General features: G+C 68.2%; 53 protein-coding genes and 1 tRNA gene (2 of these 54 cut by a window edge). 30 read left to right on the plus strand and 24 right to left on the minus strand.

All coding sequences use genetic code 11. The features are described from left to right. From PFX98_RS18000 to parC, 4 genes are all read left to right on the plus strand, one after another. Positions 1-1,687: the 3' portion of a DNA topoisomerase IV subunit B gene (locus PFX98_RS18000; RefSeq protein ID WP_285231873.1), read on the plus strand. The gene continues 302 nt to the left of window position 1, outside the view; the window shows 1,687 of its 1,989 coding nt (coding positions 303-1,989); the start codon falls outside the window, past its left edge; it ends in the stop codon at positions 1,685-1,687. Next, on the plus strand, positions 1,687-2,721 hold the full coding sequence (locus PFX98_RS18005) for a histone deacetylase family protein (protein WP_285231874.1): 1,035 nt from the start codon (positions 1,687-1,689) through the stop codon (positions 2,719-2,721). The genes PFX98_RS18000 and PFX98_RS18005 overlap by 1 nt, the downstream gene beginning before the upstream one ends. Continuing rightward, a complete protein-coding gene (locus PFX98_RS18010; RefSeq protein ID WP_285231875.1) occupies positions 2,718-3,260 on the plus strand; it encodes a GNAT family N-acetyltransferase in 543 nt (180 codons plus the stop codon). Before PFX98_RS18005 ends, PFX98_RS18010 begins: the two co-directional genes overlap by 4 nt. A 68-nt stretch (positions 3,261-3,328) precedes the next feature. After that, entirely contained in the window at positions 3,329-5,695 is a 2,367-nt protein-coding gene (gene parC, locus PFX98_RS18015) for a DNA topoisomerase IV subunit A (protein WP_285231876.1), read from the plus strand. Here the strand turns inward: parC and PFX98_RS18020 are convergent, their stop codons facing one another. Then, a complete protein-coding gene (locus tag PFX98_RS18020) occupies positions 5,696-7,771 on the minus strand; it encodes an alpha/beta hydrolase family protein (protein ID WP_285231877.1) in 2,076 nt (691 codons plus the stop codon). It abuts the gene before it with no gap. A gap of 253 nt (positions 7,772-8,024) precedes the next feature. Here PFX98_RS18020 and PFX98_RS18025 point away from each other — a divergent pair, with 253 nt between their 5' ends. Further along, positions 8,025-8,528, plus strand: coding sequence for an FxDxF family PEP-CTERM protein (locus PFX98_RS18025; RefSeq protein WP_285231878.1), 504 nt, complete (start codon positions 8,025-8,027; stop codon positions 8,526-8,528). 64 nt (positions 8,529-8,592) lie between these two features. Here the strand turns inward: PFX98_RS18025 and PFX98_RS18030 are convergent, their stop codons facing one another. Together PFX98_RS18030 and PFX98_RS18035 are read right to left on the minus strand one after the other, a co-directional pair. After that, the gene (locus PFX98_RS18030; protein WP_285235627.1) at positions 8,593-9,051 is read right to left on the minus strand and encodes a CYTH domain-containing protein; all 459 of its coding nucleotides are present in this window, start codon (positions 9,049-9,051) and stop codon (positions 8,593-8,595) included. A gap of 5 nt (positions 9,052-9,056) precedes the next feature. After that, on the minus strand, positions 9,057-10,097 hold the full coding sequence (locus PFX98_RS18035) for a quinone-dependent dihydroorotate dehydrogenase (protein WP_285231879.1): 1,041 nt from the start codon (positions 10,095-10,097) through the stop codon (positions 9,057-9,059). 63 nt (positions 10,098-10,160) lie between these two features. Here PFX98_RS18035 and PFX98_RS18040 point away from each other — a divergent pair, with 63 nt between their 5' ends. Further along, complete coding sequence (locus tag PFX98_RS18040; RefSeq protein ID WP_285231880.1) at positions 10,161-11,285, plus strand: 3-deoxy-7-phosphoheptulonate synthase; 1,125 nt, start codon at positions 10,161-10,163, stop codon at positions 11,283-11,285. Between the two features lie 21 nt (positions 11,286-11,306). Continuing rightward, entirely contained in the window at positions 11,307-11,972 is a 666-nt protein-coding gene (rpiA, locus tag PFX98_RS18045; protein ID WP_285231881.1) for a ribose-5-phosphate isomerase RpiA, read from the plus strand. Between the two features lie 61 nt (positions 11,973-12,033). On the opposite strand, the gene PFX98_RS18050 is transcribed toward rpiA, so the two are convergent. The 6 genes from PFX98_RS18050 to PFX98_RS18075 all read right to left on the minus strand — a co-directional run bounded on the left by PFX98_RS18050 (position 12,034) and on the right by PFX98_RS18075 (position 20,606). After that, positions 12,034-13,602 carry a M4 family metallopeptidase gene (locus PFX98_RS18050; protein WP_285231882.1) on the minus strand — a complete coding sequence of 523 codons (1,569 nt, stop codon included), beginning with the start codon at positions 13,600-13,602 and terminating at the stop codon, positions 12,034-12,036. A gap of 179 nt (positions 13,603-13,781) precedes the next feature. Beyond that, positions 13,782-15,704 (minus strand): bifunctional tRNA (5-methylaminomethyl-2-thiouridine)(34)-methyltransferase MnmC2/FAD-dependent 5-carboxymethylaminomethyl-2-thiouridine(34) oxidoreductase MnmC1, encoded by a 1,923-nt coding sequence (gene mnmC / locus PFX98_RS18055; protein WP_285231883.1) that lies wholly within the window; start codon positions 15,702-15,704, stop codon positions 13,782-13,784. A gap of 4 nt (positions 15,705-15,708) precedes the next feature. Next, positions 15,709-17,019, minus strand: coding sequence for an MgtC/SapB family protein (locus tag PFX98_RS18060; protein WP_285231884.1), 1,311 nt, complete (start codon positions 17,017-17,019; stop codon positions 15,709-15,711). Further along, a complete protein-coding gene (locus PFX98_RS18065; protein ID WP_285231885.1) occupies positions 17,016-18,371 on the minus strand; it encodes an MBL fold metallo-hydrolase RNA specificity domain-containing protein in 1,356 nt (451 codons plus the stop codon). Before PFX98_RS18065 ends, PFX98_RS18060 begins: the two co-directional genes overlap by 4 nt. Further along, positions 18,368-19,042, minus strand: a complete 675-nt coding sequence (locus PFX98_RS18070) for an NAD(P)H-binding protein (RefSeq protein ID WP_285231886.1) — start codon at positions 19,040-19,042, stop codon at positions 18,368-18,370. The genes PFX98_RS18065 and PFX98_RS18070 overlap by 4 nt, the downstream gene beginning before the upstream one ends. Before the next feature lie 73 nt (positions 19,043-19,115). Next, the gene (locus PFX98_RS18075) at positions 19,116-20,606 is read right to left on the minus strand and encodes a DEAD/DEAH box helicase (RefSeq protein WP_285231887.1); all 1,491 of its coding nucleotides are present in this window, start codon (positions 20,604-20,606) and stop codon (positions 19,116-19,118) included. A gap of 357 nt (positions 20,607-20,963) precedes the next feature. Here PFX98_RS18075 and yfiR point away from each other — a divergent pair, with 357 nt between their 5' ends. Genes yfiR through yfiB form a run of 3 tightly spaced genes read left to right on the plus strand, consistent with a single transcriptional unit; the run spans position 20,964 to position 23,333 of the window. Continuing rightward, the gene (gene yfiR, locus PFX98_RS18080; protein WP_285231888.1) at positions 20,964-21,566 is read left to right on the plus strand and encodes a regulatory sequestration protein YfiR; all 603 of its coding nucleotides are present in this window, start codon (positions 20,964-20,966) and stop codon (positions 21,564-21,566) included. After that, a complete protein-coding gene (gene dgcN, locus PFX98_RS18085) occupies positions 21,563-22,795 on the plus strand; it encodes a diguanylate cyclase DgcN/YfiN (protein WP_285231889.1) in 1,233 nt (410 codons plus the stop codon). The genes yfiR and dgcN overlap by 4 nt, the downstream gene beginning before the upstream one ends. Before the next feature lie 28 nt (positions 22,796-22,823). Beyond that, a complete protein-coding gene (gene yfiB / locus PFX98_RS18090; RefSeq protein WP_285231890.1) occupies positions 22,824-23,333 on the plus strand; it encodes an outer membrane lipoprotein YfiB in 510 nt (169 codons plus the stop codon). Between the two features lie 9 nt (positions 23,334-23,342). On the opposite strand, the gene PFX98_RS18095 is transcribed toward yfiB, so the two are convergent. Continuing rightward, the gene (locus tag PFX98_RS18095; RefSeq protein ID WP_285231891.1) at positions 23,343-24,935 is read right to left on the minus strand and encodes an ABC transporter substrate-binding protein; all 1,593 of its coding nucleotides are present in this window, start codon (positions 24,933-24,935) and stop codon (positions 23,343-23,345) included. A gap of 136 nt (positions 24,936-25,071) precedes the next feature. Here PFX98_RS18095 and ettA point away from each other — a divergent pair, with 136 nt between their 5' ends. The 4 genes from ettA to PFX98_RS18115 all read left to right on the plus strand — a co-directional run bounded on the left by ettA (position 25,072) and on the right by PFX98_RS18115 (position 29,522). Further along, a complete protein-coding gene (ettA, locus tag PFX98_RS18100) occupies positions 25,072-26,736 on the plus strand; it encodes an energy-dependent translational throttle protein EttA (protein ID WP_285231892.1) in 1,665 nt (554 codons plus the stop codon). Between the two features lie 134 nt (positions 26,737-26,870). Next, positions 26,871-27,341 (plus strand): Spy/CpxP family protein refolding chaperone, encoded by a 471-nt coding sequence (locus tag PFX98_RS18105; protein ID WP_285231893.1) that lies wholly within the window; start codon positions 26,871-26,873, stop codon positions 27,339-27,341. Between the two features lie 94 nt (positions 27,342-27,435). Next, positions 27,436-28,152 carry a response regulator gene (locus PFX98_RS18110; protein WP_285231894.1) on the plus strand — a complete coding sequence of 239 codons (717 nt, stop codon included), beginning with the start codon at positions 27,436-27,438 and terminating at the stop codon, positions 28,150-28,152. Beyond that, positions 28,149-29,522 carry a sensor histidine kinase gene (locus PFX98_RS18115; protein ID WP_285231895.1) on the plus strand — a complete coding sequence of 458 codons (1,374 nt, stop codon included), beginning with the start codon at positions 28,149-28,151 and terminating at the stop codon, positions 29,520-29,522. Before PFX98_RS18110 ends, PFX98_RS18115 begins: the two co-directional genes overlap by 4 nt. Here PFX98_RS18115 and PFX98_RS18120 read toward each other — a convergent pair. Genes PFX98_RS18120 through trpS form a run of 3 tightly spaced genes read right to left on the minus strand, consistent with a single transcriptional unit; the run spans position 29,503 to position 32,381 of the window. Continuing rightward, positions 29,503-30,900, minus strand: a complete 1,398-nt coding sequence (locus tag PFX98_RS18120) for an MATE family efflux transporter (protein WP_285231896.1) — start codon at positions 30,898-30,900, stop codon at positions 29,503-29,505. The genes PFX98_RS18115 and PFX98_RS18120 overlap by 20 nt on opposite strands. Then, the gene (locus tag PFX98_RS18125; RefSeq protein ID WP_285235628.1) at positions 30,897-31,343 is read right to left on the minus strand and encodes a DUF3717 domain-containing protein; all 447 of its coding nucleotides are present in this window, start codon (positions 31,341-31,343) and stop codon (positions 30,897-30,899) included. The genes PFX98_RS18120 and PFX98_RS18125 overlap by 4 nt, the downstream gene beginning before the upstream one ends. Before the next feature lie 15 nt (positions 31,344-31,358). Continuing rightward, positions 31,359-32,381, minus strand: coding sequence for a tryptophan--tRNA ligase (gene trpS, locus PFX98_RS18130; RefSeq protein ID WP_285231897.1), 1,023 nt, complete (start codon positions 32,379-32,381; stop codon positions 31,359-31,361). Between the two features lie 36 nt (positions 32,382-32,417). Here trpS and purN point away from each other — a divergent pair, with 36 nt between their 5' ends. Beyond that, entirely contained in the window at positions 32,418-33,044 is a 627-nt protein-coding gene (purN, locus tag PFX98_RS18135; protein ID WP_285231898.1) for a phosphoribosylglycinamide formyltransferase, read from the plus strand. On the opposite strand, the gene PFX98_RS18140 is transcribed toward purN, so the two are convergent. Both PFX98_RS18140 and PFX98_RS18145 read right to left on the minus strand, forming a co-directional pair. Then, entirely contained in the window at positions 33,037-33,681 is a 645-nt protein-coding gene (locus PFX98_RS18140; protein ID WP_285231899.1) for a DUF1345 domain-containing protein, read from the minus strand. The two genes, purN and PFX98_RS18140, sit on opposite strands and share 8 nt — an antisense overlap. Continuing rightward, positions 33,678-33,920, minus strand: a complete 243-nt coding sequence (locus PFX98_RS18145) for a DUF1653 domain-containing protein (protein ID WP_285231900.1) — start codon at positions 33,918-33,920, stop codon at positions 33,678-33,680. The genes PFX98_RS18140 and PFX98_RS18145 overlap by 4 nt, the downstream gene beginning before the upstream one ends. A gap of 48 nt (positions 33,921-33,968) precedes the next feature. On the opposite strand from PFX98_RS18145, the gene PFX98_RS18150 reads away from it, so the two are divergent. The 3 genes from PFX98_RS18150 to PFX98_RS18160 all read left to right on the plus strand — a co-directional run bounded on the left by PFX98_RS18150 (position 33,969) and on the right by PFX98_RS18160 (position 37,173). Further along, on the plus strand, positions 33,969-35,240 hold the full coding sequence (locus PFX98_RS18150) for an RsmB/NOP family class I SAM-dependent RNA methyltransferase (protein ID WP_285231901.1): 1,272 nt from the start codon (positions 33,969-33,971) through the stop codon (positions 35,238-35,240). Positions 35,241-35,363: 123 nt separating this feature from the next. Further along, positions 35,364-36,587, plus strand: a complete 1,224-nt coding sequence (locus PFX98_RS18155) for a DesA family fatty acid desaturase (RefSeq protein ID WP_285231902.1) — start codon at positions 35,364-35,366, stop codon at positions 36,585-36,587. Between the two features lie 94 nt (positions 36,588-36,681). Continuing rightward, on the plus strand, positions 36,682-37,173 hold the full coding sequence (locus PFX98_RS18160) for a DUF3016 domain-containing protein (protein WP_285231903.1): 492 nt from the start codon (positions 36,682-36,684) through the stop codon (positions 37,171-37,173). An 84-nt stretch (positions 37,174-37,257) separates the two neighbouring features. On the opposite strand, the gene rpmG is transcribed toward PFX98_RS18160, so the two are convergent. The 3 genes from rpmG to trxB form a co-directional block, all read right to left on the minus strand. Beyond that, a complete protein-coding gene (gene rpmG / locus PFX98_RS18165; RefSeq protein WP_025564431.1) occupies positions 37,258-37,428 on the minus strand; it encodes a 50S ribosomal protein L33 in 171 nt (56 codons plus the stop codon). Positions 37,429-37,457: 29 nt separating this feature from the next. After that, positions 37,458-37,691: a 50S ribosomal protein L28 gene (gene rpmB / locus PFX98_RS18170; protein ID WP_127999047.1), complete on the minus strand. Its 234-nt coding sequence runs from the start codon at positions 37,689-37,691 to the stop codon at positions 37,458-37,460. A 197-nt stretch (positions 37,692-37,888) separates the two neighbouring features. Then, complete coding sequence (gene trxB / locus PFX98_RS18175; RefSeq protein WP_285231904.1) at positions 37,889-38,845, minus strand: thioredoxin-disulfide reductase; 957 nt, start codon at positions 38,843-38,845, stop codon at positions 37,889-37,891. Between the two features lie 172 nt (positions 38,846-39,017). Between trxB and PFX98_RS18180 the strand changes: the two genes are divergently transcribed. The 8 genes from PFX98_RS18180 to PFX98_RS18215 all read left to right on the plus strand — a co-directional run bounded on the left by PFX98_RS18180 (position 39,018) and on the right by PFX98_RS18215 (position 47,823). Then, complete coding sequence (locus PFX98_RS18180; RefSeq protein WP_285231905.1) at positions 39,018-39,683, plus strand: Crp/Fnr family transcriptional regulator; 666 nt, start codon at positions 39,018-39,020, stop codon at positions 39,681-39,683. A gap of 51 nt (positions 39,684-39,734) precedes the next feature. After that, positions 39,735-42,101 (plus strand): DNA translocase FtsK, encoded by a 2,367-nt coding sequence (locus PFX98_RS18185; protein WP_285231906.1) that lies wholly within the window; start codon positions 39,735-39,737, stop codon positions 42,099-42,101. Next, positions 42,098-42,712, plus strand: a complete 615-nt coding sequence (lolA, locus tag PFX98_RS18190) for an outer membrane lipoprotein periplasmic chaperone LolA (protein ID WP_285231907.1) — start codon at positions 42,098-42,100, stop codon at positions 42,710-42,712. The genes PFX98_RS18185 and lolA overlap by 4 nt, the downstream gene beginning before the upstream one ends. Further along, on the plus strand, positions 42,709-44,055 hold the full coding sequence (locus PFX98_RS18195) for a replication-associated recombination protein A (protein ID WP_285231908.1): 1,347 nt from the start codon (positions 42,709-42,711) through the stop codon (positions 44,053-44,055). Before lolA ends, PFX98_RS18195 begins: the two co-directional genes overlap by 4 nt. 197 nt (positions 44,056-44,252) lie before the next feature. Further along, positions 44,253-45,176 carry a branched-chain amino acid ABC transporter permease gene (locus PFX98_RS18200; protein ID WP_285231909.1) on the plus strand — a complete coding sequence of 308 codons (924 nt, stop codon included), beginning with the start codon at positions 44,253-44,255 and terminating at the stop codon, positions 45,174-45,176. A 22-nt stretch (positions 45,177-45,198) separates the two neighbouring features. Further along, positions 45,199-46,284: an ABC transporter permease subunit gene (locus PFX98_RS18205; protein ID WP_285231910.1), complete on the plus strand. Its 1,086-nt coding sequence runs from the start codon at positions 45,199-45,201 to the stop codon at positions 46,282-46,284. A 17-nt stretch (positions 46,285-46,301) separates the two neighbouring features. After that, complete coding sequence (locus PFX98_RS18210) at positions 46,302-47,081, plus strand: ABC transporter ATP-binding protein (RefSeq protein ID WP_285231911.1); 780 nt, start codon at positions 46,302-46,304, stop codon at positions 47,079-47,081. Between the two features lie 19 nt (positions 47,082-47,100). Further along, on the plus strand, positions 47,101-47,823 hold the full coding sequence (locus tag PFX98_RS18215) for an ABC transporter ATP-binding protein (RefSeq protein WP_285231912.1): 723 nt from the start codon (positions 47,101-47,103) through the stop codon (positions 47,821-47,823). A gap of 50 nt (positions 47,824-47,873) precedes the next feature. On the opposite strand, the gene PFX98_RS18220 is transcribed toward PFX98_RS18215, so the two are convergent. The 3 genes from PFX98_RS18220 to PFX98_RS18230 form a co-directional block, all read right to left on the minus strand. Continuing rightward, positions 47,874-48,992: a Glu/Leu/Phe/Val family dehydrogenase gene (locus PFX98_RS18220; protein WP_285231913.1), complete on the minus strand. Its 1,119-nt coding sequence runs from the start codon at positions 48,990-48,992 to the stop codon at positions 47,874-47,876. Positions 48,993-49,156: 164 nt separating this feature from the next. Then, positions 49,157-49,897: a 2OG-Fe dioxygenase family protein gene (locus PFX98_RS18225; RefSeq protein ID WP_285231914.1), complete on the minus strand. Its 741-nt coding sequence runs from the start codon at positions 49,895-49,897 to the stop codon at positions 49,157-49,159. A 34-nt stretch (positions 49,898-49,931) separates the two neighbouring features. Beyond that, positions 49,932-50,984 carry a CDP-6-deoxy-delta-3,4-glucoseen reductase gene (locus tag PFX98_RS18230; RefSeq protein WP_285231915.1) on the minus strand — a complete coding sequence of 351 codons (1,053 nt, stop codon included), beginning with the start codon at positions 50,982-50,984 and terminating at the stop codon, positions 49,932-49,934. A 99-nt stretch (positions 50,985-51,083) separates the two neighbouring features. Between PFX98_RS18230 and PFX98_RS18235 the strand changes: the two genes are divergently transcribed. Then, a complete protein-coding gene (locus PFX98_RS18235) occupies positions 51,084-51,977 on the plus strand; it encodes an NAD-dependent epimerase/dehydratase family protein (RefSeq protein WP_285231916.1) in 894 nt (297 codons plus the stop codon). Here PFX98_RS18235 and PFX98_RS18240 read toward each other — a convergent pair whose 3' ends face one another. Both PFX98_RS18240 and PFX98_RS18245 read right to left on the minus strand, forming a co-directional pair. Then, positions 51,978-52,559, minus strand: a complete 582-nt coding sequence (locus PFX98_RS18240) for a rhomboid family intramembrane serine protease (RefSeq protein ID WP_285231917.1) — start codon at positions 52,557-52,559, stop codon at positions 51,978-51,980. 108 nt (positions 52,560-52,667) lie between these two features. Beyond that, a tRNA-Leu gene (locus PFX98_RS18245) sits at positions 52,668-52,752 on the minus strand. A gap of 74 nt (positions 52,753-52,826) precedes the next feature. On the opposite strand from PFX98_RS18245, the gene cysM reads away from it, so the two are divergent. Genes cysM through PFX98_RS18260 form a run of 3 tightly spaced genes read left to right on the plus strand, consistent with a single transcriptional unit; the run spans position 52,827 to position 54,543 of the window. Beyond that, positions 52,827-53,738, plus strand: coding sequence for a cysteine synthase CysM (gene cysM, locus PFX98_RS18250; protein WP_285231918.1), 912 nt, complete (start codon positions 52,827-52,829; stop codon positions 53,736-53,738). An 8-nt stretch (positions 53,739-53,746) separates the two neighbouring features. Next, a complete protein-coding gene (locus tag PFX98_RS18255; protein ID WP_425334622.1) occupies positions 53,747-54,289 on the plus strand; it encodes an NUDIX domain-containing protein in 543 nt (180 codons plus the stop codon). A 26-nt stretch (positions 54,290-54,315) separates the two neighbouring features. Continuing rightward, positions 54,316-54,543, plus strand: coding sequence for a sulfurtransferase TusA family protein (locus PFX98_RS18260; protein WP_285231919.1), 228 nt, complete (start codon positions 54,316-54,318; stop codon positions 54,541-54,543). 24 nt (positions 54,544-54,567) lie between these two features. Here the strand turns inward: PFX98_RS18260 and galU are convergent, their stop codons facing one another. Further along, a protein-coding gene (gene galU, locus PFX98_RS18265; protein WP_285231920.1) for a UTP--glucose-1-phosphate uridylyltransferase GalU crosses the window boundary here: on the minus strand, positions 54,568-55,251 show its 3' portion. The gene runs 183 nt beyond the window's last position; 684 of the gene's 867 nt are visible here — the last part of the coding sequence; its start codon lies beyond the right edge, outside the window; its stop codon occupies positions 54,568-54,570.

The following is a 55,251-nucleotide window of genomic DNA, read 5'->3' on the forward strand; positions in this document are numbered from 1 at the left end:
CCGCCTGCATGCCGGCGGCAAGTTCGACAAGGGTTCGGGTGGTGCCTACAGCTTCTCGGGCGGCCTGCATGGCGTCGGCGTGAGCGTCACCAACGCGCTGGCCAAGCGCCTGGAGGTGCAGGTCTGGCGCGACAAGCAGGTGGCCAGCCTGGCCTTCGAGGCCGGCGATGTGGTGGAGCCGGTGAGTGCGCGGGCCGCCGCCAGCGGTGACCGCAAGCAGGGCACGACGGTGCGCGTCTGGCCCGATGCCAAGTATTTCGAGAGCGCCGAACTGCCCCGTGGCGAGCTGGTGCATCTGCTGCGCTCCAAGGCGGTGCTGATGCCCGGCGTGATCGTGACGCTGAAAAACGAGAAGAGCGGCGAGCTGCAGACCTGGTCCTACAAGGGCGGGCTGCGCGACTACCTGATGCAGACGCTCAATGCCGACCCGCTGATCCCGCTGTTCGAGGGCGAGCAGTACGCCACCTCGGCCGAAAGCGAGAACTTCGCCGAGGGCGAGGGCGCCGGCTGGTGCGTGGCCTTCACCGAAGACGGCGCGCCGATGCGCGAGAGCTATGTGAACCTGATCCCCACGGTGGCGGGCGGCACGCATGAGTCGGGCCTGAAGGACGGTCTGTTCGGCGCCATCAAGGGCTTCATCGAGATGCACAGCCTGCTGCCCAAGGGCGTCAAGCTGATGCCCGACGATGTGTTCTCGCGCGCCTCTTTCGTGCTCTCGGCCAAGGTGCTGGACCCGCAGTTCCAGGGCCAGACCAAGGAGCGCCTGAACTCGCGCGACGCGCTGCGCCTCGTCTCCACCTATGTGAAGCCGGGCCTGGAGCTGTGGCTCAACCAGCATGTGGAACATGGCAAGAAGCTGGCCGAGCTGGTGATCAAGCAGGCGCAGACGCGCCAACGCGCCAGCCAGAAGGTGGAAAAGCGCAAGGGCTCGGGCGTGGCCGTGCTGCCCGGCAAGCTCACCGACTGCGAGAGCCGCGATGTGCTGCACAACGAGGTCTTCCTGGTGGAGGGCGACTCGGCCGGCGGCTCGGCCAAGATGGGGCGCAACAAGGAGACCCAGGCGATCCTGCCGCTGCGCGGCAAGGTGCTGAATTCCTGGGAGGTGGAGCGCGACCGCCTGTTCGCCAACAACGAGATCCACGACATCTCGGTGGCGATCGGCGTGGACCCGCATGGCAAGAACGACAGCCCCGACCTCAGCGGCCTGCGCTACGGCAAGATCTGCATCCTGTCGGACGCGGACGTCGACGGCTCGCACATCCAGGTGCTGCTGCTGACCCTGTTCCTGCGCCACTTCCCCAAGCTGATCGAGTCGGGCAACGTCTATGTGGCGCGGCCGCCGCTGTTCCGCGTCGATGCGCCGGCGCGCGGCAAGAAGCCGGCCGCCAAGATCTACGCCCTGGACGAGGGCGAACTCAGCGCTACGCTGGACAAGCTGCGCAAGGAAGGCGCGCGCGAGAACAGCTGGACCATCAGCCGTTTCAAGGGCTTGGGCGAGATGAGCGCCGAGCAGCTCTGGGACACCACGCTGAACCCCGAGACGCGCCGCCTGATGCCCATCGCCTATGGCGATTTCGATCTGCTGCAGACCGAGGAATCCTTCAACAAGCTGATGGGCAAGGGCGAGGCCGCCTCGCGCCGCGAGCTGATGGAGTTGCACGGCGACAGCGTTGAAGTGGACGTCTGATGGACACCGTCTACAACCAGCACCACGGCCTGCACGCCGCCACGCACGAGTTCTTCCGCGGCCGCCTGGTGCCCGCCTTCGAGGTGCCGGCGCGTGCCGACTATGTGCTGGCCGCCGTGCAGGCCAGCGGCTTAGGCGCGGTGCGAGAGCCGGTGGACCATGGCCTGGGCCCGCTGGAGGCGGTGCACAGCCCGGCCTACCTGCGCTTTGTGCGCGGCGCCTGGGCCGAGTGGCAGCAACTGGGCGGGGAGGGCGATGCCTTCCCGGCCGTCTGGCCCGTCCGCAGCCTGCGCAGCGATGTGGTGCCCGCCAGCTTTGCCGCCCGCATGGGCCTGTATTCGATGGACAGTGGCACGCCGCTGACCGCGGGGGCCTGGGAGGCCGCCTACTGGGGCGCGCAGACCACGCTCACCGCGCTGGACCTGGTGCTGGCCGGCGCGCGCAGCGCCTACGCGCTGACGCGCCCGCCCGGCCACCATGCCGGCGCCGATTTCTTTGGCGGCTACTGCTTCGTCAACAACGCGGCGGTGGCGGCGCAGGCGGCGCGCGCTGCCGGCAAGCAGCGCGTCGCCATCCTGGACGTGGACTACCACCATGGCAATGGCACGCAGGCGATCTTCTATGCGCGCGGCGATGTCTACTACGCCAGCATCCATGGCGATCCGCAGACCGAATACCCCTTCTTCCTCGGCCATGCTGATGAGACCGGCGCCGGCGCGGGCCTGGGCTGCAATGCCAACTACCCGTTGCCGGCGGGTGCCGGCAACGAGCAATGGTTCGAGGCCTTCGAGCGCGCCCTGGTGGCGCTGAACGCCTATGCGCCCGAGCTGCTGATCGTCTCGCTGGGCGTGGATACCTATGCGGGCGACCCGATCTCGCACTTCAAGCTCGACCAGCCCGAGTTCCGCCGCATCGGCCAGGCCCTGCGCACGCTGCAACTGCCCACGCTGTTCCTGCAGGAGGGCGGTTATGCCACCGAGGCCATCGGACACAACGTGGTGGCGGTGCTGCGTGGCTTCGAGGAAGGCGCATGAGCACCATCGCCTCGCCCCGCGTGCATCTGCGCCCGACCATGCTGTCCGATCTGGACTTCGTGGTCTCGGTGGAGCAGGATTCGGCAAACCGCCCCTTCATCACCCCCTGGGAGCGCACCCAGCACGAGGGCGCGATCCGCTTTCCGGACAGCCGCCATTTCATCGTGGAGCTCGGTGATGCGAGTGAGCGCGCCGGCTTTGTGATCCTGCAGGGCTGTCGCAATCCGCATGGCTCGGTAGAGCTCAAGCGCATCGTCTTGCAATCCAAGGGCCGCGGCCTGGGGCGTGCCTGCGTGCGCCTGCTCAAGAAGCTGGCTTTTACACAGCTGCATGCGCACCGTTTCTGGCTGGATGTGAAGGCGCTCAACACCCGCGCGCTGCAGCTCTATGCCAGCGAGGGTTTCGTGGAGGAGGGCCGTTTGCGCGAAAGCGTGCGCGTCAGCATCGAGGGCGCGGACGGCTACGACAGCCTGATCGTGATGGCGATGCTGGACCGCGAGTACCAGGCCCGCCTGGCGCTGGGCGAAGAGGGCGCGTGAGCCACCCGATGAAGATCCATGACGCCGCGGCCCTGTGCCGGGGCGTCGAGCAGTAGACGACAAGACAGATGAACCAGAACGCATTCGATTTTGAAGATCCCAAGCCCGCTGCGCCCCGCGATGGCGGTGGCGCTGACGGTGGCGACGCGCTGAGCCTGGCCCATTACGCCGAGCGCGCCTATCTGGAGTACGCGCTCTCGGTGGTGAAGGGCCGCGCCCTGCCGGATGTCTGCGACGGGCAGAAGCCGGTGCAGCGCCGCATCCTCTATTCGATGGAGCGCATGGGCCTGGCCTTCACCACCGCGGCCGGCCCCAAGGCGGTGAAGAGCGCGCGCGTGGTGGGCGATGTGCTGGGCCGCTTCCACCCGCACGGCGACCAGGCCGCCTACGACGCCCTGGTGCGCATGGCGCAGGACTTCAGCCAGCGCTATCCGCTCATCGACGGCCAGGGCAACTTCGGCAGCCGTGATGGCGACGGTGCCGCGGCGATGCGTTACACGGAAGCGCGGCTGGCCCCCATCACCCGCTTGCTGCTGGACGAGATCGACGAGGGCACGGTGGACTTCGTGCCCAATTACGACGGCTCGACGCAGGAGCCCAAGCAGCTGCCGGCGCGCCTGCCCTTCGTGCTGCTGAACGGCGCCAGCGGCATCGCCGTGGGCCTGGCCACCGAGGTGCCCAGCCACAATCTGCGCGAGGTGGCCGGCGCCGCGGTGGCGCTCTTGAAGAACGAGAAGCTCAGCGACGCGGAGCTGTTCACCCACATCCCCGGCCCCGACTATCCCGGCGGCGGCCAGCTCATCAGCCCGGCCGAGGACGTCCAGGCCGCCTACCGCAGCGGCCGCGGCAGCCTGAAGCTGCGTGCGCGCTGGAAGATCGAGGACCTGGCGCGCGGCCAGTGGCAGCTGGTGGTGACCGAGCTGCCGCATGGCACCAGCGCGCAGAAGGTGCTGGAGGAGATCGAGGAGCTCTCCAACCCCAAGGTCAAGGCCGGCAAGAAGGCGCTTTCGCAGGAACAGCTGCAGCTCAAGGCCTCGCTCCTGGCGGTGCTGGACGGCGTGCGCGATGAATCGAGCAAGGACGCCGCGGTGCGCCTGGTGTTCGAGCCCAAGAGCCGCACGGTGGAGCAGCAGGAGCTCATCACCACGCTGCTGGCCCACACCAGCCTGGAGACCAGCGCGCCGATCAACCTGACCATGATCGGCGCCGACGGCCGGCCCACGCAGAAGAGCCTGCGCCAGATCCTGAGCGAATGGCTGGGCTACCGCATGGCCACGGTGCTGCGCCGCACCGAGCATCGCCTGGCCAAGGTGCTGGACCGCATCCATGTGCTGGAGGGCCGGCAGCTGGTGCTGCTGAACATCGACGAGGTGATACGCATCATCCGCAACGCGGACGAGCCCAAGGCGGCGCTGATCGAACGCTTCAATCTGAGCGACCGCCAGGCCGAGGACATCCTGGAAATCCGCCTGCGCCAGCTGGCGCGGCTGGAGGCCATCAAGATCGAGCAGGAGCTCAAGAGCCTGCGCGACGAGCAGGCCAAGCTGGAAGACATCCAGGGCAACCCCAGCGTGCTCAAGCGCACCGTGGTGAAGGAGATCGAGGGCGACGCCAAGACCTATGGCGACGAGCGCCGCACCCTGATCCAGGAAGAGAAGAAGGCGGTGGCCGAGGTCAAGATCGTCGACGAGCCCGTCACCGTGGTGGTGAGCATGAAGGGCTGGGTGCGCGCGCTCAAGGGCCATGAGGTGGATGCCGCCGGCCTGAGCTTCAAGTCGGGCGACCAGCTCTACGGCGTGTTCCCCTGCCGCAGCGTCGATCCGCTGATCGTGTTCGGCAGCAATGGCCGCGTCTACTCGGTGCCGGTGGCCCTGCTGCCCGGCGGGCGTGGCGATGGCCAGCCCATCACCACCCTGATCGAGCTGGAGTCGGGCACCCAGATCGCGCATTACTACGCCGCGGCGAGCAGCCAGCGCCTGGTGCTGGCCGGCACCGGCGGCTTCGGCCTGATTGCCCAGCTGGGCGATCTGGTGGGCCGCCAGAAGGCCGGCAAGACCTTCCTCAGCCTGGAGGGCGAGGAGAAGCCCTTGCCGCCCAGCCCCGTTCCGGCCGGTGAGGTCTTGGGCGTGCCCCCTGTTGTCAATTTGGCCTGCCTGTCCCTGCAGGGCCGCCTGCTGACCTACGCGCTGGACGAGCTCAAGCACCAGCCCAAGGGCGGGCGCGGCCTGACCCTGATGGACCTGGACCCCAAGGACGCGCTCATCAGCACCGCAGCCTTCACCAACAGCCTGCAGGTGCTGGGCTCGGGCCGCGGCGGCAAGCCCAAGGAAGAGCTGCTCAAGGGGGCAGGTCTTGCCAGCTACGCCGGCAAGCGCGCCCGCAAGGGCAAGCCCGTGGAGGGCTTGCAGAAGGTGCTGCGCGTGCTGGCCGCCTGATCAGGGCGCGGCAGCGCCGATATGGCGCTGCAGGAAGCGCTCCACTCGGCCCCAGAAATCCTTCTGGGTCTCGATGGCGCGCCAGCCGTGGCCTTCCTGCGGGTAGAGCACCCACTCCACCTGCTGGTTGCCGGCGGCGGCCAGGGCGTCGCGCATCTTCACGCCATGCTCCATGGGCACGCGGCGGTCGGCCGCACCGTAGGCCATCAGCAGCGGTTGCTTGAGCCTGGCGGCCTGCTTGAGCGGTGAGGTGGCGTCGAGGCGCTCGCCGTCCTTGAGCGGGTCGCCGATCATCAGCGGCAGGTCGTAGCTGAGCCCCAGCGCGCCCTGGTCGCTGTTGAGCGAGCTGAACACCAGCTTCAGGTCCGACACGCCCACCCAGTTGATGCCGCAGCGGAACAGTTCCGGGTTCTTGATCAGGCCCATCATCGCGGCATAACCGCCATAGCTGGCACCGGCGATGCAGATGCGCTTGGGATCGGCCAGGCCCTTGGCGATGGCCCATTGCGTGGCGTCGGCCACGTCGTCCTGCATGGCCAGGCCCCATTGCTTCCAGCCGGCGCGCAGATGCCTGCTGCCATAGCCGGCGCTGCCGCGGAAATCGGGCTCGATCACCAGATAGCCACGCGAGGCCAGGAACTGCGCGGTGTCGCTCCACTCCCAATGGTTGCCGCGCACAAAGGGGCCGCCATGCACCAGCACCACGGTGGGCAGGGCCTGCTTGGCGGTGGACTTGGGCCGCGTCACCGTGATGGGCAGGCTGAGCCCGTCGCGCGCCGCGATGCGCAGCGGCTCGCGCGCCGCCATCGCTTCGGTCTTGATCCAGGGCCGCGCCAGCATCAGCGGCTTGAGCTGTTTGCTGTCGCGCTGGTAGAGGCTGAAGATGGTGGGCTGGCGGTCGGAGTTGGACTGCACCAGCACGACATTGCTGTGCAGGCAATCTCGGCAGTAGATGCGGTTGACGGTGGCGCCGAGGGCCTTGTCGACCTCGGCCTGCAAGGCCTTCATGCCGGCGTCGAACCAGACGCTGTCGAGCGACTCGCCCTCGTAATGCACACCCAGCAGCGCGCCCGTCTGCGGATCGAAGACCAGCTCGCCGCTGAAGTCGTAACCCTTGATGTTCAGCAGCACCTGGGGCGGCGTGGCGGCCTGCTTGGGATCGAAACGCAACAGCACCTTGTTGTCGCCCCGACCGTCGGGGGCCGGCCCGATCAGGAACAGATCGCCCTTGGGCCCGACGTCGAACCAGAAGGCGTCCTTGGCATCGAAGCGGTTGCCGCTGCGCCACGGGGTCCAGGTCTTGCCATCGGCGCCGGCCAGATGCATGGTGTACTGGTCTTTCGCGATCGCGGTGGCTGCCACGGCGCGGCCCTGGCCATCCAGCAGCCAGTCGTAGACGTTGTCGGGGGCCTGGTCCAGGATCTGGCGCTTGCGGCCGTTGCGCGTGTCCAGCCTGGCCACGCTGGTGGAGCGAAATTCGCCCAGGCCGTCGAAGCTGTGGTGCTCGATGATGACGTCGTCGCTGCCGTCGTCCAGCACGCGCAGCAGCTGCCAGTTCCAGGGCAGCAGCTCCTCGCGGCGCTCCTTGATGAGCGAGTTCTTCAGCTCGGCGATGCCCTCCATATTCACCTTGGGTACGGAGGAACTGGCGTTGATCAGCTGCTTGAACTGACCGCCATCGACGTCGACGGCCCACAAACCATGGGCGATCGGCTTGTCGGTGGCCTCCTGCAGCTGTGCCACGTCGAACACCAGGCGCTGCTTGTTGACCCATTGCACGCGATGGATGTCGCTGTCGTCCATGCCCACCAGCACGCGCGAGTTGCCCAGGTTCTGCAGGTCGATCACGGTGAGCTGGGTGCGCCGGCCGGCGGGCGAGGCCACCACGGCCAGATAGCGGCCATCGGGCGAGAGCTGCGCCCGGCCGTACTGAGGCAGGCGAAAGAAATCCTCGGCGGGAATGCCCGCACCGGGCGGGCGAGCGTCCTGTGCCTGGGCCACCGGGCTCAGCAGCGCCGTGAGGGCGCACAGGGTTGCGAGACAGCGAGCGCGCAGGGCATGGCCTGGCAGTTTCATGAGACTTCCTCCCTTTATGTTTGGGCGGGATTCTCGCGGCTTCGGCTCGCCCTCCTATTGGGGCTTGCCCTTCGGCGGCCTGGGAGGCCTTGGCAAGGGGTGGGCACGCGCTTGGTGCATGCCCTTACAGGTGTTGACAATAAAGCTAGGGGATCCCCCCAAGGGTAGGGAGACGAACGTGATTAATTTGGCGTTGATGCAACGCACAATCCGTTCGCAGTATCTGGTTGTCTACCACCCCCGGGAGTCATAGATGAAATTGAAACCCCTCGTTGCCGCGGCGGCGCTGGCCCTGAGTTCCGTCAGTTCCTTTGCTGTCGGTTCGCTGGACCCGATATCGCCCAGCGCGTCCTTTTCCAACACGGTGACCGGCTCGTTCAGCGACACCTGGACCTTCAATCTGGGCACCGCCTCCATCGTCGCTGCCTCGATCACCAACGTTGCCATCACCTTCGGTAGTTCGACCTTTGGCGAGATTGCCAATTTCTCGGCGCTGCTGAACGGCGTGCCCTTGCTGCTGGGCGGCAGCTCTCAATCGAGCAATGGCGTGACCGTGGCCACGCAGATCCTGGCGGGTAGCACCACGCTGCCGGCTGGCTTCTATCAGCTGAAGGTGTCCGGTACCGCGGTGGGCGCAACGGCCTCCTATGGTGGCAATATCGTCGCCACCCCGGTGCCCGAGCCCGAAACCTATGCCATGCTGCTGGCGGGCCTGGGCGTGGTGGGCTTTCTGGCGCGCCGCCGCCAAAACGTCTGAAAAGCGCCTGATCCAGTCTTTGCCCTGAACCAGCAAGCGAGCCTCGGCTCGCTTTTCTTTTGCCCTACCAGCGGCTGAAGGGGTGGGCGGCCAGGGCCGAGTTGAAGTAGCGCAGATCGTCGGTGACCTCGGCACCCACCCAGGGCGGGCATTCGAAGCCCTGGTCGGCATGCAGCAGCTCGAGCTCGGCGACGACGAGGCCGGCGTTCTCGCCCAGGAACTCGTCCACCTCCCATTGCATGCCGGCATAGGGAATCACGCGGCGTAGCTTCTCGACGCGCGGGCCCTCGCAAAGGCTTAGCAGCGCCACCGCATCGTCTACCGGGATCGGGTACTCGAACTCGGCGCGGCTGGCGCCCACGCTCTGGCCCTTGATGGTCAGGAAGGCTGCATCGCCGGCGATGCGCACGCGTACCGTGCGCGCCGGGTCGCGGCTCAGATAGCCCTGGCTCAGCAGCTGCGCCGGCCAGGCCTTCCAGTCCTCGCCGCGCACCAGGAATTTGCGCTCGATCTCGATGCCCATGACGTTCAGGGCCGGGCCATGGCCATGGCGCATTCATGCACCAGGGCCGAGCCCTTGTAGATCAGGCCGGTATAGAGCTGCACCAGGTCGGCGCCGGCCTGCAGCTTGGCGCGCGCATCCGCGCCGCTCAGCACCCCGCCCACTCCGATGATGGGGTAGTGGCTGCCCAGCGCGGCGCGCAGCAGCCTGATCACCTTGTTGCTGGCCTCGAACACCGGCTTGCCCGAGAGACCGCCGGTTTCTTCCGCATGCGGCAGGCCCTGCACGGCCTCGCGGGAGATGGTGGTGTTGGTGGCGATCACGCCATCGATGCCGTTGTTCTGCAGGGTCTGGGCGATCACCGCCACCTGGGCCTCGTCCAGGTCGGGCGCAATCTTCACGAACATCGGCACCACGCGGCCCGAGCTCGCCTGCAATTGCAGCTTGCGCGCCTGCAGGGCGCCTAGCAAGGCGTCCAGCGCCGCGTCGCCCTGCAGCGCGCGCAGATTCTTGGTGTTGGGGCTGGAGATGTTGATGGTGATGTAGTCGGCATGCGGGAACACCCCGTCCAGGCCGATCAGGTAATCGTCCACCGCCTGCTCGATCGGCGTGGCGGCGTTCTTGCCGATGTTTAGGCCCACCAGGCCGCCGGCGGCGCGGAAGCTGTGGGCGCGCTGCACATTCGCCAGAAAACTGGCCAGGCCCTCGTTGTTGAAGCCCAGGCGGTTGATCAGGGCCTGGGCCTCGGGCAGGCGAAAGATGCGCGGCTTGTCGTTGCCGGGCTGGCCCTTGGGCGTGACGGTGCCCACCTCGATGAAACCGAAGCCCATCGCCCCCAGGCCGTCGATGCAGCGGCCGTTCTTGTCCAGGCCGGCGGCCAGGCCGATGCGGTTGGGGAACTTGAGCCCCGCCAGCTCGACCGGGTCGGCCACGCGCGGCTGGGACCACAGCGTGGCGGCCGCGGTGTTCTGCAGCCTGGCGATGCTGTCGAGGGTCAGTTCGTGCGCCCGCTCGGGGTCCAGCTTGAACAGGAAGGGGCGGGCAAGGGCGTAAGGCAGCAGCGACATAGGGCAGGGATTGTCGCATCGCTGGCGATAATGCCGGATCTGCAGTTTACGGACGCGCCCGCCATGAAGCCCCTGGATGATCCCCGACATGACCGCGAAGTTGGTAGCCGTGACGCCACGCGCGACACCACCCGCACCGACGATACCCGCATCGGCGCGGTGCGGCCGCTGATCTCGCCGGCCCTGTTGCTCGACGAACTGCCGCTGCCCGACGCCTCGCTCAGCCTGGTGGAGCGTGCGCGCGTCGAGATCAGCGATGTGCTGCACGGCCGCGACGACCGCCTGCTGGTGGTGGTCGGCCCCTGCTCGATCCATGATCACGACCAGGCGATGGACTACGCGCGCCTGCTGAAGAATCTGCGCGATGAGTTGAGCCAGGACCTGCTCGTCGTGATGCGCGTCTATTTCGAGAAGCCGCGCACCACGGTGGGCTGGAAGGGCTATATCAACGACCCGCGCCTGGACGGCAGCTTCCACATGAACGAGGGCCTGCGCCTGGCCCGCCAGCTGCTGCTGGACGTGACCGCCCTGGGCCTGCCGGCCGGCACCGAGTTCCTGGACCTGCTCTCGCCGCAATACATCTCCGACCTGATCGCCTGGGGTGCGATCGGCGCGCGCACCACCGAAAGCCAGAGCCATCGCCAGTTGGCCAGCGGCCTGTCCTGCCCGGTGGGCTTCAAGAACGGCACCGATGGCGGCATCAAGGTGGCTTCCGACGCGGTGCTGGCCGCCAGCGCCAGCCATGCCTTCATGGGCATGACCAAGATGGGCGCGGCCGCCATCTTCGAGACGCGCGGCAACGACGACTGCCACATCATCCTGCGCGGCGGCAAGGCACCCAACTACGACGCCGCCTCGGTGCAGCAGGCCTGCGATGCGCTCAAGGCCGCGGGCCTGCGCGAGCAGGTGATGATCGACTTCTCGCATGCCAACTCCAGCAAGAAGTTCGAGCGCCAGATCGAGGTCGGCCACGACGTGGCTGGCCAGATCAGCGGCGGCGATGCGCGCATCACCGGCGTGATGATCGAGTCGCACCTGCAGGCCGGCCGCCAGGATCTGGCCGAGGGCCAGACCAAGGCCGACCTCAAGCCCGGCGTGTCCATCACCGACGCCTGCCTGGGCTGGACCCAGACCGAACCCCTGCTGCGCGAACTCGCGGCCGCCGTGCGCCAGCGCCGCAACACCTGACCCCCTGACGAGCAAGAACCCATGTCACTGACCCAAGACGAACTCAAGACCCTGGTCGGCCAGGCCGCCCTTCAATACGTCACGCCCGGCACCATCGTCGGCGTGGGCACCGGCTCGACGGTGGACAAGTTCATCGACGCGCTGGCCGCCAGCGGCTTGGCAGTTGCCGGCGCCGTCTCCAGCTCGGTGCGCTCCACCGAGCGCATGAAGGCCCTGGGCATCCGCGTGCTGGAGGCCGGCGAGGTGACGAGCCTGCCGGTCTATATCGATGGCGCCGACGAGATCGATCACGCCGGCCATATGGTCAAGGGCGGCGGCGCGGCGCTGACGCGCGAGAAGATCGTGGCCGATCTGGCCGAGCGCTTTGTCTGCATCGCCGACGAATCCAAGCTGGTGCCGGTGCTGGGCGCCTTCCCGCTGCCGGTGGAGGTGATCCCGATGGCCGCCGCCCAGATCGCACGCCGCTTCGCCGCCCTGGGCGCCCAGGCCACGCTGCGCGCCGGCGTGGTGACGGACAACGGCTGCCAGATCCTCGATGTGCGCGGCCTGCAGATCACCGACCCCAAGGCCTTCGAGGCCGATGTGAACCAATGGCCCGGCGTGGTGACGGTGGGCGTGTTCGCGCGCAACCGCGCCAGCGTCTGCCTGCTGGGCACGGCCGCGGGCGTGAAGACGCTGGTCTTCTGAGCCAGGCCTCGCCCCATAAAAAAAGCGCCCCGCGGGGCGCTTTTTGTCGAGTGGACCAGGCTTAGTTGACGCCCACCGCCGACCAAGCCGCCGCCACCGCGTTGGCGGTGGCGCTGCCGGCGCCGTAGAGGTCGTTGGCCGCCGCGATGGTGGCCGCACGCGCACCGGCGTAGTTGGTGTTGGAGGTCATCTTGGTGCTCAGCGCGCGGTACCAGATCTTGGCCGCGGCGTCGCGGCCGATGCCGCTCAGCACCGCATTGCCGGTGGCCACGCGGGTGTCGCCGGCCTGGCAGGTGGGGCTGGTGCCGTAGCTGCTGTTGGTGCCTTCGGCCAGGATGAAGTACAGGTGGTTGGCCACGCCCGAGCTGTAATGCACGTCCAGGCTGCCCACGCCGGAGTACCAGCAGTCGGCCGAGGCGCCATCGGCGCTGGGCTTGATCATGCTGCGCATCCAGGGCGACTTGATCATGATCTTTTCGCCGATCAGGTAGTCGCCCGCGTCATTGCTGTTGTTGGCGTAGAACTCGACCATGGTGCCGAAGATGTCGGAGGTGGCTTCGTTGAGGCCACCGGACTCGCCGGAGTAGGTCAGGTTGGCGGTACGGGCGGTGACGCCATGGGTCATTTCATGGCCGGCCACGTCCAGCGACACCAGCGGGCGCAGGCTCGTGCCATCGCCGTCGCCATAGGTCATGCAGAAGCAGGAGTCCGACCAGTAGGCGTTGTTGTAGCTGCGGCCGTAGTGCACTTGGTTGTAGGCGCCCTTGCCGTCGTTGCCGATGCCGTTGCGGCCATGCACGTTCAGGTAATAGTCCCAGGTCACGGCCGTGCCGTACTGCGCGTCCACACCGGCCGATGCGGTGTCGCTGGTGGCGTTGTTGCCCCAGACGTTGTCGCTGTCGGTCATGATCGAGCCGCCGCGGGTCTTGCCGGCGAGGTTCTTCGTGTAGGTGCCGCCGCGGCTCGGGTCGCGCAATTCGTAGCCACCTGTAACGCTGTTGGTGGTGAGCGTCACATTGCCGCTGTACAGGCTCTTGCCGGTGCCGTTGGCGGCGGCGGTGTGCACGTCGTCCCAGGCGTCCAGCAGGGTGCCCAGCTGGGCGTCGACGATCACATGCTTCTCGCTGGGCGTGCCGTCGGCGCCTTCGCTGAAGACGCGCACATCCCAGGCCAGACGGGGCAGGTCACCGCGCGCGTAGACCAGCAGTTCGGGCGCATGGCCCTGGTCGTCACCCTGGTAGCGCTGTGCCACCAGGCGCTTGGCCTGGCCCTGCGACACGCCGGGCTTGTCGTCCACCTTGGGCTCGCGTGCCAGCGTCAGCGAGATGTCTTCCAGCACGCCCTGGCCGTTCGAGCGCACCACCAGGTCGCCGCCTACCACGCGCAGGCCCTTGAAGCGGCGGTTGAAGCGCACATGCTCGGTGCCGTTGGCATCGACGATCAAGTCCTGCAGCTCGTAGCTCTGGTCGGCGCCGTGGAGGCTGCGGCCGGCGAAGTCGGCGATATGGCCGCGGGCGCGGGCCTCGGCCTTGCCGGGGGCGGCAATGGCCAGCGAGGAAGCGAGGGCAAGACCGAGCGCCAGGGCGGCGGCAGCGGCGGGACGGACAGCAAACTTGGACCTGGATGTCATCAGAAGGGGCTCCGAACTTGTGGTTGTTGACGGCTGCCATGCAGAACCTGATGGGTCCGGCGGCGAGCACGGCGGCACTGTGCGTTATGCGTGCCGGCCGCGCATCCCTGCTATCCCTCTTGGGAGCAGCACCGCTTGCCAAGCTGGGATGAATAAAGTAATGCGGGCATAACCAAAACTTATGTATCAGTTTGTGTCTTCCGGACCCGGGCAAACCGCGCCGGGTCGAGCGCATCCACCAGATCGGCTTCCAGCGGCAGCGGGGCCCCGGTCAGCTGGGCCGCGACGATGCGCGCGCACAGCTGGGCCCAGGCAATGCCGCGCGAGCCCAGCCCGGTGCAGAGCACCAGCCCGGGCAGGCGCGGCAGCAGGCGCAGCTGATCGCGGCGCCCCTGGTAGGCCGGGTCGGCCAGGCCGCCGACCAGGGGCAGGCGGTCGGGCGTGGTGAGGCGCCAGCCCACGCGGCCCTGCAGCGGCGCTTGCCAGGCCGCGGCCGGCAGGGGCAGGCCGCTGAGCTGCTCGTACTGCTGCAGATTGTGGGCGTGGTCGGCGGGGCGCAACCGGTCATCCTCGTCGCCGTCCTGGGCGGTGGCGCCGCACCACAGGCCGCCCAGGCCGTCGCCGATGGCATAGCCGCTGCCGGCCACCGGCAGCAGCGGCACGCGCAGGCCCGGCACGGCCGGCAGCATGCTGAGCTGGCCGCGCTGGGGCATCAGCGGCCAGGGTTGCTGCGCCGCCAGGCCGCGCAGCAGCGGCAGGCTGGCGTGGCCCAGCGCCAGCACCACCGCCTCGGCCTCGGCCAGGCACTGCCCCTGCGCGTCCAGCGCCTGCCAGCCGGCCGCCGTGCGGCGCAGCGCCGCCACCTGCACGCCATAACGCACCGGCGTATCGGCCAGCCAGGCCCGCACCAGGGCGGCGGGCGGCGCGGCGCCGCCGCCCGGATAGAACCAGGCGGGCTGCGTCAGGGCCAGGCCGCTGCGCGCGGCGGCGTCGCTGGCGGACAGCGCCTGCACATAGTCGGCGGGCAGGGCCAGGCGCTCGATCTGGGCCTGCATCTCGGCCAGGCTGCGGCGCGTTTCCAGCCTCAGCAGGCCGCGCTGCAGCCAGGGCATTTGGCCGGCCAGCGCCGCGATGCCGCGCTCGGCCTGCAGGGCCGCGGCGCGGTTGAATCGGGCATGGGTGCCATCGTCGGGGTTGAGGGTGCCGTGGAACAGCCCGCCCGGATTGCCCGAGGCGCCCTGGGCGGGCCCGCCGCGCGCCTCCAGCACCGTCACCTGCAGGCCCTGCTCGCGCAGCGCCGCGCTGCAGGCCGCGCCGGCCAGGCCCGCACCCAGCACCAGCACCTGCCGGGCCTGGGGCGCCAGCGGCAGGCGCGCGGCCGGGCGCTGCAGGGCATGGCGTGGCAGGTAGCGCGCCACCGTCATATGCCATTTGCTGCCCAGGCCGGGGCGCCTGCGCACCTCGAATCCGGCGGCGGCCAGGCCGTCGCGCACCGGCCGCGCCGCGCTCCAGGTGGCGGCGGTGGCCTCGGGCGCCGCCAGGCGACCCAGGCGCTTGAGCAGATAGGGATCCCAGATCTCGGGGTTGAGCGCGGGCGCGAAGCCGTCCAGGTAGAAAGCGTCGACCTCGGCCACCAGTTCGGCCAGCCAGTCGCGCGCATCGCCCAGGGCTAGCAGCAGTTCGACGCGGCCGTTCTCAAAACCGAGGCGATGCAGGTTGTGCGTCAGCGCCGGCCAGGCCTGCAGCAGTTGCGCCGCCAGCTCGGGCGCGGGCGAGCCGGCATGCGCGCGTGCCATGTCGGCGCGCGTGAGCGGGTGCTTTTCGATGCTGATGAACACCAGGCGCTCGGCGCGCTGCGGATCGGCCTGCCAGGCCGCCCAGCTGGCCAGGAAGTTGTTGCCCAGGCCGAAGCCGGTCTCCAGGATCACGAAGCGGCGCCGCCCGCGCCAGCGCTCGGGCAGGCCGTTGCCGCGCAGGAAGACATGGTCGGCCTGCGCAAAGGCGCCGCTGCGGGCATGGTAGACATCGCCATACGTGGCCGGACTGGGCGCTTGCGGGTCCGAGAAATCGAGCTGGGCAGGATGGATGGGGTGGGACTTCATGCGTTCAGGGCAGGGCGGGCATGGCCAGCAAGGCCAGCATGGATAGACCGAGGGACAGCAACAGCGCCGTCAGCACGCGGCGTGCAAACAGGGCGCCGCCGCTCAGCAGCGCGGTGAGGCTGCGCGTGACGCTGTTGCAGGCCAGTGCCAGCAGCACGCCGTGCATCAGCGCGTCCAGGCCGATCTTCGCGGAGGCTTGCAGGGCGGCCAGCGAGGCCACCGGGGCATGGGCATCGGCCAGTGCGGCCAGGCCCACGGCGGTGTAGAGGCCGCTGCTGCCGAAGCGTTGCAGCGCCCAGTTGACGGCCAGGCTGACGCCGCTGAGCAGGGCCGCGATCAGCAGCGCCTCGCGCACGCGCAGCGGGCCGCGCGAGGCCTGTGCCAGCGGCGCCGGCACGCCATCGCGCGCTGCCGTGCCGTCGGCGGTCTGGGCCTGGCGCAGCAGCCGCCAGGCGATCAGGCCCGCGCTGGCGGCGCCCGTCAGGGCCAGTGGCCAGAAGCGCGCCGCCGCGGCCGGCGCCAGCGCCGCCAGCATCAGCAGGGACAGCAACCAGGTGGCGGCGGTGGACATGATGGCGCCCGCCGCGCAGGCCGCCTGCAGCGCCGGCTGGTCCGGGTGCTGGCGTGCGCGCGCGCCCAGGCTGGCGATGGTGGCGGTGCTGGAGACCAGCCCGCCCAGCAGGCCCGAGAGCGTCAGCCCGGCGCCGGGGCCGGCCAGGCGCAGCGCCACATGGCCCAGGGCCTGCAGCAGCAAGAGCAGGAGCATCAGCCCCATCAGCGCCGAGGCCTTCATGCCGCCCAGCCAGGGCAGGGGCTCCTTGGGCATCAGCGGCAGCACCACCAGGGCCAGCGCGCCCAGCAGCAGGCCATCGTGCAGCTCGTCCTCGTGCAGCAGCTGGGTGGCAAAGCGGTGCAGGCGGCTGCGCGCGGCCAGCAGCGCGGTGGTGGTGATGGCGGCGGGGGCGCCCAGCAGCGGCGCCTCCACGCACAGCGCACCGATCAGGTAAGTGAGAAAGAGCGCCATCGCGGTGGTGAGCCCGGGATCGCTGCCGCGCCGGCGCGAGTAGGCCAGCGCGCCCAGCAGGGTCACCGCCAGCGCGCCCACCGCCACCAGGCCGGGCTGCTCCAGCCCACGCGTGAGTGCGCCGCACAGCGCGGCCAGCGTGAAGGTGCGCAGGCCGGCGGGTTCGCGCGACGGACCCTGGCCCTTGCTGCGCTCGCGCTCCAGGCCGATCAGGGCGCCGCTGCCCAGGGCCGCCAGCCAGCCCATCACCAGGCCGGCCTGTGCGCCAAGCAATTGCTGCAGCCAGTTCACAGCGGCACAGTCTCTCCATGCTGGGGCACGCGCACGCGCCAGCCCAGCTCGTCCTGGATGCGGCTGCGCAGCGCATCGCTGGCGGCCGGCTCGCCATGCACCACGAAGGTCTGCGCGGGCGGCTGCTCGAAGCTGCGCAACCAGGCCATCAGGCCGTCGGCATCGGCATGGCCGGAGAAGCCTTCCAGATGGCTGACCTCGGCATTCACCGGCACGTACTCGCCATGCAGCTTGATCTCGCGCGCGCCCTCCACCATCTTGGCGCCGCGGCTGCCGCCGACCTGGAAGCCGGGGAACACGATGTGGTGGCGCGCCTGCGGCGCCATCGTCTTGAGGTAGTTGAGCACGCGCCCGCCGGTGGCCATGCCGCTGGCCGAGATGATGACGGCGGGCTTGCGGCTGGCGGCCTGCTTGAGCGAGTCCGCCGGCTTGGTGACGAGCGTGACGCCATCGCGCAGCCCGGCCAGCTCGCGCGCGCTGACGCGCAGCAGGCGCTGGTGCTTGAGCATGATCTCGGTGGCCTCGATGGCCATCGGGCTGTCAAGGATGATGGGCACCTCGTAGTCCAGCTCGCCCGCCTGGCGCATGCGCTGCAGCACCAGCAGCAGCGCCTGGGCCCGCCCCACCGCGAAGCTGGGCAGCAGCACGCTGCCGCCGCGCTTGAGGGTGTTGCGCACGATCTGGGTGAGGCGCTGCTGCACGTCCTCGGCCGGATGCAGGCGGTTGCCGTAGGTGGATTCGATCAGCAGCACGTCGGCGCGCTGCAGATGCTGGGGCGCGGGCATCAGCAGATCGTTGTCGCGCCCGACGTCGCCCGAATAGACCAGGGTCTTGCCGCCCGAGGTCACGCTGATGGCCGAGGCGCCCAGCAGATGGCCCACCGGCGTGAAGCGGATCTCGGCCTTGCCGAGGCGTAGCCTGCCGTCGCGCGGCAGGCCGACGAAATGCGCCAGCGCCTTCTTGGTGTCGGCCAGGCTGTAGAGCGGCAGGGCCTTCTCGTGCCTGGAGGTGCCGTAGCGGTTCGCGCGCTTGGCGTCTTCCTCCTGCAGATGTGCGCTGTCCTTCAGCAGCACGTCGCAGAGTTCGCGCGTGGCGCCGGTGGAGAAGATCTGGCCCTTGAAGCCCTGGCGCACCAAGGCCGGGATATAGCCGCTGTGGTCCAGATGCGCATGCGAGAGCAGCACCGCGTCGACGCTGTAGGGCGAGACGCCGAACGGCGCCCAGTTGCGCTCGCGCAGCACCTTGTAGCCCTGGAACAGGCCGCAGTCCAGCAGCAGACGCTGGCCGTTCACGTCCAGCAGATGGCGGGATCCGGTGACGGCGTCCGCGGCGCCGAGAAAGCTGATTTTCATGAGGCCCCCAGGGTTTGCAGTTCGGCCGATTCCAACACCTGGACGGCCGGCCCGCGCTGCGATAGCGCAAGCATCATCGCGCGTGCCACGCGCTGCGCCCGGACGGGGCGCCAGCGCGCCGGGATCAGGCCGCTCAGCGGGCGCAGCAGGGCCAGGGTGCAGCGCTCGGCCAGGCGGCTGGGCTGGCCCAGCGCCGCGCGCTCGCCGTCCAGCAGCGAGGGCCGCGCAATCACCAGGCGCTCGAAGCCCAGGCCCCGCAGGCTCTCCTCCATCTCGCCCTTGACGCGGTTGTAGAACACGGCCGAATGGCGGTCGGCGCCCAGCGCCGAGACCACCGCGCAACGCCTGACCCCGAGCACGCGCGCGGCGCGCGCGACGTTCAGCACGGCGTCGTGATCGACCGCATGGAAGGCCTCGCGCGAACCCGCCTGGGCGATCGTGCTGCCCAGGCAGATGTAGAGCGCATGCGCCGGCGGCAGCGGCCCGCCGAGATCGGCGCGGCGCAGGTCCACGCGGTGCTGGCGCAGCCGCGGGCTGCTTTCCAGCTCGGCGATGGGCTTGCGCACCAGCGCATGCACCTGCAGCGGCGTGCGCAGCAACTCCTGCAGCAGCGCGCGCCCCACCAGGCCGCTGGCCCCCGCCACCCAGACCGATTGTGTGATGTGACTCATGCGCGCATCGTAGGTGCAAACAAAAAGGCCCGGCGCTTGCGCGTCGGGCCTGATGCCTGGCGGTGTTGCCGCTTCAGCGCTTGGGTTGCGTCAGGCGCGGGCCATTGTTGTGGCGCGGCGCGGCGCCATTGGGCTTGGGCGCGGCCGGGCGGGCCGGCTGCGCATGGCGGGGCTGGCCCTGCTGGGGCTTGGCGCCACCGTGGCCGGCATGCGCCGCACCGGGGCCGGCCGGGCGCTTGGCGGCCGGCGCGCCATGGCGGGCACCGTCGCGTCCGCCGTCACGGCCAGCGCCATCGCGCGGGGCGCCACGGCCACCGCCGCCACCGCCGCGCGAGGGCGCACCGCGGCCACCGCCGCTGCGGCTGCCATTGCCGTTCAGCACCATGCGGCCCAGCACGATGGGCTCGGGGCGCTCGCTCGGATCGGGCGCGAAACCGGGCACGATTTCCTTGGGGACCTCGCGCTTGATGAGCTTCTCGATCTCGCGCAGGAAGCCGTTCTCGTCCACGCACACCAGCGAGACCGCTTCTCCCACAGCGCCGGCGCGGCCGGTGCGGCCGATGCGGTGCACATAGTCCTCGGGGACGTTGGGCAGCTCGTAGTTCACCACGTGGGGCAGCTGGTCGATATCGATGCCGCGGGCCGCGATGTCGGTGGCCACCAGGCAGGTCAGATCGCCGCTCTTGAAGTCGGCCAGCGCCTTGGTGCGCGCACCCTGGCTCTTGTTGCCGTGGATGGCCATGGCGCTGATGCCCTGGTCATTCAGGTAGTCGGTGAGGCGGTTGGCACCATGCTTCATGCGCGTGAACACCAGCACCTGGTGCCAGTCGCCGCTCTTGATCAGGTGAACCAGCAGCTCCTTCTTGCGCTCGCGGCCCACCGGGTGGACCTTTTGCGCGATCGACTCGTTGGTCTGGTTGCGGCGCGCCACTTCGATCAGCGCGGGCTGGTTCAGCAGACGATCGGCCAGGGCCTTGATCTCGTCGCTGAAGGTGGCCGAGAACAACAGGCTCTGCTTCTTGGCGGGCAGGAGCGCGAGCACCTTCTTGATGTCGTGCACAAAGCCCATGTCCAGCATGCGGTCGGCTTCGTCCAGCACCAGGATCTGCACCTGGCTCAGGTCCAGCGTGCCCTGCTGCGCGTGGTCCAGCAGGCGGCCGGGGGTGGCCACCAGGATGTCCACGCCATCGCGCAGGCGGTTGATCTGCGGCTGCATGCCGACGCCGCCGAACATCACCATGCTCTTGAGCGGCAGGTACTTGCCATAGGTCTTGACGCTTTCCTCCACCTGGGCCGCGAGTTCGCGGGTGGGGGTCAACACGAGGGCACGGATGGCGGGCTTGCCGCGCTTGTTCAGCACCGGGCCGCCCGCCGCGAGGCGGTGCAGCATGGGCAGCGTGAAGCCGGCCGTCTTGCCCGTGCCGGTCTGTGCGCCAGCCAACAGGTCACCGCCTTGGAGAACGGCGGGGATCGCTTGGCTCTGGATGGGGGTGGGGGTGGTGTAGCCGGCGTCGGCGATGGCCTTGAGAAGGGGGGCGGCCAGGCCCAGAGAATCAAAACTCATTGAGTGCGATTTGCGCACGGTGCCCATGGTGTGCAGCCGCGCCACTGAGAATGGCGCCAGTCTTCGGGCTGCGCAAGGAGCGTGCTTGAGCTAAAAAAAGAAACGCCGCGCAAGACTGAGAAGCGCGGCGTTGGCCCGCATTATAGGGCCAGCGCCGTCTGCCCGCCCGGTGATAGTGCACCGTATCGCGGAGCGGCCGAGCGCGCCGCTTTCGTCAAGCCTCGAGGAGCTCCAACCACCCGATTCGAGGGGTGTGAATGCTGCGATCCGCGACAAACTCGCAGCCCCGATGCGACAAGCGGTGCAGGGCAGGGCCTTGCGAGCGGTGCGGCTGGCAGAATCGCCCGCAGCAGTCCCGTGTTGTTCGCATTCATGTCGCCCGGCTATCCGCGTTCTTGGTTCCTCGCTGTCAGTCGCTTCCGCGGCCTGCTGGTGCTGCGGCTGTGGCTGGCCCTCAGCCTGAGCCTGGGCATGGGCGCGACCCAGGCCCAGTCCGTGGCCATCGCCGAGACGCCCCTGAGCCCCGCTGCCATCGTGATGGGGATGCTGGGCTACACGAGCTGGCCCGGGCCGGCACGAACCCTGAAGCTTTGCGTCAGCCGTGGCGCCCCCGATGCCGCGGCGCTGGCTGGCGCCATCGAACAGGCACGCGCGACACGGGCGCTGGAGCTGGTGATCATCGAGGTGGACCAGGTGCCGGCCAGCGCCTGTGACTTGGTCTACTTTGACGGCTGGGACGCCGAGCTGCAGCGCAAGGCCTTGCGTGCGCTGGCCGCGCGGCCGGTGCTGAGCATTGGCTGGGGCGCCGAGTTCTGCTCGGACGGCGGCTTGTTCTGCCTGGAGCGTGGCGAGGCGCAGACGCGCTTCGAGGTCAATTTGGATGCGGTGGCGCGCAGCGGGCTGCGCGTCAATGCGCTGGTGCTGCGCCTGGCCAAGCCGCGCAAGGTGGCGGGCTCATGATGACGCCGGTCAGCCTGTCCAGCTTGTTGCAGCGGGCGCAGCTGCGTGTCGCGCTGGTGGCTTTGCTGGCGGTGGGCGCGGTGCTGACGCTGGCCTCGGTGGCCTATCTGCGCAGCACCACGCTGCGCAATCTGGAACTGGTCGGCCGCTCGATTGCCTATTCCGCCGAGGCCGCCGTCGTGTTCCGGGATGCCGATGCCAGCCTTGAGTTGCTGCACCAGATCGTCGAGCGCGAGGGGCTGTCGGCCGCGCGCATCGTGCTGGGCGGGGGGCAGACACTGGCCACCTACCGGCGCGCGCGGCCGCCCGGCTGGCAGTTGCAGCTGTCGGAGCGGCTGTTCGCCATCGGTGCGCGCAGCGTGATCGAGGTTGAGGGCAGGAGCCTGGCTCAGGTCGAGGTGGAGGGCGACGGCACGGTGTTCCTGAGTCTGCTGGGCTGGTGCATGGCGGGCGTGGCGCTGGGCATGTTGCTGACCGCACTGGGCATCAGGCTGGTGTCGCGGCGCCTCGAGCACAGCATCGTGGCGCCGCTGCGCGCGCTGTCGGCGCACACCCGCGCGGTGCGCGAACAGCGCGCCTATGCGCGCCGCCTGCCACCCGCGGCGGTGAGCGAAATCGACGCGCTGAGTGCCGATTTCAATGCGCTGCTGGCCGAGGTGCAGGCGCATGAGGCCGAGTTGCTGCGGCATCAGGAGGCGCTGCGCACCGACAACGACAGCCTGTCCTTCCAGGCGCAACATGACGCGCTCACCGGGGCCTGCAGCCGTGCCTATTTCGAGGAGTGCCTGGCCGACGCGGTGACGCGGGCGGGGCAGCGCGGCGGCCGCGTGGGCCTGCTGTTCATCGACGCGGACAAGTTCAAGCGTGTCAACGATGAGCATGGGCATGAAATTGGCGACCGCCTGCTGTGCGTGCTGGCCGAACGCCTGCGTGCGGGCGTGCGTGAAAGCGACCTGGTGGGGCGCCTGGGGGGCGATGAGTTCGTCGTGCTCATCGACCCGCTGCGTCATGCCGAGGATGCCCAGCGGGTGGCCGAGCAGGTGCAGCAATCGGTGCGGCAGGGACGCGTGCAATTGGCCAGCGGTGAGGAGCTGCGACCGGGCATCAGCGTGGGCGTGGCCATCTATCCCGATGACGGCGCCGACGCGGACGCACTGCTGCGCTATGCCGATGTCGAGATGTATCGCCACAAGCTGCGCCAGCGTGGCAATGACCCGGCGCGGGTGTGATGCCGCCGGTAGACAGGAGTAGCAGTCGATGCGTTTTGCCTCTCAATCCCTCGCGGCCTTGGTGTTGATCAGCGCCGCCTTGCTGGGTGGATGCCAGCATGGCGAGAACCCTGGTGGATCGAATGCCTTTGTGGTGACGCCCTCGCAGCGTCAGGTTCTCAGCGCGCTGGGCTTCGTGGAAGCGGCCGAGGGCTGGGAACTCAATCTGGGCACGGGCCTGCTGTTCGACTTTGACTCGGACCAGCTCAGCGGGGCGCAGTTGCAGCGCTTGCGCCAGATCGCTCAGGGCCTCGCTGGCGTTGGCATCGACGGCCTGCGCGTCGAGGGCCACAGCGACAACGTCGGCAACGAGGAGTACAACCTGCGTCTGTCGGAGCGGCGCGCCGAGGCTGTCGGGCGCGCGCTGGCCGCGGCGGGCATGGCGCCGGCGCGCTTGCGAGTACGCGGCTTCGGTGCCCTGAAGCCGATTGCAGACAATGCCAGCGAGGCCGGACGGACGCAGAACCGGCGCGTCACGCTGATCGCGCCGTCTGCCTGAACGCGCTGGCTATTTGCCCACATTCACCCAGGCCACCTCCAGCCAGTTGTCGCTGCGGTGTACCGCCGTGACGTTCTGGCGCACCGCCCAGGGAATCATCTGGCGGTGCAGGGGGATCACATGGATGCCGTCCTTGAACTCCTTCAGCGCCGACTTCACCATGGCCTCGCGCTTGACCGGGTCGGGCTCGGTGCTGGAGGCGGCGGCGAGCTGGTCGAACTTGTCGTTCTTCCAGCCGCCGAAGTTGTTGTAGCCGACGCCGTTGTCGCCGCGGTTGCGCCACACCGGGTTCATGATGATCTCGGCGTCGGTGATGGAGCCGCCCCAGCCGTAGAGGTAGAGGCTGGTGTCCTGCTTCTCCAGCTTGGGGAAGGTGATGACGCGCGGCTGCGCGTTCACCTTGACCTTGACCTTGAGCTGCGCCCACATCGAGGCCAGCGCCAGGCAGATCTCCTCGTCGTTGACATAGCGGTTGTTGGGGCAGTCCATCGTGACCTCGAAGCCATCGGGATAGCCGGCCTCGGTCATGAGCTTCTTGGCAGCGGCCATGTCGTGCGGCAGGCGCGCCTCGATGGCCGGATCCTCGTAGGAGCCCTTGGCCGAGGGCGTGAGGCCGCCGGTGGGGGCCGAGAGCCCGTTCATCAGCTTGGTCTTGATGGCCTCGATGTCGATGGCCTGGTAGAGCGCGCGGCGCACGCGCAGGTCCTTGAAGGGGTTTCTATCTTGTCCATTTAGACCGGGCACATTCGCGTAGAGCAGCTTGTCGCGCTGCTGGTCCATGCCGACGAAGATGAGGCGGTTCTCCAGCCCCTCCAGCACCTTCACTCCGGCGGTATTGCGCAGGCGCGGCACGTCGCGCGGGGCCGGGTCCAGCACCAGGTCGATCTCGCCCGACACCAGCGCCGCCAGGCGTGTGGCGTCGTTGCCGATGGGCGAATAGACGATCTCCTGCACATTGCCGTCGAACTTGCCCCACCAGGCCGGGTTGCGCTTGTAGGTGGTCTTGATGCCGGGGGCGCGGCTCGCCAGCACATAGGGCCCGGTGCCGTTGGCATTCAGCGAGGCATAAGTCTCTTCCTTGTCCTTGAAGTTCAGCGGCTTCACGACCTTGTGCGCCTCGCACCAGCTCTTGCTCATGATGAAGAGCGTGTTGATGTGCTGCAGAAAGATCGGATTGACCTTGTCGAGCTGGAACTCCACCGTCAGAGGGTCGATCTTCTTGGGCGTGCCCACGGCATTGGCGTAGACGCGGATCTGCGAATTGATGTCCTTGGCGCGGTTGATGGAGAACACCACATCGTCGGCCGTGAAGGACGAGCCGTCATGGAACTTCACGCCGGGGCGCAGCTTGAAGCGCCAGACCAGCGGCCCGACCTGCTTCCATTCCAGCGCCAGACCCGGCCCCGGCTTGAGGCCGGCGTCGAGCTTGGTGAGGGTCTCGTAGACCTGGCCGTTCATCATGTTCGTCATGGACTCGTTCTGCGAATGCGGGTCCATGGTCTGCGGATCGCCCTGGCTGGCCCAGCGCAGGGTCTGGGCTTGCAGGCCCAGGGCCAGCGCGAGGCCGGCGGCGAGCAGGGTGAGCTTGAGGGTCTTGTGCATGGGCAATGCTCCTGGCTGGGACAGTGCGCTTTGTACCTCAATCGAGGAGCGCCATGCGAAGCTGCGACAATAGCCGGTTTGGCGCTGGCGCAATCTGCCGCGGGCGCCGGCACCGCACCATCACACAGGACCCTTCATGGCCCAGTACGTCTTCTCAATGAACCGCGTCAACAAGACGGTTCCACCCAAACGGCACATCCTCAAGGACATCTCGCTGTCGTTCTTCCCCGGCGCCAAGATCGGCGTGCTGGGTCTGAACGGCTCGGGCAAGTCCACCATCCTGAAGATCATGGCCGGCGTGGACAAGGAGTTCGAGGGCGAGGCCGTGCCCATGCCGGGCATCAAGATCGGTTATCTGGAGCAGGAGCCCAAGCTCAATCCGGACCAGACCGTGCGCCAGGCGGTGGAAGAGGGCATTGGCGGCGTGCTGGCCGCCAAGAAGCGCCTGGACGAGGTCTATGCCGCCTATGCCGAGCCGGACGCCGACTTCGACGCCCTGGCCGCCGAGCAGGGTGAGCTGGAGGCCATCATCGCCGCCGCCGGCAGCGAGAACACCGATCTGCAGCTGGAGCTGGCCGCCGACGCCCTGAACCTGCCGCCCTGGGACGCGCAGATCGGCGTGCTCTCCGGTGGCGAGAAGCGCCGCGTGGCGCTGTGCCGCCTGCTGCTCTCCAAGCCCGACATGCTCTTGCTGGACGAGCCCACCAACCACTTGGACGCCGAGTCCGTGGAGTGGCTGGAGCAGTTCCTGCAGCGCTTCCCCGGCACCGTGGTGGCCATCACCCACGATCGCTACTTCCTCGACAACGCTGCCGAGTGGATCCTGGAACTGGACCGCGGCCGCGGCATCCCCTGGAAGGGCAACTACTCCGACTGGCTGGACCAGAAGGAAAGCCGCCTGGAGCAGGAGCAGAAGACCGAAGACGCGCGCATGAAGGCGATGAAGGAGGAGCTCAAGTGGGTGCGCTCCAACGCCAAGGGCCGCCAGGCCAAGAGCAAGGCGCGTCTGGCCCGCTTCGAGGAGCTCAGCGACGTCGACTACCAGAAGCGCAACGAGACCAACGAAATCTTCATCCCCGTGGCCGAACGCCTGGGCAATGAGGTGATCGAGTTCGAGAACGTCTCCAAGAGCTTCGGCGACCGCGTGCTGATCGACAACCTCAGCTTTAAGGTGCCGGCCGGCGCCATCGTCGGCATCATCGGCCCCAACGGCGCCGGCAAGTCGACGCTGTTCCGCATGATCCAGGGCGTGGAGCAGCCGGATTCGGGCACGGTGAAGATCGGCAAGACCGCCAAGCTGGCCTTTGTGGACCAGAGCCGCGCCAGCCTGGACGCCGACAAGACGGTGTGGGAAGACGTCTCGGGCGGCCTCGACAACATCGTGGTCGGCAAGTTCGTGATGCCCAGCCGCGCCTATATCGGCCGCTTCAACTTCAAGGGCAACGACCAGCAGAAGATGGTGGGCCAGCTCTCCGGTGGTGAGCGCGGCCGCCTGCACCTGGCCAAGACCCTGGCCCAGGGCGGCAATGTGCTGATGCTGGACGAACCCTCGAACGACCTCGACGTCGAAACCCTGCGCGCGCTGGAAGAGGCGCTGCTGGAGTTCGCCGGCTCGGCCATGGTGATCTCGCATGATCGCTGGTTCCTGGACCGCATCTGCACCCACATCCTGGCCTGCGAAGGCGACTCGCAGTGGTTCTTCTTCGACGGCAACTTCCACGAGTACGAGGCCGACAAGAAGAAGCGCCTCGGCGAAGAAGGCGCGCGCCCCAAGCGCATGCGCTTCAAGCCGATCAAGTGAGCTTGATCAGCAAGTCCGAGCAAAGGAGCCCGCGGGCTCCTTTCTTCATTCTTCACAGATCTTTACGGCACCCGCACAAGCGCCTCACTTGACGGCGCGAACATGCTTCCATCGCAACCCGGATGGAGAATGACATGAGCAAGCTCAAGTTCGCAGCCCTGGCCCTGGTGATGGCCGGCAGCCTCTCGATGGCCCAGGCCCAAGGCCATGGCCCGCGCGGCGGCATGATGATGGGTGGCCCCGGCATGATGGGCGGCCACGCCGAACACATGCTGGACGCGGTGGACGCCAGCGATGCCCAGCGCGCCCAGATCAAGCAGATCATGGATGCGGCGCGCGCCGACCTGAAGGCCACGCATGACAGCGCCCGTGCCTTGCATGCGCAAAGCCTGACCCTGTTTGCCGCCGCCAATATCGACGCGGTCTCCATCGAGGCGCTGCGCCAGCAGCAGCAGGCCCTGCATGAGACCATCAGCAAGCGCATGAGCCAGGCCTTCATCGATGCGGCACGCGTGCTCACGCCGGAGCAGCGCGCCAAGCTGGCCGAGCGCATGAAGAAGCAGCAGGCCCGCATGGCCGAGCGCATGAAGGCGCGCGGCAACTGAGGGCACTATGCTTCAGGCTTACGCCCACTCAGACGGCGCCGCCCGCCAGCAACGCGAGTTGGCCAGGGCGCGCGGCGCCACCCATGCGAGAACCATGAGTTCCAGACTGCTGTTGATCGACGATGACGCCCGCCTCACCGGCATGCTGGGGGACTATCTCCGCCATGCCGGTTTCGAGGTGGAGGCGGCCGGCTCGTTGGCCGAGGGGCGTGCCGCGCTGGATGCTGCCCTGCCTGATCTGCTGGTGCTGGACCTGATGCTGCCCGATGGCGACGGCCTGGATTTCTGCCGCGGGCTGCGCGGCGACAAGCGCTTCAAGCGCCTGCCGGTGTTGATGCTGTCGGCGCGCGGCGAGCCCATGGACCGCATCCTGGGCCTGGAGCTGGGCGCCGACGATTACCTCGCCAAGCCCTTCGAGCCGCGCGAGCTGCAGGCCCGCATCAAGGCCATGTTGCGCCGCTTGGAGCCCGACCTGCCCACCGACGAGGTGCTGCGCTTCGGCCGCCTGGAGATCGATCTGGCGGCGCGCCTGGCGCGCCTGGACGGCAAGGTCTGCGACCTCACCAGCCACCAGTTCGACCTGCTGGTGGTGCTGGCGCAGAGCCCCGGCCGGGTGCTCTCGCGCGACCAGATCATGGATTCGCTCAAGGGCCATCCGCTGGAGGCCTTCGATCGCTCCATCGACGTGCATATCTCGCGCATCCGCTCCGTCATCGAGGACGACCCCAAGGCCCCGCGCCGGGTGCTGACGGTGCGTGGCGCCGGCTATGTGTTCGCGCGCAAGCAGGACGCGGAAGGCAGCGGCGAGTGAGGTCGCTGTACTGGCGCATCTACCTGACCCTGGTGGTGGTGCTGGCGGCGTTCGCGCTCGGCTCCGGCTGGCTGTTCCATCACCAGATCGAGCAGGAGCGCGGCAACTTCGAGGTGGCGGCCAAGGACAGGCTGACCGCGATGGCGCAGCTGATCCAGCGCGTGCTGCCGGCGGCCGATGCGCCGCGCGAGCAGCAGGCCGCGGTGCTGGAGGAATGGGGCGAGCGCCTGCGCCTGGCGATCGCGCTGGACGATGTCCGGGGCGAGCGCATCGCCGCCACCGAGCTGTTCGAGCGCCGCGAGGAGGGCGCCGGCGGCCGCGCGCTGCAGATCAGGCTGGACGATGGCCGCAGCATCAGCTTCATGCGCGGCTGGCGGCCTCCGCCGGGCGGCCCGATGGCGCGCGATGGAGGCGGTGGTGGTGGCGAGCGGCCGCCGCGGCCGATGATGCGGCGCGACGAACCCGGCTGGGCGGCGCTGCCGCTGCTGGGCCCGCGCGCCAATGGCGAGATGCTGGCGGCCCTGCTGGTGCTGCTGTTCGTGGGCGTGGCGGCGGGAGCCTTTCCGGTCGTCAAGCGGCTCACGCGCCGCCTGGAGGCGCTCAAGCGCGGCGTGGAACAGTTCGGCGAGGGCCAGCTGAGCCATCGCGTCGACGACCAGGGCAATGACGAGGTCAGCGCCCTGGCGTTGAGCTTCAACCGCGCGGCCGAGCGCATCGAATCGCTGCTGCGCTCGCACCAGAGCCTGCTGGCCAATGCCAGCCACGAGCTGCGCTCGCCGCTGGCGCGCTTGAAGATGGCCTTCGCGATGCTGGACGAGGCCGGCCCGGCGCAACGCGCCAAGCTGCAGGCCGAGATCCACACCAATATCGGCGAGCTCGATGCGCTGGTGGAGGAGGTGCTGCTGGCGAGCCGGCTGGAGGCCGGCCAGCAGGAACCGCTGCCGGAGGCCGTGGATCTGCTGGCCCTGGCCGCCGAGGAAGCGGCGCGCAGCGGCGCCCAGTTCGAACCCGAGGACGGCGCGGCCGAGCTGGCCTTGCGCGGCGAGGAACGCCTGCTGCGCCGCGCCTTGCGTAACCTGCTGGAGAACGCGCGCCGCTACGGCGGGCCCGAGGTGCTGCTGAAGCTGGGCCGGCGCGGCGCCATGCTGGAGTTGCGCGTCTGCGACCGCGGACCCGGCGTGCCCGAGGCCATGCGCGAACGCATCTTCGAGCCCTTTTTCCGCCTGCCCGGCCATGCCGAGCAGGCCGGCGGCGTGGGCCTGGGTCTGAGCCTGGTGAAGCAGATCGCCCAGCGCCATCGCGGCCAGGTGCGCTGCGAGCCGCGCGCAGGCGGCGGCAGCGAGTTTGTGCTCAGTCTGCCGCTGGCCTGAGCTGCTCTCTGGCTTCCACGCGGTGCACATAGGCCAGCAGCGCGCCGAGCGCTGCGGCCGCGGTGACCAGGCCGGCGGTGGCCGCCACCCAGAAGCCGGGCGCGCCGCGCCAGGCCTGGGGCGCGCCAGGTACATGACCGAAGGCCAGCGCATAGCCGCCGCCCAGGCCCAGGCCCGCCACCGCCACCGCGTAGATCACCATCGGCGCGTTGGCCACATGGTGGGCGCGCAGCACAAAGGCGGCCACGGTCTGGCCGGCATCGCCCATATGGAACAGCCATACCCACAGCAGCAGGGGCAGGGCGGCGGCGATGATGGCGGGATCCTGGGTGTAGAGGTTTAACACCTGCTCGCGCGCGAAGAACACCAGGCCGCCCAGCAGGCAGGACAGCGCCAGCGCGATCTCCAGGCTGTGCCAGCCCAGGCGGCGCGCATCCGCCGCGTCATGCGCGCCGACGCGCTGCGCCACCAGGGTGCCGGCGGCATTGCCCAGCGCCATCGGCATCATGAACATCAGCGCGATCATGTTCACCGCCAGCTGGTGGCCGGCCACCGGCGTGGCGCCCAGGCGGGCGATGAAGATGGCCATGAAGGTGAAGCCGGTGACCTCGATCAGGATGGCGCCGCCCATCGGCAGGCCCAGCTTGAGCAGCTGGCGCATCGCCTGCAGGCGCGGCCGGTGCAGGCCGCCGTCGTGCAGGCCGAAGCGGGCGTAGAAGCCGTCGCGGCGCAGGATCGCCAGCGAGATCAAGACCTGACCCCACATCACGATGGCGGTGGCGATGCCGCAACCCACCGCGCCCAGGGCGGGCACCTGCCAGCCCGCCACGCCGAAGCCGTGTACCAGCAACGCGCTGAGCGGCAGCTTGAGTGCCAGGCCGCCCACCTGCAGCACCATCACCGCCTTGGGCCGCGACACCGCGGTATTGAAGCCGCGGTAGGCGGTGAAGATCAGATTGGCCGGCAGCGAGACGCTCAGGGCCAGCAGATAGCCGCGCACCTTGGCCTCGACCTCGGGCGTAACCTGAGCGATCGCCAGCAAGGGGCCGGGGAACAGCAGCACCAGCTCGCCTACCAGCGTGAGCAGCAGGGCCAGCCAGATGGCCTGGTGCAGTTCGTCGCCGGCCTCGCGCAGCCGGCCGGCGCCGAACAGCTGGCCCACCACGGGCGAGACCGCCAGCACCACACCCATCAGGCCGATGAAGATGGTCATGAAGACGGCCGAGCCCACCGACAGCGCGGCCAGGTCGATGGCCGAGTGGCGCGCCACCAGGATGGTGTCGACAGTGGAGTAGCCCAGCACCGCCAGCTGGCCCACGAACACCGGCCAGGCCAGCGGCAGCAGGCGCCGCAGGCTGTCGAGATGCCCTGCGCTCAAGCGCCGGCTCCCGGTTGGCGCTGCGGATGGTCGATGCCGACGAACTCGCGCGCGCGCTCCGCATAGCGGTTGAAGCGCCAGGCCGTGGCCTCGATGGAGATGCGGCGCCAGGTGACGCGCTTCTCGGCCGGTGTCATCACCGGCCAGTTCTGCACCTCGTCAAAGCTGCGGCCGCAGCCCTTGCAGATGGCGTCGCCCTGGCTGGTGGAGCAGATCGCGATGCAGGGCGCGTCGGGGGTGCTGTCGTACCAGGCCAGCCAGGCCTGTTTGGCGGCGGCGGGCATGCTGTCTTCGTCGCACTCGCTCTCGCGGTAGTAGACCAGCAGCCCATAGACCTCGGCCAGCGCACGCACGGCGGCGCAGGCGCGCAGGCCGTCGGAGGGCTCGCGCTCGCGCCACCAGTTGATGGCGGCCTCGATGTCGGTGATGTGGATGGCGGCCATGGCGGGCGTCTGCATTCAGTAGGCCAGGCCCATCGCCGCGCGCACCTCGCGCAGGGTCTTGCGCGCCACCGCGCGCGCGCGCTCGGTGCCCACCTCGACGATCCAGTGCACATGCTTGGGATTGGCGAGGAACTCGTCGGCGCGTGCGCGCCAGGGCGCCTGTTCCTTCACGATGGCATCGATCACCGGCTGCTTGCAATCCAGGCAGCCGATGCCGGCGCTCTTGCAGCCGGCCTCGGCCCAGGCCTGTGTGCCCGCATCGGAGTAGAGCTGGTGGAACTCCCACACCGGGCAGCGCTGCGGGTCGCCGGGGTCGCCGCGACGCACGCGCTGCGGGTCGGTGGGCATGGTGCGGATCTTTTCTTCCACCAGCGCCGGCGCGTCGCGCATCGCGATGGTGTTGCCATAGCTCTTGCTCATCTTGCGGCCGTCCAGGCCGCCCAGGCGCGAGGTCTCGGTCAGCAGGGCCTGGGGCTCGGGCAGGATGGGGGCCTCGGCGCAGTAGATGTTGTTGAAGCGGCGCGCCACCTCGCGCGTCACCTCCACATGGGCGGCCTGGTCCTCGCCCACCGGCACCAGGGCGGCCTTGTAGATCAGGATGTCGGCGGACTGCAGCAGCGGGTAGCCGAGGAAGCCGTAGGTGGCGAGTTCACGGTTCTTCTCCACCTGGTCCTTGTAGCTGGGCATGCGCTCCAGCCAGCTGGAGGGGGTGCTCATGGCCAGCAGGGTGAAGAGCTCGGCATGCTCGGGCATGCGGCTCTGGATGAAGAGGGTGGCCTGCTCAGGGTCCAGGCCGGCGGCCAGCCAGTCCACCACCATGTCGTAGACATTCCTCTCCACCACTTCCTTGCTCTGGTAGTGGGTGGTGAGCGCATGCCAGTCGGCCACGAAGAAGAAGCAGTCGTAGTCGGACTGCAGGCGCACCCAGTTCTTCAGCGCGCCGTGGTAGTGACCCAGGTGCAGGGCACCGGTGGGGCGCATGCCGGAAAGCACGCGCTGGCGCGGCGCGGCGGGGATGTGGGTGGCTTGTTCGCTCATAGGAGCGTGGATTGTAGGGAGCTACACTGCCGCCCCATGAAAAGCATCGTGATCCTGATCTCCGGTCGTGGCTCGAATATGGAGGCCATCGTCAAGGCCTGCGCGGCCGAGGGATGGCCGGCGCGCATCGCCGCGGTGATCAGCAACCGCCCGGATGCGGCCGGGCTGGCCTTTGCCGCCAGCCATGGGATTGCCACCGCGGTGGTGGATCACAAGGCCTTCCCCGACCGCGCCAGCTTCGATGCCGAACTGGCACGCGTGATCGATGGCTACACGCCCGATCTGCTGGTGCTGGCCGGTTTCATGCGCATCCTCACGCCCGAGTTCACGCGGCATTACGAGGGCCGCATGCTCAATATCCATCCCTCGCTGCTGCCGGCCTTCACCGGCCTGCACACCCACCAGCGCGCGCTGGAGGCGGGGTGCCGCTTTGCCGGCGCGACGGTGCACTTCGTCACCGCCGAGCTGGACCATGGCCCGATCGTGGCGCAGGCGGTGGCGCCCATCCTGGCGGGCGACGACGAGGCGGCGCTGTCGGCGCGCGTGCTCGGGCTGGAGCACCGGATGTACCCGCGCGCGGTGCGCTGGTTCGTGCAGGATCAGCTGCGCATCGAGGGTGGGCGCGTGCAGCAGCTGGCCGGCGAGTCCCAGAGCTTCAGCTGATCAGCCCGGCCAGGATGTTGATGGTCAGGGCCAGCACGCCGGTGTTGAAGACAAAGGACAGCACCGCCTGCACCAGCACCAGGCGGCGCATCGGGCGCGTGCTCACCGCCACGTCCGAGGTCTGCGAGGTGGCCGCCAGCGTCACCGCGAAGTAGAAGAAATCCAGGTAGTCCGGATGGCCCTTGAGGCCGGGGAATTCCAGCCCGTTGGCGCCGCCGGCCTCGCGGTGATAGAGGCTGGCGTAGGCGAGCGAGAACTCCACCGGCAGCAGCAGCCAGGAGCCCGCCACCGTGGCGATAGCCAGCAGCAGATAGGGCCAGCCCTGCACCGCGTTCACGCCATGCCGGACCTGGGCCATTTCCAGCGTGATGGCCGCCAGGCTGGCGAAGGCACCCACCATCGCCAGCAGCAGCACCACCGCCATGCTGTCGCCCAGCAGGCGGGCGCGCTGCTGCAGATGCGCGGCATCGGAGCGGCTCATCATCCACAGCACCAGGGTCAGATAGGTCCAGACGCCGGTATTCCAGCCCAGCAGCAGGCGCGTCAGCCAGGGCAGGGCGATGGGCCACAGCAGGGCCAGCAGCAGCCCGATGGCGCAGCCCACCAGCAGGCGCGGGCGCGCGCGCAGCAGGCTCACGCCGCCTCGCAGGGGCTGAAGCGCAGCACCTCGCGTCCCTCATGCTGCAGGCTGCCAAAGAACATCGCATGCGGGCGCAGCCACAGGCCGGCATCGCCGTAAAGCGGACGGTAGATGACCATGGGCTCCAGCGTCTCGCTGTGCCGGCCGACCCCGATCACCTCGTATTCACCGCCCTTGTAGTGGCGATAGCGGCCGGTGGGTGTGGCGGGCAGGGGGGTGAGTTCGGTGCTACTCATTTGACGGCGCGGCAAGGGATGCAAGGGACGGCAATGGATAATTGGCGCATGCATCCTAATGCCCTTCTAGATATGAGCTGCGAGCTGCTGCGCGCCGTGCTCAAGTTCGACTCGCCCGCCGATGGCGTGGTTTCCGCCTATTTCCGCAAAAACAAGGGCCTGGGCCAGCGCGAGCGCGGCACCCTGGCCGAGACCGTCTACACGGTGCTGCGCAAGCGCCTGCTGCTGCAGCATCTGGCGCAATCGGGCTCCGGCCCGATGGAACGCCGCCTGGTGATACTGGGCTGGGCCGGCAGCGAGGCCTTTCTGCATAGCGCGCTGAGCCCGCAAGAGCGCCAATGGCTGGATCAGCTCAAGACCATTGACCATGCCAATCTGGCGCCCAAGCTGCGCCACAACCTGCCCGACTGGCTGGCCGAGCCGCTGCTGGCACGCCTGGCCAAGGACGGCGACGAAACGGAATTCTGGGCCCTGGCCGCGGCCATGAACGAGGCCGCACCGCTGGACCTGCGCGTCAACCTGCTCAAGGCCAAGCGCGAAGAGGCGCAGGCGGCGCTCAAGGCCGCCGGGATTGAGGCCGAGGCCACGCCTTTCTCGCCCTGGGGCCTGCGCGTGCAGGGCAAGCCGGCGCTCAACAAGCTGGAGGTCTTCACCAACGGCACGGTGGAGGTGCAGGACGAGGGCAGTCAGCTGCTGGCGCTGCTGCTGGACCCCAAGCGCAGCGAGATGGTGGTGGACTTCTGTGCCGGCGCCGGCGGCAAGACCCTGGCCCTGGGCGCGGCGATGCGCAACACCGGCCGGCTCTATGCCTTCGATGTGTCCGGCCATCGGCTGGATGCGCTCAAGCCGCGGCTGGCGCGCAGCGGCCTGTCCAACGTCTATCCGGCCCAGATCGCGCATGAGCGCGACGACCGCGTCAAGCGCCTCACGGGCAAGATCGACCGCGTGCTGGTCGATGCGCCCTGCTCGGGCCTGGGCACCCTGCGCCGCAACCCCGACTTGAAATGGCGCCAGTCGCCGCAAGCTGTGAAGGAGTTGCAGGTCAAGCAGGCCGCGATCCTGGAAAGCGCGGCGCGCCTGCTGAAGTCGGGTGGCCGCTTGGTGTACGCGACCTGCAGCCTGTTGAGCGCCGAGAACGAGGAGATCGCGCAGGCCTTCAGCGCCGCGCATCCGGAGTTCGAGCCGCTGGCCGCGCAGGACTGCCTGGAGCGCGCCCATGTGGCCAATGCCGCCAGCCTGTGCGAGCATGGTTTTGTGCGGCTGTGGCCGCACCGTCATGGCAGCGATGGCTTCTTCGCGGCCGCTTGGCAGAAGAAGTAAGCAGAAGAAGTAAGCACGCTTTGCACCGCTGGCGCGAGCGGCCGTTTAGAGCCGCTCGCCTACAATCAGGGCTTGGCAAAGATAACAACCATGACGCTCATTGGTGGGCAAGGCAAGGTCTGAATGATTGAATTGATGAGCGTGCGCGACGCGCTGGTGCAGTGGCTGTCCGACGGCCTGACCGGCGCCAGCTTCTGGCAGATCGTCGCGTACACCCTGGTGGTGACGCACTTCACCATCCTGGGCGTGACGATCTTCCTGCACCGGGCGCAAGCGCACCGTGCCCTGGATCTAGGCCCCGTCCCGGCGCATTTCTTCCGCTTCTGGTTGTGGCTCACCACCGGCATGGTGACCAAGGAATTCGTGGCCGTGCACCGCAAGCACCACGCCAAGTGCGAGACCGAGGAAGACCCGCACAGCCCGCAGACGCGCGGCCTCAAGGCCTTGCTGCTGACCGGCGTGGAGCTCTATCGCGCCGAAGCCCAGAACAAGGAAACCATTGCCAAGTTTGGCCTCGGCACGCCGGACGACTGGATCGAGCGCAATCTCTACACGCGCTATTCCTGGCAGGGCGTGGGCCTCATGCTGGTCATCAACCTGGCCCTGTTCGGCGCCATCGGGGCCACCATCTGGGCGATCCAGATGGCCTGGATCCCGGTGTGGGCCACCGGCGTCATCAACGGCATCGGCCACTACTGGGGCTATCGCAACTTCGAGGCGCAGGATGCGTCGACCAATGTGTCGCCCTGGGGCATCCTGATCGGCGGGGAGGAGTTGCACAACAACCACCACACCTACCCGACCTCGGCCAAGTTCTCGGTCAAGCCCTTTGAATTCGACATCGGCTGGGGCTATATCCGCGCCTTCGAGATGCTGGGCTGGGCCAAGGTGCGCAAGACCGCACCGCAGATGCGCATGGGCGAGGTCAAGCCGGTGGCCGACAAGGACACGCTGGAAGCCATCATTGCGAATCGCTATGAGGTGATGGCCAAGTACGGGCGCGAGCTCAAGGCGGCCTGCGCCGTGGAGCTGGCGCGCCTGAAGGCGCAGGGTGAGCAGCACAGCGCCCGTTGGGCCGAGCTGAAGCTCGCCAAGCGCTGGCTGCATCGCGATGCCGACCGCATCCCGAGCGCCTATCTGGCCCAGATTGCCGGCGCCCGCGCCGCCAGCCCGGCGCTGGACAAGCTGATGCTGATGCGCGAGGAGCTGCGCCAGCTGTGGACTCGCACCAATGTGTCGGCCGAGCAGTTGGTGAGCGACTTGCAGGCTTGGTGCCGCAAGGCCGAGGAAAGCGGTATCGCCGAGCTGCGGGCGTTTGCCATCGGGCTGCGCGCGGTGCGCGTCTAGGCGCTGCGAGTGTTGCTTGACGTAAAGGGCGCCCAGGTGGCGCCCTTTTTGCGTATTCTCGATATGCGTCTTGATGATGCATGGAGGGCCTGTCATGAAGTCCCATACATTGCGAAATCTCTGCTGGCTGCTCGCGCTGGGATTTGCCGGTTCTACGGCGCTGGCGGCGGCCGAGGTCAAATTCATCCATCCGGAAAACTTCGCGGATGCCGGCGAATCCGGGCGCGACCGCGAACAGCATCTGCAGCAGATCGCCGAGCATCTGCAGCGTCAGGCGGAGAAATTCGCACCCGGCAAGCAGCTGACGTTTGAGGTGACGGATGTAGACCTTGCGGGCGAGATCGAGCCCGTGGGGCGGCGCATGGAGCGCTTGCGCGTGATGCGCAGCGTGACCTCACCGCGCATCGAGTTCCGCTACCTGATCCGCGAGGCGAATCAACCCGATCGCCAGGGCGAGGCGCAGTTGCGCGACCTGGGCTACCAGATGCGCGGTTCGCGTTACTGGGATTCCGACCCCATGCGTTACGAGAAACGCCTGCTCGACGACTGGTTCCAGGCCGAGTTCGTGCCGCCCAAGAAGCCCTGAGTTGAGAGTATTCCTGGCATGAAAAAACCCGCCGGCTTGCGCGGGCGGGTTTTTCTTAAGGCTGCTGCATGCTCAGCGGCTGAATTACTTCAGCTTGATTTCCTTGTACAGGACATGCTTGCGTGCCTTGGGGTCGAACTTCATGAATTCGAGCTTTTCGGGCGTCGTCTTCTTGTTCTTGTTCGTGGTGTAGAAGTGACCGGTACCCGCGGTGGATTCCAGCTTGATCTTCTCGCGTCCGCCTTTGCTTGCCATGATGAGACTCCTTGATGTTCAGCGGTTGATCAGAGCTCGCCCTTGGCGCGCAGATCGGCAACGACTTGCTCGATGCCGACCTTGTCGATCAGGCGCAGAGCAGCATTGGACACGCGCAGACGCACCCAGCGGTTTTCGGTTTCGAGCCAGAAACGGCGGTACTGCAGATTCGGCAGGAACCGACGCTTGGTTTTGTTGTTGGCGTGAGAAACATTGTTTCCCACCATCGGGCGCTTACCCGTAACTTGACAGACGCGTGCCATGACGCTACTCCGGTTTGAACTGTTGACCAGTCGCCCGGGATTGCCTTGCAAACCCCGGCGCGACCACATGACCGCTTTATGCAAGCTAAACCCTGTTGCCTTGGACGTCGTCCAAGGCCGTCGAGCGCGGTCCATCCAGCAAGCAAGCCGGCGAGTATAGCCTGATTTTGGCGCCTGCACCAGGCGCCACGCCTGCATCAGCCCTGCGCCTGCTCCAGGAAGCGCTGCGCGTCCAGCGCCGCCATGCAGCCGGTGCCGGCGCTGGTGATGGCTTGGCGGTAGACATGGTCCTGCACATCGCCGGCCGCGAACACGCCGGGCACGCTGGTCATGGTGGCAAAACCGTTCAAGCCGCCCTTGGTGATGATGTAGCCGTCCTTCATCTCCAGCTGGCCCTTGAAGATGTCGGTATTGGGCTGGTGGCCGATGGCGATGAAACAGCCTTGCAGCTTCAGCTCCTTGGTGCTGCCGTCATTGCCCTTCAGGCGCACGCCGGTCACACCGCTCTGGTCGCCCAGCACCTCGTCGAGGTTCTGGAACACATGCAGCTCGATCTTGCCGGCGGCCACTTTTTCCATCAGCTTGTCCACCAGGATGGGCTCCGCGCGGAACTTGTCGCGGCGATGGATCAGGTGCACCTTGCTGGCGATGTTGGAGAGGTAGAGCGCTTCCTCGACGGCGGTATTGCCGCCACCGACCACGCAGACCTCCTGCTCACGGTAGAAGAAGCCATCGCAGGTGGCGCAGCCGCTCACGCCGCGGCCCATGAAGGCCTCTTCCGAGGGCAGGCCCAGGTACTTGGCGGAGGCGCCGGTGGCGATGATGAGCGCGTCGCAGCTGTAGCTGCCGCTGTCGCCCTTGAGCTTGAAGGGGCGCTGCGAGAGATCCACCTCGTTGATGTGGTCGAACAGCATCTGGGTCTGGAAGCGCTCGGCGTGCTGCTGGAAGCGCTGCATCAGCTCGGGGCCCTGCACGCCCATCACGTCGGCGGGCCAGTTGTCCACCTCGGTGGTGGTCATCAGCTGGCCACCCTGGGCCATGCCGGTCACCAGCGTGGGCTTGAGGTTGGCGCGCGCGGCATAGATGGCGGCGGTGTAGCCGGCCGGGCCGGAGCCCAGGATCAGCAGCTGTACATGTTGGTTGGTTTGGGTCATGGGCAGGAGTTGGGGTTGCTCGGGCGGTACACAAGCCAGCAGCATCGGCTATCTACGGCCTACACCCTATAGAGAACCGTGAACAAGTTGGCACAATGCCGGCATTCTAGGCAAGAGGCCGCAGGCTTGCGCTTACGGCACATCAACAGACCACAGTCTCAGGAGGTAGTTCATGGCAATGCTGTCCAATCTGGACCTGATCCGCAGGGTCCCCTTGTTCTCCCTGCTGACGACCGATCAGGCGCAGTCCATTGCGGACAGTGTGGTGAAGCGTCGCTTCAAGCGCGGCGAGATGATCGTCGAGCAGGGCACCAAGTCGAACGCCCTGTTCATCCTGCTGAACGGGCGCGCCCGCGTGCTGACCGCCGATACGCGTGGCCGCGAGGTCATCCTCGCGGTGCTGCAGCCCGGCGACTATGTGGGCGAGATGAGCCTGATCGACGGCGAGCCGCATTCGGCCACCGTGCGCGCCGAGGTACAGACCGACATGCTGGTGCTGGGCCGCATGGAGTTCTCGCGCTGCCTGCCCGACAGCAGCAGCCTCTCCTACGCCATCCTGCGCGGCCTGGTGGCACGCCTGCGCAATGCCGACCGCCAGATCGAATCGCTGGCGCTGCTGGATGTCTATGGCCGCGTGGCGCGTACCCTGCTGGACATGTCCGAGGAAGAGAAGGGCATCAAGATCATCCGCGGCAAGGTCTCGCGCCAGGACATGGCCAAGGTGGTGGGCGCCTCGCGCGAGATGGTCAGCCGCGTCATGAAGGACCTGGAGGACCGCGGTGTCATCGAGACGCTGGAGAACGGCTCGGTGGTCATCAAGGAGCGCCTGCACGACTGAGGCGCGCGGCCCCTCGGCTGAGGCCCCGGCAAGCTGAGCCACAATCGGGCCATGAGTTTTCCCCTGGATTCCATGCTGGGCGGCGAAGGCAGCCCGCCCAGCGAAAAAGTCTACAAGCGCCAGCCCAAGAAGGCGGCGAAGCCGGCGGCGCCCGTCGCCAGCCCCTTGCGCACGCCCCTGTGGCTGGTCGCGGGTGGCCTGCTTTGGTGCCTGGTCGTGCTCGCGCTGCTGACGCATGACCGCGCCGACTCGGCCTTCAGCATCGCCGGCAACCGCGCGCTCTATGCCAACCGCGTCGGCGCCCTGGGTGCCTGGGTGTCCGATCTGCTGCTGTTCGGTTTCGGCTATTCCTGCTGGTGGTTCGTGCTGGTGGCGCTGCGCGCCTGGCTCGGCAGCCTGGCGGGCTTGCTGCGGGTCGAGGCACCCCAGGTGCTGCCGCCCGAGCAACGCCTGCGTTCGCGCGGTCTCTGGTGGCTGGGCCTGCTGCTCCTGATCGCCGCCAGCTGCACGCTCGAATGGAGCCGTCTCTATGGCTGGGAGGCCCGGCTGCCGGGTCATGCCGGGGGCGTGCTGGGCTACACCCTGGGCCCGCTGAGCATGAAGGCCCTGGGCTTCGCCGGTTCGGGCGTGCTGGCGATCACCGCGCTGCTGACCGGTATCTCGCTGGCGCTGGAGTTCTCCTGGCTGCGCCTGGCCGAGCTGATCGGCACCCGCATCGATGAGTTACGCAACCGCCAGGTGGCCAAGCGTGAGATCAAGGAAGACCAGCGCGTCGGCAAGGCTGCCAAGCGCGAGCGCGAGCAGGTGGTGGAGGTGGAGCGCCAGGTGGTCGAGGAGCACCAGCCCATCGTCATCGAGGCGCCGGTGGTCGAGGTGCCCAAGTCCACGCGCGTGGCCAAGGAGCGCCAGCAGACCCTGTTCACCGACGTCACCGATACCAAGCTGCCGCAGGTGGACCTGCTGGATGCGCCGCCCACGCGGGTGGAGTCGGTCACGCCCGAGTCGCTGGAAATGACCAGCCGCATGATCGAGAAGAAGCTGCGCGACTTCGGCGTCGAGGTGCGCGTGGTGGCGGCCTCGCCCGGCCCGGTGATCACGCGCTACGAGATCGAGCCCGCCACCGGTGTGAAGGGCTCGCAGATCGTCAACCTCGCCAAGGACCTGGCGCGCTCGCTGAGCCTGGTGAGCATCCGTGTGGTCGAGACCATCCCGGGCAAGAATTTCATGGCGCTGGAGCTGCCCAATGCGCGCCGCCAGACCATCCGCTTGTCGGAGATCCTGGGCTCGCAGATCTATGCCGACGCGGCCTCGATGCTGACCATGGCGCTGGGCAAGGACATCATCGGTGCGCCGGTGGTGGCGGATCTGGCCAAGATGCCGCATTGCCTGGTGGCCGGTACCACCGGTTCGGGCAAGTCGGTGGGCATCAACGCGATGATCCTCTCGCTGCTCTACAAGGCCGAGGCGCGCGACGTGCGCCTCATCATGATCGACCCCAAGATGCTGGAAATGAGCGTCTACGAGGGCATCCCGCATCTGCTGGCCCCGGTGGTCACCGACATGAAGCAGGCCGCCAACGCGCTCAACTGGTGCGTGGGCGAGATGGAGCGCCGCTACAAGCTGATGTCCAAGATGGGCGTGCGCAATCTGGCCGGCTACAACAAGAAGATCGACGAGGCCACCGAGCGCGGCGAGAAGATCGGCAACCCCTTCAGTCTCACGCCCGAGGAGCCCGAACCGCTGGAGCGCCTGCCCCACATCGTGGTGGTGATCGACGAGCTCGCCGACCTGATGATGGTGGTGGGCAAGAAGATCGAGGAGCTGATCGCGCGCCTGGCGCAGAAGGCGCGTGCCGCCGGCATCCACCTGATCCTGGCCACCCAGCGGCCCTCGGTGGACGTGATCACCGGCCTGATCAAGGCCAATATTCCGACCCGCCTGTCCTTCCAGGTCAGCTCGAAGATCGACAGCCGCACCATCCTCGACCAGATGGGCGCCGAGGCCTTGCTGGGCATGGGCGACATGCTCTATATGCCCTCGGGCACCGGCCTGCCGATCCGCGTGCACGGCGCCTTCGTCAGCGACGACGAGGTGCACCGCGTGGTGACCTATCTGAAGGAGCAGGGCGGTGAGCCCAACTACATCGAGGGCATTCTGGAAGGTGGCGTGCTGGAAGGCGAGGGCGGTGAACCGCCCGCGCCCGGTGAGGCCAACGGCGAAGCCGACCCGATGTACGACCAGGCGGTGGCCGTGGTGCTGCAGCACCGCCGTGCCTCGATCTCGCTGGTGCAGCGTCATCTGCGCATCGGCTACAACCGCGCCGCGCGCCTGCTGGAGCAGATGGAGAAATCCGGCCTGGTCTCCAGCATGGCCACCAATGGCAACCGCGACCTGATCATCCCCAAGCGAGACGAATGAGATTCACCAAGATACTGCTGGGCGCGGCGCTGCTGCTGGCCAGCCTGGCCGCCCGTGCCGACGCGATCGCCGCGCTGAACGAATTCGCCAGCGCGGCCAAGAGCGGCCGCGCCGTCTTCACCCAGACCGTGCTCTCGCCGGATGGCAAGCGCAAGAAGAGCTCCTCGGGGACCTTCGAGTTCCAGCGCCCCAACCAGTTCCGCTTCGCCTACCTGAAGCCCTTCGAGCAACTGATCGTGGGCGATGGACAGAAGGTCTGGCTGTTCGACCCCGACCTCAACCAGGCCAGCTCGCGCCGCATGAGCCAGGCCCTGGGCGCCACGCCCGCCGCCCTGCTGGCGGGCGGACAGATCGGCCGCGATTTCGAATTCAAGCTGCTGCCCAACGAGCGCGGCCTGGAATGGGTGCAGGCTTTGCCGCGCCAGAGCGATGGCAGCATCCAGGAGCTCAAACTGGGCTTCCGCGGCAAGGAGCTGGCGGCGCTGGAGCTGGTGGACGGCTTCGGTCAGCGCTCCCAGCTGGAGTTCAGCGAGTTGCAGCTGAACGTCAAGCTGGCGGCGGAGCGCTTTCGCTTCGTGCTGCCGGCCGGTGCCGATCTCGTGGAGCAATGACTAACAGTTCAGAGTTGTTCCCCGAGCTGGTGCCGGCATCGGCGCCCGCCGACGCGGCCCTGCCGTCACAGCCCCTGGCCGAGCGCCTGCGTCCGCGCAGCCTGAACGAGGTGATCGGCCAGCAGCATCTGCTGGGCCCCGGCATGCCACTGCGCGTGGCCTTCGAGGCTGGCCGCCTGCATTCGATGATTCTGTGGGGCCCGCCAGGGGTGGGCAAGACCACCCTGGCACGGCTGATGACGCAGGCCTTCGATGCCCAGTTCATCACCATCTCGGCGGTGCTGGGCGGGGTCAAGGAGATCCGCGAGTCGGTGGAGCGCGCACAGGCGGTGGCGGCGCAGGGGCGGCGCACCGTGGTGTTCGTGGACGAGGTGCACCGCTTCAACAAATCGCAGCAGGATGCCTTCCTGCCGCATGTGGAGGCGGGCCTCTTCACCTTCATCGGCGCCACCACCGAGAACCCCAGCTTCGAGGTCAACTCGGCGCTGCTCTCGCGCGCCACCGTGCATGTGCTGAAGGCGCTGGACCAGGGCGAGCTGCTGGACCTGGTGCAGCGCGGCCAGCAGGCGCTGGCCTGCCCGCCCTTCAGCAAGGCCGCGGCCGAGCGCCTGGCAGCCTATGCCGATGGCGACGCGCGCCGCCTGCTGAACGCGGTGGAGGCGGCGGCCAGCCTGGCGCCCAAGGGCGCCAGCGAGATCGACGAGGCGGCGCTGGAGCGCGCCCTGGGCGAGCAATTGCGCCGCTACGACAAGGGCGGCGAACAGTTCTACGACGTCATCTCGGCGCTGCACAAATCGGTGCGCGGCTCCGATCCGGATGCGGCGCTCTACTGGCTGGTGCGCATGCTGGACGGCGGCGTGGATGCGCGCTACATCAGCCGGCGTCTGATACGCATGGCCAGCGAGGACATCGGCCTGGCCGACCCGCGCGCGCTACGCCTGTGCCTGGACGCCGCCGAGACCTACGAGCGCCTGGGCTCGCCCGAGGGCGAGCTGACCCTGGCGCAGGCGGTGATCTATCTGGCCATGGCGCCCAAGTCGAACGCGGCCTACAGCGCCTACAACGCCGTGCGCGCGCTGGTGAAGGGCGATCAGAGCCGCCCCGTGCCCATGCATTTGCGCAATGCGCCCACCAAGCTGATGAAGGGCCTGGGCTATGGCCAGGCTTATCGCTACGCGCATGACCATCCGGGCGGCTTCGTGCCGGGCGAGCAATACCTGCCCGATGGGCTGGAGGGCGAGCGCTTCTACGAGCCGGTGCCGCGCGGCCTGGAAATCCGCATCGGCGAGCGCCTGAGCGAGCTGCGGAGGCTCAATGCCGAGGCTCGGGAACAGGAAAGCTAGCACGCCGGCCCCGCGCCATGTTGCGGGTAAGCACCGACGGGAGTGCGGAATCCCGCACTCCTAGAATCCCTTCAGCCTGCAGGACCAGATGGCACCCGGCCCGCCGACCCTTAGGCGGGCTTTTTTCTGTGCTGTCGAACTGCCAAATGAAAACGGCCTCGCCCTGACCGGCGAGCGAGCCGAACCGGAGAGTGTGTATGGAAACCTTGATCCAGCAGATCATCAACGGGCTGGTGCTCGGTAGCATGTATGCGCTGGTGGCCCTGGGCTACACGATGGTGTACGGCATCATCAACCTCATCAACTTCGCCCATGGCGAGATCCTGATGGTGGGGGCGCTGGTGAGCTGGACCGTGGTCACCGCGCTGGCGGACAGCGGCCTGCCCGGCTGGGCCCTGATGGCCATCGCGCTGGCCTGCGCCATCGTGGTCTGCACGCTCCTGAACTTCCTGGTCGAGAAGATCGCCTACCGGCCGCTGCGCAACGCGCCGCGGCTGGCACCGCTGATCACCGCGATGGGCATGTCGCTGCTCTTGCAGACCCTGGCGATGATCGTCTGGAAGCCCAATCCCAAACCCTTCCCGCTGCTGCTGCCGACCACGCCCTTCGACCTCGGCGGGCCGGTGATCACCGTGACCCAGGTGCTGATCCTGGTGACCACGGTGGTGATCCTGGGCGGCCTGCTGTTCCTGGTGAACCACACCAAGCTGGGCCGCGCGATGCGCGCCACCGCCGAGAACCCGCGCGTGGCCGGCCTGATGGGCGTGAAGCCCGACTTCGTGATCTCGGCCACCTTCGTGATCGGTGCGGCGCTGGCCGCCGTGGCGGGCCTGATGTGGGCGGCCAACTACGGCACGGTGCAGCACTCGATGGGCTTCATGCCCGGCCTGAAGGCCTTCACCGCCGCGGTGCTGGGTGGCATCGGCAACCTCGCCGGCGCGATGCTGGGCGGGGTGGTGCTGGGCCTGATCGAGGCCATCGGTGCCGGCTACCTGGGTGACCTCACCGGCGGCATCCTGGGCAGCCATTACGCCGACATCTTCGCCTTCGTGGCGCTGATCCTGGTGCTGACCCTGCGCCCCTCGGGCCTGCTGGGCGAGCGCGTGGCCGATCGTGCCTGAGCCAAGGAATATGGAGACCGCGATGCAAAAGAACAAGCTCTTCGTTTTCCTGATCTCGGCGGTGGCGCTGCTGATCGTGCCCCTGCTGGCCCAGCAGCTGGGCAACGGCCCGGTGCGCATCATCGACCTGGCCCTGCTCTACGTGATGCTGGCCCTGGGCCTGAACATCGTGGTGGGCTACGCGGGCCTGCTGGACCTGGGCTATGTGGCCTTCTACGCGCTCGGCGCCTATATGTACGCGCTGTTCGCCAGCCCGCACCTGAGCGAGAACTTCGAGTCCTTCCGCGCCATGTTCCCCGACGGCCTGCATTCGCCGCTGTGGCTCATCATTCCGCTGGGGGCAGGTCTTGCCGCCTTCTTCGGCGTGCTGCTGGGCGCCCCTACGCTGAAGCTGCGCGGCGACTATCTGGCCATCGTGACCCTGGGCTTCGGCGAGATCGCGCGCGTCTTTCTCAACAATATGGAGTACCCGGCCAACATCACCAACGGCCCGCGTGGCATCGGCCAGATCGATGCGGTGCGCTTCTTCGGCATCGATCTGGGCAAGGGCCTGGAGGTGTTCGGCTATGCCCTGCCATCGGTGACGCTGTACTACTACCTGTTCCTGGCGCTGGTGATCGGCACCGTGATCATCTGCTACCGCCTCGAGAACTCGCGCATCGGCCGCGCCTGGATGGCGATCCGCGAGGACGAGATCGCCGCCAAGGCGATGGGCATCAACACCCGCAACCTGAAGCTGCTCGCCTTCGGCATGGGCGCCACCTTCGGCGGCGTGGCGGGTTCGATGTTCGCGTCCTTCCAGGGCTTCGTGTCGCCCGAGTCCTTCAGTCTGCAGGAGTCGGTGATGATCGTGGCCATGGTGGTGCTGGGCGGCATCGGCCATATCCCGGGCGTGATCCTGGGTGCGCTCTTGCTGTCGGCGCTGCCCGAGGTGCTGCGCTATGTGGCCGGCCCGCTGCAGGAGATGACCGGCGGCCGCCTGGACGCTGCCATCCTGCGCCAACTGCTGGTGGCGCTGGCGATGATCGGCATCATGCTCTCGCGCCCGCGCGGCCTCTGGCCTTCGCCCGAACATGGCAAGGCCGCACCGCAGCCGGCCCAGAAATAAGCAGAGGGAGCACCCATATGAGCGAAGAATCCGTTCTCAAGGTCGCCGGCGTCTCCAAGCGCTTTGGCGGCCTGCAAGCCCTCTCGGACGTGGGCATCCAGATCAACAAGGGCCAGGTCTATGGCCTGATCGGCCCCAACGGGGCCGGCAAGACCACCTTCTTCAACGTCATCACCGGGCTCTACACGCCCGATGCGGGCACCTTCGAGCTGGGCGGCGCGCCCTATGCGCCGACGGCGGTGCACCAGGTCGCCAAGACCGGCATTGCGCGCACCTTCCAGAACATCCGCCTGTTCGCCGAGATGACGGCGCTGGAGAACGTGATGGTGGGTCGCCATGTGCGCACCGGCTCGGGCCTCATCGGCGCGGTGTTCCGCACCCCTGGCTTCAAGGCCGAAGAGGCCGCGATCGCCAAGCGTGCCCAGGAGCTGCTCGACTACGTGGGCATCGGCAAGTACGCGGAGTTCAAGGCCCGCACCCTGAGCTATGGCGACCAGCGCCGCCTGGAGATCGCGCGCGCCCTGGCCACCGACCCCAAGCTGATCGCGCTGGACGAACCGGCCGCCGGCATGAACGCCACCGAGAAGGTGGTGCTGCGCGAGCTGATCGACCGCATCCGCAACGACGGCCGCACCATCCTCTTGATCGAGCATGACGTCAAGCTGGTGATGGGGCTGTGCGACCGCGTCACCGTGCTGGACTATGGCAAGCAGATTGCCGAAGGCACGCCGGCCGATGTGCAGCGCAACGAGAAGGTGATCGAGGCCTATCTGGGCGCCGGTCACAAGGCCCACTGAGGCAGGACGGACAAGGCAAATGGCAAACGACAACACCCTCCTTAAGGTCACGGGGCTGAAGGTCGCCTACGGCGGCATCCAGGCCGTCAAGGGCGTCAGCTTCGAAGTCAAGCAGGGCGAGCTGGTGAGTCTGATCGGCGCCAACGGCGCCGGCAAGACTACCACCCTCAAGGCCATCACCGGCCTGCAGCCGGTGGCCGAGGGCGAGATCCAGTTCATGGGCCAGAGCATCAAGGGCCAGGGCGCCTGGGACCTGGTCAAGCAGGGCCTGGTGATGGTGCCGGAAGGGCGCGGCACCTTCACCCGCATGACCATCACCGAGAACTTGCAGATGGGCGCCTACATCCGCAACGACAAGGCCGAGATCCTGGCCGATATCGACAAGGTGTTCGGCATCTTCCCGCGCCTGAAGGAGCGTCGCAACCAGCTGGCCGGCACCATGTCGGGCGGCGAGCAGCAGATGCTGGCGATGGGCCGCGCACTGATGGCGCGCCCCAAGGTGCTGCTGATGGACGAACCCTCGATGGGCCTCTCGCCCATCATGGTGGACAAGATCTTCGAGGTGGTGAACGACATCCACGGCCAGGGCGTGACCATCCTGCTGGTGGAGCAGAACGCCAGCCGGGCGCTGGCGGCCGCGAACCGCGGCTATGTGATGGAGAGCGGCATCGTCACCATGACGGGCAATGGCAAGGATTTGCTGAATGACCCGAAAGTACGGGCCGCGTATCTGGGCGAATGAAAAAAAGGCGGCTCCAAGAGCCGCCTTTCTTCATGCGCTGGCCTGCGATCTCAGGCGGGCTTCACCAGCTTGGAGCGTGCCCAGATGTCGGACTCGCGCGCGGGCGTGTTGCCGCTGGCCTTGACGCGGCCCAGCAGCTCTTCCACGCGGCCGGCGATCCTGCTGACCTCGGCCATCACTGCCTGCTCTTCGCCCTCGTTGCGGTACTCGCGTGCCACGCTGATGATGCCGCCGGCATTCACCAGATAGTCCGGCAGGTAGAGGATGCCACGGGCCTGCAGCGCGTCGCCATCGGCGGCGGTGGCCAGCTGGTTGTTGGCGGCGCCGGCGATCAGCTTGGCGCGGATCTGCGGCACGCTGCCCAGGTTCAGCACCGCGCCCAGGGCGCAAGGGGCCAGCACGTCGACATCGGCGGTCAGGATCTCGTGCACGCTGACGGCTTGTGCACCGAACAGCTCCTGTGCGCGCGCCACCTTGGCGGCGTCCACATCGGCCACCACCAGCTTGGCGCCGGCCTTGTGCAGGAACTCGGCCAGATGCCAGCCCACCGCGCCCAGGCCCTGCAGGGCCACGCGCACGCCGTCCAGCGAGGCGCGCTGCAGATGCAGGCGCACGCCGGCTTCGATCGAGACGAACACGCCCCAGGCCGTCTTGGGGCTGGGGTCGCCACCGAAGGCGCCGGCGCGCGGGATGCCGCTCACGTATTGCGTGTGTGCCTGCATGCCCAGCATGTCGGCGGTGGTGGTGCCGACGTCTTCGGCGGTGATGTAGGCGCCGTCCAGCGACTGCACGGCACGGCCGAAGGCGGCGAACAGGGCGGCGCGGTCGAACTGGCCGGCCGGCTTGATGATCACGGCCTTGCCGCCGCCGAAGGGCAGATCGGCCAGGGCGTTCTTCAGGCTCATGCCTTGCGAGAGGCGCAGCGCGTCGTTCAGCGCGGCGAGTTCGTTGTCATAGCTCCAGAAGCGGCAGCCGCCGAAAGCGGGGCCGCGGGCGGTGCTGTGCACGGCCAGGATGGCCTTCAGACCGGTCTGCTCATCGGCGGCCAGCAGCACACGTTCGTGCGGGGCTTGATCGGGCAGGCCGAACAGCGAGCTGGGAAGGGAGGAGGGGGCTGCCTCGCTGAGGGCGCGGGCGAGATCGGACGAGCGGTCGAAAGGAGCGTTCATGGCGTTTGCACTTGTGATGCCGAAAAAAAGCACCCGGCTTGGCGGGTGCCTGCGTGCGGGCTTGTGGCCCGAGGCTCGCAGTTTACGGCCTGCGCCGCGCCTTGTGCCACGGCCGGCTCAGCGCATCTGGCATGGCGTGATGCCTGCCACGCATCAGGGATCCATCAGGGATCTTGAAAGCCGCCGCGCCTGAGCGTCACCACCAGGGTGTCGCGATAGCCATGCTCGGCCACTGGCTGGATCGGCGTGGTCTCATGGATCACGCGCTCGTCGTCCAGCAGCAGCAGGGTCCAGGGCTCGCTCATGGTGAAACGCTGGCCGCGCGGGCCGCTGGCCTCGAACACGCGCGATTCACCGCCCTTGATGCTAGCGCGGCCCACCAGGAACACCGCCACCAGGTCCACGCCATCGCGGTGCGCGCCCTCGGGCGTGGGCCGGCCGATGCCGTCGGTGGTGTCGATGCGGAACTGGTGCGCCTCGGCATACCAGGGCTGCGCGCCGCGCAGGCGGTCGGCCGCGGCGGCCAGGGCCAGCAGCAGCTTGGGCCAGATGGGCAGGGCGGTGGCGGCCTGCGCCATCGGCTCGAACCAGCGCTCGAGCCCGCCGTGCAGGGCGTTGTAGTCCAGCGGCTGCCAGTGGGCGCGGTGCGGCACCTGCTGCACCGGCTCGGCAGCGCGGCTGTCCAGCACAAAGCTGCCGTGGCGGCGGAAGCGGTAGCGCCCGCCGTCGCGCAGGTACAGGTCGGGCGGCAGATCGTTCCAGAACGGCGCCAGCGCGGCCAGCTCGGCCTCCTCGCAGCCCAGCCAGTGGCGCAGGCTTTCGGGTGCCATCACGGCCGAACCCTGCTCGCGCAACTGCTGCTCGAACTGGGCGGCGCTGGAATAGGGCGGGCTGAAATGCTGCATGGCGGCGGTTCCTGGTTGAGAGGGGCGGCCGGGGTCAGGCCTTGCCTTGCTTGTCCAGCTCGGAGGTGAAGGCGTCGGCGTAGAACTCCTCGGCGGGCAGGCCGGCCTTGGCGACGAAGTCCGCCTGGGCCGACTCCACCATGATGGGCGCGCCGCAGGCATAGACCTGGTGGCCGCTGAGGTCGGGCAGGTCGGCCAGCACGGCCTGGTGCACGAAGCCGGTGCGGCCACTCCAGCCGTCCTCGGGCCTGGGCTCGGAAAGCACTGGCACATAGCGGAGCTGCGGCATGCTGGCGGCGGCCTGCAGGGCCCAGTCGTGCAGATAGAGGTCGGCCTTGCTGCGGCAGCCCCAGTAGAGGGTGGTGGGGCGGCTGAATCCGGCACTCTGCCCCAGATGCTGCAGTCGCTCGATGATGGCCTTGATGGGTGCGAAGCCGGTGCCGCTGGCCAGCAGCACGATGGGCTTGTCGCTGTCCTCGCGCAGGAAGAAGCTGCCGAACGGCCCTTCCATGCGCAGGATGTCTTTTTCCTTCATCGCGCCGAACACATGGTCGGTGAACTTGCCGCCCGGCATGTGGCGCACATGCAGCTCGATCGCCGGCGGCGTGCCCAGGTTGCTGGGCGCGTTGGCCATCGAATAGCTGCGGCGTGCGCCATCGCGCAGGATGAATTCCACATACTGGCCGGCGTGGAACTGGAAGTTCTGGTTGGCCGGCAGTTGCAGGCGCAGCAGCGCCACGTCGGGCGCGGGCTTGGCGATGCTGATGACGCGGCTGGGCAGCTTGAGCACCGCGAACTCGCCCGCGCCCGGCACGGTGCGCGCTTCCAGCACGCAATCGGTCTGCGGCGTGGCACAGCAGGTCAGCACGAAGCCGGCGGCCTCCTCGGCCTCGGTGAGGGTCTTGGCCTGGTGCGCGCCGTGGATCACCCTGCCCTCCAGCAAGCGGCTCTTGCAGGAGCCGCAGGCGCCGTCCTTGCAGCCATAGGGCAGGCCCACGCCCTGGCGGATGGCCGCGCCGAGCAGGGTTTCATCGCGTTCGACCGAAAACTCGCGGCCGCTGGGCTGCACGGTGACCTGGAAATTCATGGTGTGGATGGCTGGGCTCAATAAAAACTCGGCCCGCGAGGTGCATCGCGGGCCGTGGCGACCGATAAACTCAGGCGCCATTTTGCCTGACGATCACCCATGCCCACTTTGCACGCGCGCCGGCCCCGCCTCCTCATCGTCGGCTGCGGCGACGTCGGCCTGCGCGTGCTGCGCGAGCTGCACGGGCGCCTGCCCGTGCTGGCGCTGAGCTCCAGCCCGGCACGCGCCCAGGCGCTGCGCGCGGCCGGCGCCTTGCCCCTGCTGGGCAATCTGGACGACCCCGCCAGCCTGGCGCGCCTGGCCGGCCTGGCCGACTGGGTGCTGCACCTGGCGCCACCCGCCGCCCAGGGCGCGGAGGACCGGCGCACCCTCAATCTGCTGCGCGCGCTGGCGCGCTCGCCGCGCACCACGCGCCTGGTCTATGCCAGCACCACCGGCGTGTACGGCGATTGCGCGGGCGCGCGCTTCGACGAGACCCGCAGCCCCAGGCCCGCCACCGACCGCGCGCGGCGCCGCGTCGATGCCGAGCAGCGGCTGCGCTGGTTCGGCGCCAGCCTGGGTGTGCGCGTGAGCATCCTGCGCGTGCCCGGCATCTACGCCTGGGATCGCGAGGGCGGCCATCCGCGCGAACGCCTGGCCAAGGGCGCACCGGTGCTGCGGCGTGAGGACGATGTCTACACCAACCACATCCATGCCGACGACCTGGCGCGCGCCTGCCTGGCGGCGCTGGCGCGCGGCAAGCCGCAGCGCATCGTGCATGCCTGCGACGACAGCGAACTGCTGATGGGCGACTACTTCGACCTGGCGGCCGAGCTGTGCGGCCTGCCGCGGCCGCCGCGCATCAGCCGCGAGCAGGCGCGGGAGCAGATGTCGCCCATGCAGCTGAGTTTCATGGGCGAATCGCGCCGCCTCGACAACGGGCGGCTCAAGCGCGAGCTGCGCCTGCGGCTGCGCCACCCCGAGGTCAATACCGGCCTGCTGGCCGGCGCCTGATCAGCGGCGGCGCGCGCCGCGCCAGTAGTTCATCATCAGCCAGGCGCCCAGCATGCCGCCCAGGTGGGCGAAGTGGGCGATGCCGCTGCTGCCCATCAGGCCGAGGAAGAGTTCCAGCCCGCCGAACAGCGCGACGAAGTACTTGGCCTTCATCGGGATGGGCGGGAACAGCGGCATGATGATGCGGTCCGGGAAGATCATGCCGAAGGACAGCAGCAGGCCGAACAACGCACCCGACGCACCCACGGTGGGCGAGCGCGAGCCGATCAGCAGGGTGAAGATGAGCTGGGCCGCGGCAGCGGTGAGCGTGCTGGCGATCAGCAGGTGCGCATAGCGCTTGCTGCCCCAGACGCGCTCCAGCTCCGAGCCGAACATCCACAGGCCCAGCATGTTGAAGAACAGGTGCCAGACATCACCATGCAGGAAGGCATAACTGAGTGGCTGCCAGGGCATGAACAGGCCCGTGCTCAGGGGCCATAGCGCGAAGTAGACCTCGAACTGCGGCGGCAGCAGCGTGAACAGGCAGAACAGGCCCACACAAGCCAGCATGAAGGCCTTGGTAACCGATGGGATAGGGGACATGAAGCTCGACTCTGTTGTGGTGCTCTGGCGCGGTGGCAACCGCGCTGAGGGCCAGAGTGTAGGGGCAGGAGATACCCCGGCAAGAACGTATGCATCATGTGTTTCTGGTGGTGCCCGGGGCCGGACTCGAACCGGCACACCTTGCGGCGGGGGATTTTGAGTCCCCTGCGTCTACCGATTTCGCCACCCGGGCCAGAAACCATGCATCGCTGCGTGAGCCGCGGATTATGCCATGCAAACTTTGGCGCCGGCTGAGACAATCCGCCCATGAGCGAAAAGACCTACCCCAGCCTTGAAGACGTCATCGGCAACACTCCCCTGGTGCGCTTGCAGCGCGTGCTGGGGTCAGATCTTGCCTCCCGCGGCAACGTGCTGCTGGCCAAGCTGGAGGGCAACAACCCGGCCGGTTCGGTGAAGGACCGCCCCGCCATCAGCATGATCCGGCGCGCCGAGGAGCGGGGCGAGATCAAGCCGGGCGACACCCTGATCGAGGCCACCTCCGGCAACACCGGCATCGCGCTGGCGATGGCCGCGGCGATGCGCGGCTACCGCATGCTGCTGATCATGCCCGAGGACCTCTCGATCGAGCGCGCCCAGACCATGAAGGCCTTCGGCGCCGAGCTGATCCTCACGCCGCGCTCGGGCGGCATGGAATATGCCCGCGACCTGGCCGAGCAGATGCAGCGCGACGGCAAGGGCCGCGTGCTGGACCAGTTCGGCAACGAGGACAACCCGCGCATCCATTACGAGACCACCGGCCCCGAGATCTGGCGCGACACCGGCGGCGAGATCACCCACTTCGTCAGCGCCATGGGCACCACCGGCACCATCACCGGCACCTCGCGCTTTCTGAAGGAGCAGAACGCCGGAATCCGCATCGTCGGCGCCCAGCCGGCCGAGGGCTCGCGCATCCCGGGCATTCGCAAATGGCCCGAGGCCTATATGCCGCGCATCTACAAGCCCGAGACGGTGGACGAGCTGGTGCTGGTGAGCCAGTCCGACGCCGAGGAGATGGCGCGCCGGCTGGCGCGCGAGGAGGGCCTGTTTGCCGGCATCTCGGCCGCGGGCGCCTGCTGGGTGGCGCTGCAGCTGGCGCGCACGCTGGAGAACGCCACCATCGTCTTCATCGTCTGCGATCGCGGCGATCGCTACCTCTCCACCGGCGTGTTCCCTGCCTGAGCCGCGCGGTGAGCCAACTGCCCGCCTACCGCTTCTGCCCGCTCTGCGCGAGCGAGCTGCGCTGGCGCACCGAGCTGGAAGACGGTGGGCCCAAATCGAGGCTGCGCTGCAGCAGCTGCGACTTCACGCATTGGAACAACCCGACCCCGGTGCTGGCCGCGGTGGTGGAATGCGTGGACCGCGAGGGTCAGGTCTTGCTGGCGCGCAACGCGGCCTGGCCGGGGCGCCTCTTCGGCCTCATCACCGGCTTCATGGAGGCGGGCGAATCACCCGAGCAGGGGCTCAGGCGCGAGGTGATGGAGGAGACCGCGCTGCAGGTCGAGTCGCTGGACCTGATCGGCGTCTACGACTTCCAGCCCATGAACCAGGTGATCATTGCCTACCATGTGGCGGCGCGTGGCGAGATCCGCCTGTCGCCCGAGCTGGCCGAAGCCAAGCTGCTGGCACCGCAGAAGCTCAAATGCTGGCCCGCCGGCACCGGCCAGGCGCTGGCGCAATGGTTGCGCTCGCGCGGCATCGAACCCCAGTGGTTCGAGCCGGGGCCGGCCTAGAATCCCTTGCAACCCGAGGACGAGACATGGACGTACACAAGGAACTGGACACGCGCGGCCTGAACTGCCCGCTGCCCATACTCAAGGCCAAGAAGGCCCTGGCGGAGATGGAGAGCGGTCAGTTGCTGAAGGTGTTCTCCACCGACCCGGGCTCGACGCGCGACTTCCAGGCCTTTGCGCGCCAGACCGGCAACGAGCTGGTCGAGCAGAGCAGCCAGGCCGACGAGTTCGTGCACGTGCTGCGGCGCCGCTAGAGCGGCGCCAAACCCTCACAACCCTCAGATATCGAGGCTCTTCAGATAGGCGCGGAAGCCGGGACCCAGGTCGGGGTGGGCAAGCGCCAGTTCCACATTGGCCTGCAGGAAGCCTTCCTTGCTGCCGCAGTCGTAGCGCTTGCCGTCATAGCGGTAGGCGAACACCTTCTCGCGGCGCAGCAGGCCGGCGATGCCGTCGGTGAGCTGGATCTCGCCGCCCACGCCGCGCGGCTGGCTGGCGATCTCGTGGAACACCCCGGGCGTGAGGATGTAGCGGCCGGCCACGCCCAAGCGTGAGGGCGCCACCTCGGGCGCGGGCTTCTCGACGATGCGGCTCACGTCCATCAGCTTGTCGTTCACCGGCGTGCCGGCCACGATGCCATAGCGGCGCGTGTGCTCGGCCGGCACCTCCTGCACCGCCAGGATGGAGGCGCGCCATTCGGCGTACTGTTCCACCATCTGCTTGAGCACGGGAGGCTCTCCCACCATCAGGTCGTCGGCCAGCAGCACGGCGAAGGGCTCGTTGCCGACGAGTCGCTGACCGCACAAGACCGCATGGCCCAAGCCCAGCGCCTGGGCCTGGCGCACATAGATGCACTCCATGTCGTCGGGCTTGACGCTGCGCACCACCTCGAGCAGCTCCTTCTTACCCGCCTGTTCAAGGGCTATCTCGAGCTCGAAAGTCATGTCAAAGTGATCTTCGATGGG

Origin of the sequence: Paucibacter sediminis, assembly GCF_030254645.1 — a bacterium.
Taxonomy (GTDB): Bacteria; Pseudomonadota; Gammaproteobacteria; order Burkholderiales; family Burkholderiaceae_C; genus Paucibacter_B; species Paucibacter_B sediminis.

Coding starts and splice junctions, on each gene's coding strand:
- PFX98_RS18005 (WP_285231874.1), top strand. CDS start 1,687: ATGGACACCGTCTACAACCAGCACCACGGCCTGCACGCCGCCACGCAC.
- PFX98_RS18010 (WP_285231875.1), top strand. CDS start 2,718: ATGAGCACCATCGCCTCGCCCCGCGTGCATCTGCGCCCGACCATGCTG.
- parC (WP_285231876.1), top strand. CDS start 3,329: ATGAACCAGAACGCATTCGATTTTGAAGATCCCAAGCCCGCTGCGCCC.
- PFX98_RS18020 (WP_285231877.1), bottom strand. CDS start 7,771: ATGAAACTGCCAGGCCATGCCCTGCGCGCTCGCTGTCTCGCAACCCTG.
- PFX98_RS18025 (WP_285231878.1), top strand. CDS start 8,025: ATGAAATTGAAACCCCTCGTTGCCGCGGCGGCGCTGGCCCTGAGTTCC.
- PFX98_RS18030 (WP_285235627.1), bottom strand. CDS start 9,051: ATGGGCATCGAGATCGAGCGCAAATTCCTGGTGCGCGGCGAGGACTGG.
- PFX98_RS18035 (WP_285231879.1), bottom strand. CDS start 10,097: ATGTCGCTGCTGCCTTACGCCCTTGCCCGCCCCTTCCTGTTCAAGCTG.
- PFX98_RS18040 (WP_285231880.1), top strand. CDS start 10,161: ATGAAGCCCCTGGATGATCCCCGACATGACCGCGAAGTTGGTAGCCGT.
- rpiA (WP_285231881.1), top strand. CDS start 11,307: ATGTCACTGACCCAAGACGAACTCAAGACCCTGGTCGGCCAGGCCGCC.
- PFX98_RS18050 (WP_285231882.1), bottom strand. CDS start 13,602: ATGACATCCAGGTCCAAGTTTGCTGTCCGTCCCGCCGCTGCCGCCGCC.
- mnmC (WP_285231883.1), bottom strand. CDS start 15,704: ATGAAGTCCCACCCCATCCATCCTGCCCAGCTCGATTTCTCGGACCCG.
- PFX98_RS18065 (WP_285231885.1), bottom strand. CDS start 18,371: ATGAAAATCAGCTTTCTCGGCGCCGCGGACGCCGTCACCGGATCCCGC.
- PFX98_RS18070 (WP_285231886.1), bottom strand. CDS start 19,042: ATGAGTCACATCACACAATCGGTCTGGGTGGCGGGGGCCAGCGGCCTG.
- PFX98_RS18075 (WP_285231887.1), bottom strand. CDS start 20,606: ATGAGTTTTGATTCTCTGGGCCTGGCCGCCCCCCTTCTCAAGGCCATC.
- dgcN (WP_285231889.1), top strand. CDS start 21,563: ATGATGACGCCGGTCAGCCTGTCCAGCTTGTTGCAGCGGGCGCAGCTG.
- yfiB (WP_285231890.1), top strand. CDS start 22,824: ATGCGTTTTGCCTCTCAATCCCTCGCGGCCTTGGTGTTGATCAGCGCC.
- PFX98_RS18095 (WP_285231891.1), bottom strand. CDS start 24,935: ATGCACAAGACCCTCAAGCTCACCCTGCTCGCCGCCGGCCTCGCGCTG.
- ettA (WP_285231892.1), top strand. CDS start 25,072: ATGGCCCAGTACGTCTTCTCAATGAACCGCGTCAACAAGACGGTTCCA.
- PFX98_RS18105 (WP_285231893.1), top strand. CDS start 26,871: ATGAGCAAGCTCAAGTTCGCAGCCCTGGCCCTGGTGATGGCCGGCAGC.
- PFX98_RS18110 (WP_285231894.1), top strand. CDS start 27,436: ATGAGTTCCAGACTGCTGTTGATCGACGATGACGCCCGCCTCACCGGC.
- PFX98_RS18125 (WP_285235628.1), bottom strand. CDS start 31,343: ATGGCCGCCATCCACATCACCGACATCGAGGCCGCCATCAACTGGTGG.
- trpS (WP_285231897.1), bottom strand. CDS start 32,381: ATGAGCGAACAAGCCACCCACATCCCCGCCGCGCCGCGCCAGCGCGTG.
- purN (WP_285231898.1), top strand. CDS start 32,418: ATGAAAAGCATCGTGATCCTGATCTCCGGTCGTGGCTCGAATATGGAG.
- PFX98_RS18145 (WP_285231900.1), bottom strand. CDS start 33,920: ATGAGTAGCACCGAACTCACCCCCCTGCCCGCCACACCCACCGGCCGC.
- PFX98_RS18150 (WP_285231901.1), top strand. CDS start 33,969: ATGCATCCTAATGCCCTTCTAGATATGAGCTGCGAGCTGCTGCGCGCC.
- PFX98_RS18155 (WP_285231902.1), top strand. CDS start 35,364: ATGATTGAATTGATGAGCGTGCGCGACGCGCTGGTGCAGTGGCTGTCC.
- PFX98_RS18160 (WP_285231903.1), top strand. CDS start 36,682: ATGAAGTCCCATACATTGCGAAATCTCTGCTGGCTGCTCGCGCTGGGA.
- rpmG (WP_025564431.1), bottom strand. CDS start 37,428: ATGGCAAGCAAAGGCGGACGCGAGAAGATCAAGCTGGAATCCACCGCG.
- rpmB (WP_127999047.1), bottom strand. CDS start 37,691: ATGGCACGCGTCTGTCAAGTTACGGGTAAGCGCCCGATGGTGGGAAAC.
- trxB (WP_285231904.1), bottom strand. CDS start 38,845: ATGACCCAAACCAACCAACATGTACAGCTGCTGATCCTGGGCTCCGGC.
- PFX98_RS18180 (WP_285231905.1), top strand. CDS start 39,018: ATGGCAATGCTGTCCAATCTGGACCTGATCCGCAGGGTCCCCTTGTTC.
- PFX98_RS18185 (WP_285231906.1), top strand. CDS start 39,735: ATGAGTTTTCCCCTGGATTCCATGCTGGGCGGCGAAGGCAGCCCGCCC.
- lolA (WP_285231907.1), top strand. CDS start 42,098: ATGAGATTCACCAAGATACTGCTGGGCGCGGCGCTGCTGCTGGCCAGC.
- PFX98_RS18195 (WP_285231908.1), top strand. CDS start 42,709: ATGACTAACAGTTCAGAGTTGTTCCCCGAGCTGGTGCCGGCATCGGCG.
- PFX98_RS18200 (WP_285231909.1), top strand. CDS start 44,253: ATGGAAACCTTGATCCAGCAGATCATCAACGGGCTGGTGCTCGGTAGC.
- PFX98_RS18205 (WP_285231910.1), top strand. CDS start 45,199: ATGCAAAAGAACAAGCTCTTCGTTTTCCTGATCTCGGCGGTGGCGCTG.
- PFX98_RS18210 (WP_285231911.1), top strand. CDS start 46,302: ATGAGCGAAGAATCCGTTCTCAAGGTCGCCGGCGTCTCCAAGCGCTTT.
- PFX98_RS18215 (WP_285231912.1), top strand. CDS start 47,101: ATGGCAAACGACAACACCCTCCTTAAGGTCACGGGGCTGAAGGTCGCC.
- PFX98_RS18220 (WP_285231913.1), bottom strand. CDS start 48,992: ATGAACGCTCCTTTCGACCGCTCGTCCGATCTCGCCCGCGCCCTCAGC.
- PFX98_RS18225 (WP_285231914.1), bottom strand. CDS start 49,897: ATGCAGCATTTCAGCCCGCCCTATTCCAGCGCCGCCCAGTTCGAGCAG.
- PFX98_RS18230 (WP_285231915.1), bottom strand. CDS start 50,984: ATGAATTTCCAGGTCACCGTGCAGCCCAGCGGCCGCGAGTTTTCGGTC.
- PFX98_RS18235 (WP_285231916.1), top strand. CDS start 51,084: ATGCCCACTTTGCACGCGCGCCGGCCCCGCCTCCTCATCGTCGGCTGC.
- PFX98_RS18240 (WP_285231917.1), bottom strand. CDS start 52,559: ATGTCCCCTATCCCATCGGTTACCAAGGCCTTCATGCTGGCTTGTGTG.
- cysM (WP_285231918.1), top strand. CDS start 52,827: ATGAGCGAAAAGACCTACCCCAGCCTTGAAGACGTCATCGGCAACACT.
- PFX98_RS18260 (WP_285231919.1), top strand. CDS start 54,316: ATGGACGTACACAAGGAACTGGACACGCGCGGCCTGAACTGCCCGCTG.